Annotated in this window: 56 protein-coding genes, 1 tRNA gene and 3 pseudogenes (2 of these 60 cut by a window edge); 24 read left to right on the forward strand and 36 right to left on the reverse strand. The window is 69.4% G+C overall.

Translation table 11 applies throughout. The features are described from left to right. The 3 genes from ACIPEK_RS27930 to ACIPEK_RS27940 form a co-directional block, all read right to left on the reverse strand. On the reverse strand, positions 1 to 710 hold the 5' portion of the coding sequence (locus tag ACIPEK_RS27930) for a ketoacyl-ACP synthase III (RefSeq protein ID WP_383080548.1). 292 nt of this gene lie to the left of the window's left edge; only the first 710 of its 1,002 coding nucleotides appear in the window; the start codon lies at positions 708 to 710; its stop codon lies off the left edge, out of view. Between the two features lie 13 nt (positions 711 to 723). Beyond that, a complete protein-coding gene (locus ACIPEK_RS27935; RefSeq protein ID WP_402001350.1) occupies positions 724 to 1,638 on the reverse strand; it encodes an ACP S-malonyltransferase in 915 nt (304 codons plus the stop codon). Positions 1,639 to 1,727: 89 nt separating this feature from the next. Then, positions 1,728 to 2,927 (reverse strand): helix-turn-helix domain-containing protein, encoded by a 1,200-nt coding sequence (locus tag ACIPEK_RS27940; protein WP_327275393.1) that lies wholly within the window; start codon positions 2,925 to 2,927, stop codon positions 1,728 to 1,730. A 115-nt stretch (positions 2,928 to 3,042) separates the two neighbouring features. On the opposite strand from ACIPEK_RS27940, the gene ACIPEK_RS27945 reads away from it, so the two are divergent. Both ACIPEK_RS27945 and ACIPEK_RS27950 read left to right on the forward strand, forming a co-directional pair. Further along, positions 3,043 to 3,699 (forward strand): pirin family protein, encoded by a 657-nt coding sequence (locus ACIPEK_RS27945; protein WP_402001353.1) that lies wholly within the window; start codon positions 3,043 to 3,045, stop codon positions 3,697 to 3,699. 107 nt (positions 3,700 to 3,806) lie between these two features. Further along, a complete protein-coding gene (locus ACIPEK_RS27950) occupies positions 3,807 to 4,451 on the forward strand; it encodes a dihydrofolate reductase family protein (RefSeq protein WP_385136344.1) in 645 nt (214 codons plus the stop codon). Positions 4,452 to 4,588: 137 nt separating this feature from the next. Here the strand turns inward: ACIPEK_RS27950 and ACIPEK_RS27955 are convergent, their stop codons facing one another. After that, entirely contained in the window at positions 4,589 to 5,179 is a 591-nt protein-coding gene (locus ACIPEK_RS27955; RefSeq protein WP_402001356.1) for a GNAT family N-acetyltransferase, read from the reverse strand. A gap of 287 nt (positions 5,180 to 5,466) precedes the next feature. Here ACIPEK_RS27955 and ACIPEK_RS27960 point away from each other — a divergent pair, with 287 nt between their 5' ends. Next, positions 5,467 to 5,976, forward strand: a complete 510-nt coding sequence (locus ACIPEK_RS27960; RefSeq protein ID WP_376286283.1) for a signal peptidase II — start codon at positions 5,467 to 5,469, stop codon at positions 5,974 to 5,976. 151 nt (positions 5,977 to 6,127) lie between these two features. Here the strand turns inward: ACIPEK_RS27960 and lgt are convergent, their stop codons facing one another. From lgt to ACIPEK_RS27985, 5 genes are all read right to left on the reverse strand, one after another. After that, a complete protein-coding gene (gene lgt, locus ACIPEK_RS27965; RefSeq protein ID WP_402001359.1) occupies positions 6,128 to 7,033 on the reverse strand; it encodes a prolipoprotein diacylglyceryl transferase in 906 nt (301 codons plus the stop codon). Continuing rightward, complete coding sequence (locus ACIPEK_RS27970) at positions 7,030 to 7,713, reverse strand: hypothetical protein (RefSeq protein ID WP_402001362.1); 684 nt, start codon at positions 7,711 to 7,713, stop codon at positions 7,030 to 7,032. The genes lgt and ACIPEK_RS27970 overlap by 4 nt, the downstream gene beginning before the upstream one ends. Then, positions 7,710 to 8,234 carry a TetR/AcrR family transcriptional regulator gene (locus ACIPEK_RS27975; protein WP_402001505.1) on the reverse strand — a complete coding sequence of 175 codons (525 nt, stop codon included), beginning with the start codon at positions 8,232 to 8,234 and terminating at the stop codon, positions 7,710 to 7,712. Before ACIPEK_RS27975 ends, ACIPEK_RS27970 begins: the two co-directional genes overlap by 4 nt. Before the next feature lie 640 nt (positions 8,235 to 8,874). Continuing rightward, positions 8,875 to 9,141: a DUF397 domain-containing protein gene (locus ACIPEK_RS27980; protein ID WP_402001365.1), complete on the reverse strand. Its 267-nt coding sequence runs from the start codon at positions 9,139 to 9,141 to the stop codon at positions 8,875 to 8,877. Then, on the reverse strand, positions 9,125 to 9,949 hold the full coding sequence (locus ACIPEK_RS27985) for a helix-turn-helix transcriptional regulator (protein WP_402001367.1): 825 nt from the start codon (positions 9,947 to 9,949) through the stop codon (positions 9,125 to 9,127). The genes ACIPEK_RS27980 and ACIPEK_RS27985 overlap by 17 nt, the downstream gene beginning before the upstream one ends. A gap of 87 nt (positions 9,950 to 10,036) precedes the next feature. Between ACIPEK_RS27985 and ACIPEK_RS27990 the strand changes: the two genes are divergently transcribed. Continuing rightward, complete coding sequence (locus ACIPEK_RS27990; protein ID WP_402001370.1) at positions 10,037 to 10,474, forward strand: ATP-binding protein; 438 nt, start codon at positions 10,037 to 10,039, stop codon at positions 10,472 to 10,474. Between the two features lie 6 nt (positions 10,475 to 10,480). Here the strand turns inward: ACIPEK_RS27990 and ACIPEK_RS27995 are convergent, their stop codons facing one another. Next, the gene (locus ACIPEK_RS27995; protein ID WP_402001373.1) at positions 10,481 to 11,302 is read right to left on the reverse strand and encodes a serine hydrolase domain-containing protein; all 822 of its coding nucleotides are present in this window, start codon (positions 11,300 to 11,302) and stop codon (positions 10,481 to 10,483) included. Positions 11,303 to 11,419: 117 nt separating this feature from the next. Here ACIPEK_RS27995 and ACIPEK_RS28000 point away from each other — a divergent pair, with 117 nt between their 5' ends. After that, entirely contained in the window at positions 11,420 to 11,881 is a 462-nt protein-coding gene (locus tag ACIPEK_RS28000; protein WP_093895482.1) for a MerR family transcriptional regulator, read from the forward strand. Then, entirely contained in the window at positions 11,881 to 12,894 is a 1,014-nt protein-coding gene (locus tag ACIPEK_RS28005) for an aldo/keto reductase (protein WP_402001376.1), read from the forward strand. Before ACIPEK_RS28000 ends, ACIPEK_RS28005 begins: the two co-directional genes overlap by 1 nt. Before the next feature lie 177 nt (positions 12,895 to 13,071). Here the strand turns inward: ACIPEK_RS28005 and ACIPEK_RS28010 are convergent, their stop codons facing one another. From ACIPEK_RS28010 to ACIPEK_RS28040, 7 genes are all read right to left on the reverse strand, one after another. Beyond that, positions 13,072 to 14,280, reverse strand: a complete 1,209-nt coding sequence (locus ACIPEK_RS28010) for an acyltransferase (protein ID WP_402001379.1) — start codon at positions 14,278 to 14,280, stop codon at positions 13,072 to 13,074. Next, on the reverse strand, positions 14,277 to 15,323 hold the full coding sequence (locus ACIPEK_RS28015) for an alpha/beta hydrolase (protein ID WP_402001382.1): 1,047 nt from the start codon (positions 15,321 to 15,323) through the stop codon (positions 14,277 to 14,279). Before ACIPEK_RS28015 ends, ACIPEK_RS28010 begins: the two co-directional genes overlap by 4 nt. A 174-nt stretch (positions 15,324 to 15,497) precedes the next feature. Next, positions 15,498 to 16,181 carry a response regulator transcription factor gene (locus ACIPEK_RS28020; protein WP_327275408.1) on the reverse strand — a complete coding sequence of 228 codons (684 nt, stop codon included), beginning with the start codon at positions 16,179 to 16,181 and terminating at the stop codon, positions 15,498 to 15,500. Further along, a complete protein-coding gene (locus ACIPEK_RS28025) occupies positions 16,178 to 17,509 on the reverse strand; it encodes a sensor histidine kinase (RefSeq protein WP_402001385.1) in 1,332 nt (443 codons plus the stop codon). The genes ACIPEK_RS28020 and ACIPEK_RS28025 overlap by 4 nt, the downstream gene beginning before the upstream one ends. A gap of 130 nt (positions 17,510 to 17,639) precedes the next feature. Then, entirely contained in the window at positions 17,640 to 18,608 is a 969-nt protein-coding gene (locus tag ACIPEK_RS28030) for a DUF4429 domain-containing protein (protein ID WP_402001388.1), read from the reverse strand. 84 nt (positions 18,609 to 18,692) lie between these two features. Further along, entirely contained in the window at positions 18,693 to 19,904 is a 1,212-nt protein-coding gene (locus ACIPEK_RS28035; protein ID WP_402001391.1) for an alpha/beta hydrolase, read from the reverse strand. 232 nt (positions 19,905 to 20,136) lie between these two features. Then, complete coding sequence (locus ACIPEK_RS28040; protein ID WP_402001394.1) at positions 20,137 to 20,808, reverse strand: TetR family transcriptional regulator; 672 nt, start codon at positions 20,806 to 20,808, stop codon at positions 20,137 to 20,139. A 117-nt stretch (positions 20,809 to 20,925) separates the two neighbouring features. Here ACIPEK_RS28040 and ACIPEK_RS28045 point away from each other — a divergent pair, with 117 nt between their 5' ends. After that, positions 20,926 to 22,536, forward strand: a complete 1,611-nt coding sequence (locus ACIPEK_RS28045) for an MFS transporter (RefSeq protein WP_402001397.1) — start codon at positions 20,926 to 20,928, stop codon at positions 22,534 to 22,536. 175 nt (positions 22,537 to 22,711) lie between these two features. Then, positions 22,712 to 23,074 carry a peptidase inhibitor family I36 protein gene (locus tag ACIPEK_RS28050; protein WP_383079565.1) on the forward strand — a complete coding sequence of 121 codons (363 nt, stop codon included), beginning with the start codon at positions 22,712 to 22,714 and terminating at the stop codon, positions 23,072 to 23,074. Positions 23,075 to 23,138: 64 nt separating this feature from the next. Here the strand turns inward: ACIPEK_RS28050 and aceE are convergent, their stop codons facing one another. Further along, positions 23,139 to 25,880 (reverse strand): pyruvate dehydrogenase (acetyl-transferring), homodimeric type, encoded by a 2,742-nt coding sequence (aceE, locus tag ACIPEK_RS28055; RefSeq protein ID WP_402001400.1) that lies wholly within the window; start codon positions 25,878 to 25,880, stop codon positions 23,139 to 23,141. Positions 25,881 to 26,350: 470 nt separating this feature from the next. Here aceE and ACIPEK_RS28060 point away from each other — a divergent pair, with 470 nt between their 5' ends. The 6 genes from ACIPEK_RS28060 to ACIPEK_RS28085 all read left to right on the forward strand — a co-directional run bounded on the left by ACIPEK_RS28060 (position 26,351) and on the right by ACIPEK_RS28085 (position 31,031). Beyond that, on the forward strand, positions 26,351 to 26,788 hold the full coding sequence (locus tag ACIPEK_RS28060; RefSeq protein WP_383079567.1) for a DUF3052 domain-containing protein: 438 nt from the start codon (positions 26,351 to 26,353) through the stop codon (positions 26,786 to 26,788). 207 nt (positions 26,789 to 26,995) lie between these two features. Next, a complete protein-coding gene (locus ACIPEK_RS28065) occupies positions 26,996 to 27,454 on the forward strand; it encodes a peroxiredoxin (protein ID WP_093895495.1) in 459 nt (152 codons plus the stop codon). A 147-nt stretch (positions 27,455 to 27,601) separates the two neighbouring features. Next, positions 27,602 to 28,177 carry a TerD family protein gene (locus ACIPEK_RS28070; RefSeq protein WP_037696943.1) on the forward strand — a complete coding sequence of 192 codons (576 nt, stop codon included), beginning with the start codon at positions 27,602 to 27,604 and terminating at the stop codon, positions 28,175 to 28,177. 188 nt (positions 28,178 to 28,365) lie between these two features. Then, on the forward strand, positions 28,366 to 28,941 hold the full coding sequence (locus ACIPEK_RS28075) for a TerD family protein (protein WP_402001405.1): 576 nt from the start codon (positions 28,366 to 28,368) through the stop codon (positions 28,939 to 28,941). A gap of 71 nt (positions 28,942 to 29,012) precedes the next feature. Continuing rightward, positions 29,013 to 30,155 (forward strand): DUF475 domain-containing protein, encoded by a 1,143-nt coding sequence (locus tag ACIPEK_RS28080; RefSeq protein ID WP_402001408.1) that lies wholly within the window; start codon positions 29,013 to 29,015, stop codon positions 30,153 to 30,155. A 141-nt stretch (positions 30,156 to 30,296) separates the two neighbouring features. Then, positions 30,297 to 31,031, forward strand: coding sequence for a Tellurium resistance (locus tag ACIPEK_RS28085; RefSeq protein WP_402001414.1), 735 nt, complete (start codon positions 30,297 to 30,299; stop codon positions 31,029 to 31,031). 48 nt (positions 31,032 to 31,079) lie between these two features. Here the strand turns inward: ACIPEK_RS28085 and ACIPEK_RS28090 are convergent, their stop codons facing one another. Continuing rightward, entirely contained in the window at positions 31,080 to 31,976 is an 897-nt protein-coding gene (locus tag ACIPEK_RS28090) for a TerD family protein (protein WP_402001417.1), read from the reverse strand. Between the two features lie 219 nt (positions 31,977 to 32,195). On the opposite strand from ACIPEK_RS28090, the gene ACIPEK_RS28095 reads away from it, so the two are divergent. From ACIPEK_RS28095 to ACIPEK_RS28110, 4 genes are all read left to right on the forward strand, one after another. Further along, positions 32,196 to 33,359 carry an HpcH/HpaI aldolase/citrate lyase family protein gene (locus tag ACIPEK_RS28095; protein ID WP_402001420.1) on the forward strand — a complete coding sequence of 388 codons (1,164 nt, stop codon included), beginning with the start codon at positions 32,196 to 32,198 and terminating at the stop codon, positions 33,357 to 33,359. 28 nt (positions 33,360 to 33,387) lie between these two features. Further along, on the forward strand, positions 33,388 to 35,946 hold the full coding sequence (locus tag ACIPEK_RS28100) for a phosphoribosyltransferase (protein WP_402001423.1): 2,559 nt from the start codon (positions 33,388 to 33,390) through the stop codon (positions 35,944 to 35,946). Beyond that, positions 35,943 to 36,818 (forward strand): HAD family hydrolase, encoded by an 876-nt coding sequence (locus ACIPEK_RS28105; RefSeq protein WP_402001426.1) that lies wholly within the window; start codon positions 35,943 to 35,945, stop codon positions 36,816 to 36,818. Before ACIPEK_RS28100 ends, ACIPEK_RS28105 begins: the two co-directional genes overlap by 4 nt. Positions 36,819 to 36,895: 77 nt before the next feature. After that, positions 36,896 to 37,555: an O-methyltransferase gene (locus tag ACIPEK_RS28110; RefSeq protein WP_402001429.1), complete on the forward strand. Its 660-nt coding sequence runs from the start codon at positions 36,896 to 36,898 to the stop codon at positions 37,553 to 37,555. Between the two features lie 32 nt (positions 37,556 to 37,587). Here ACIPEK_RS28110 and ACIPEK_RS28115 read toward each other — a convergent pair whose 3' ends face one another. From ACIPEK_RS28115 to ACIPEK_RS28130, 4 genes are all read right to left on the reverse strand, one after another. Further along, complete coding sequence (locus ACIPEK_RS28115) at positions 37,588 to 37,815, reverse strand: zinc ribbon domain-containing protein (protein ID WP_402001432.1); 228 nt, start codon at positions 37,813 to 37,815, stop codon at positions 37,588 to 37,590. A 101-nt stretch (positions 37,816 to 37,916) separates the two neighbouring features. Beyond that, on the reverse strand, positions 37,917 to 38,507 hold the full coding sequence (locus ACIPEK_RS28120; RefSeq protein ID WP_402001436.1) for a DUF4383 domain-containing protein: 591 nt from the start codon (positions 38,505 to 38,507) through the stop codon (positions 37,917 to 37,919). Between the two features lie 145 nt (positions 38,508 to 38,652). Beyond that, the gene (locus tag ACIPEK_RS28125; protein WP_402001439.1) at positions 38,653 to 40,038 is read right to left on the reverse strand and encodes a hypothetical protein; all 1,386 of its coding nucleotides are present in this window, start codon (positions 40,036 to 40,038) and stop codon (positions 38,653 to 38,655) included. Positions 40,039 to 40,109: 71 nt separating this feature from the next. Beyond that, entirely contained in the window at positions 40,110 to 40,874 is a 765-nt protein-coding gene (locus tag ACIPEK_RS28130) for a DUF4097 family beta strand repeat-containing protein (RefSeq protein ID WP_402001442.1), read from the reverse strand. A 236-nt stretch (positions 40,875 to 41,110) separates the two neighbouring features. Between ACIPEK_RS28130 and ACIPEK_RS28135 the strand changes: the two genes are divergently transcribed. Then, positions 41,111 to 41,185: transfer RNA gene (locus ACIPEK_RS28135), tRNA-Val, on the forward strand. 523 nt (positions 41,186 to 41,708) lie between these two features. Here the strand turns inward: ACIPEK_RS28135 and ACIPEK_RS28140 are convergent. The 7 genes and pseudogenes from ACIPEK_RS28140 to ACIPEK_RS28170 all read right to left on the reverse strand — a co-directional run. Further along, positions 41,709 to 42,080 (reverse strand): hypothetical protein, encoded by a 372-nt coding sequence (locus ACIPEK_RS28140; RefSeq protein WP_402001445.1) that lies wholly within the window; start codon positions 42,078 to 42,080, stop codon positions 41,709 to 41,711. 491 nt (positions 42,081 to 42,571) lie between these two features. Next, positions 42,572 to 42,898, reverse strand: a complete 327-nt coding sequence (locus ACIPEK_RS28145; protein WP_402001448.1) for a hypothetical protein — start codon at positions 42,896 to 42,898, stop codon at positions 42,572 to 42,574. A 1,398-nt stretch (positions 42,899 to 44,296) separates the two neighbouring features. Continuing rightward, positions 44,297 to 44,650: a hypothetical protein gene (locus ACIPEK_RS28150; protein WP_402001451.1), complete on the reverse strand. Its 354-nt coding sequence runs from the start codon at positions 44,648 to 44,650 to the stop codon at positions 44,297 to 44,299. Continuing rightward, positions 44,647 to 45,387, reverse strand: coding sequence for a GntR family transcriptional regulator (locus ACIPEK_RS28155; RefSeq protein WP_402001454.1), 741 nt, complete (start codon positions 45,385 to 45,387; stop codon positions 44,647 to 44,649). The genes ACIPEK_RS28150 and ACIPEK_RS28155 overlap by 4 nt, the downstream gene beginning before the upstream one ends. After that, positions 45,387 to 45,611, reverse strand: a complete 225-nt coding sequence (locus ACIPEK_RS28160) for a hypothetical protein (protein WP_079179290.1) — start codon at positions 45,609 to 45,611, stop codon at positions 45,387 to 45,389. Before ACIPEK_RS28160 ends, ACIPEK_RS28155 begins: the two co-directional genes overlap by 1 nt. 199 nt (positions 45,612 to 45,810) lie before the next feature. Continuing rightward, positions 45,811 to 45,951 carry a hypothetical protein gene (locus ACIPEK_RS28165; RefSeq protein ID WP_256259558.1) on the reverse strand — a complete coding sequence of 47 codons (141 nt, stop codon included), beginning with the start codon at positions 45,949 to 45,951 and terminating at the stop codon, positions 45,811 to 45,813. A 171-nt stretch (positions 45,952 to 46,122) separates the two neighbouring features. After that, positions 46,123 to 46,399 (reverse strand): annotated as a pseudogene (locus tag ACIPEK_RS28170) (hypothetical protein); the annotation flags it as partial. 77 nt (positions 46,400 to 46,476) lie between these two features. On the opposite strand from ACIPEK_RS28170, the gene ACIPEK_RS28175 reads away from it, so the two are divergent. Then, on the forward strand, positions 46,477 to 47,232 hold the full coding sequence (locus ACIPEK_RS28175) for a GntR family transcriptional regulator (protein ID WP_402001457.1): 756 nt from the start codon (positions 46,477 to 46,479) through the stop codon (positions 47,230 to 47,232). Between the two features lie 6 nt (positions 47,233 to 47,238). Here ACIPEK_RS28175 and ACIPEK_RS28180 read toward each other — a convergent pair whose 3' ends face one another. Both ACIPEK_RS28180 and ACIPEK_RS28185 read right to left on the reverse strand, forming a co-directional pair. Continuing rightward, positions 47,239 to 47,706, reverse strand: coding sequence for a DUF4240 domain-containing protein (locus tag ACIPEK_RS28180; RefSeq protein WP_402001509.1), 468 nt, complete (start codon positions 47,704 to 47,706; stop codon positions 47,239 to 47,241). A gap of 365 nt (positions 47,707 to 48,071) precedes the next feature. Next, a pseudogene (locus tag ACIPEK_RS28185) lies at positions 48,072 to 48,423 on the reverse strand (IS200/IS605 family accessory protein TnpB-related protein); the annotation flags it as partial. A gap of 243 nt (positions 48,424 to 48,666) precedes the next feature. Between ACIPEK_RS28185 and ACIPEK_RS28190 the strand changes: the two are divergent. Beyond that, a pseudogene (locus ACIPEK_RS28190) lies at positions 48,667 to 49,311 on the forward strand (phosphatase PAP2 family protein); the annotation flags it as partial. 39 nt (positions 49,312 to 49,350) lie between these two features. On the opposite strand, the gene ACIPEK_RS28195 reads toward ACIPEK_RS28190, so the two are convergent. The 3 genes from ACIPEK_RS28195 to ACIPEK_RS28205 form a co-directional block, all read right to left on the reverse strand. Further along, positions 49,351 to 50,037 (reverse strand): response regulator, encoded by a 687-nt coding sequence (locus tag ACIPEK_RS28195; protein ID WP_402001460.1) that lies wholly within the window; start codon positions 50,035 to 50,037, stop codon positions 49,351 to 49,353. A 34-nt stretch (positions 50,038 to 50,071) separates the two neighbouring features. After that, positions 50,072 to 51,499, reverse strand: coding sequence for a sensor histidine kinase (locus ACIPEK_RS28200; RefSeq protein WP_402001463.1), 1,428 nt, complete (start codon positions 51,497 to 51,499; stop codon positions 50,072 to 50,074). Between the two features lie 326 nt (positions 51,500 to 51,825). After that, on the reverse strand, positions 51,826 to 51,900 hold the full coding sequence (locus ACIPEK_RS28205; protein WP_373302405.1) for a 50S ribosomal protein bL37: 75 nt from the start codon (positions 51,898 to 51,900) through the stop codon (positions 51,826 to 51,828). Between the two features lie 242 nt (positions 51,901 to 52,142). On the opposite strand from ACIPEK_RS28205, the gene ACIPEK_RS28210 reads away from it, so the two are divergent. The 3 genes from ACIPEK_RS28210 to ACIPEK_RS28220 all read left to right on the forward strand — a co-directional run bounded on the left by ACIPEK_RS28210 (position 52,143) and on the right by ACIPEK_RS28220 (position 54,378). Further along, positions 52,143 to 52,577, forward strand: coding sequence for a hypothetical protein (locus ACIPEK_RS28210; protein ID WP_402001466.1), 435 nt, complete (start codon positions 52,143 to 52,145; stop codon positions 52,575 to 52,577). Between the two features lie 96 nt (positions 52,578 to 52,673). After that, entirely contained in the window at positions 52,674 to 54,023 is a 1,350-nt protein-coding gene (locus tag ACIPEK_RS28215; protein WP_402001469.1) for a DUF1254 domain-containing protein, read from the forward strand. A 130-nt stretch (positions 54,024 to 54,153) separates the two neighbouring features. Then, positions 54,154 to 54,378, forward strand: coding sequence for a DUF2277 domain-containing protein (locus tag ACIPEK_RS28220; protein WP_383069652.1), 225 nt, complete (start codon positions 54,154 to 54,156; stop codon positions 54,376 to 54,378). On the opposite strand, the gene ACIPEK_RS28225 is transcribed toward ACIPEK_RS28220, so the two are convergent. Continuing rightward, positions 54,365 to 54,842, reverse strand: partial view of a DedA family protein gene (locus ACIPEK_RS28225; protein ID WP_402001472.1) — the 3' portion only. The gene runs 200 nt beyond the window's last position; only the last 478 of its 678 coding nucleotides appear in the window; the start codon falls outside the window, past its right edge; it ends in the stop codon at positions 54,365 to 54,367. The genes ACIPEK_RS28220 and ACIPEK_RS28225 overlap by 14 nt on opposite strands.

Consider the following 54,842-nt stretch of genomic DNA (forward strand, 5'->3'; position numbering starts at 1 on the left):
ACCTTCGCCATCTCGAAGACGGCCCAGCGGAAGACCGCCTGGCCCTCCTGCGTGATGGCCGGGAACTTCTCCGGGCGCTCGGCGTGGAACTCGTCCCACGCCACGGTCTGCTTGATCGTCTCGGACTTGTCGCCCTCGGAGCCCCAGACGGTCGGGCCTATGGCGGGAACCTTGGAGGGGCCGACGACGACCGCGCCGGCGCCGTCGCCGAAGAGGAAGGCCGTCGCGCGGTCCTCCTTGTCGGTGAGGTCGCTGAGCCGCTCCACGCCGATGACGAGAACGTACTCCGCCGAACCTTCGACGATCATGCCCTTGGCGAGGGTCAGCCCGTAGCCGAAGCCCGCGCAGCCGGCCGAGATGTCGAAGGCGGCGGGCTTGCCCGCGCCGACCTGGTGGGCGATCTCGGTCGCGATGGCCGGGGTCTGCTTGAAGTGCGAGACGGTGGAGACGATCACGGCGCCGATCTGCTCCGGCGTGATCCCGGCATCGGCGATGGCCTTCCCGGACGCCTCCACGGACATCGCGGCCACGGTCTCCTCCTCGGAGGCCCAGTGGCGGGTGGCGATGCCGGAGCGCGAGCGGATCCACTCGTCGGACGAGTCGATCGTCTCGAGGATCACCTCGTTGGGCACGACACGGGTCGGGCGGTAGCCGCCGACACCCATGATGCGTGCGTACGGGGCGCCCTGGCTGGGCTTGATCTTCGACATGCTCTCGGGCTCCTTAGGCGCCCGCGTGCTCGGAGATGAGCGCGCGGGCCGCGTCGAGGTCGTCGGGGGTCTTGAGCGCGAGGGTCTGCACACCGGGCATCGCGCGCTTGGCGAGACCCGCGAGGGTGCCGCCGGGGCACGCCTCGATGAGAGCCGTGACGCCCATCTCCTTGAAGGTCTCCATGCACAGGTCCCAGCGGACCGGGTTGGCCACCTGACCGACCAGCCGCGAGATGACCTCGTCGCCGATGGCCACGGGCTTCCCGTCGGCGTTCGAGACATATGTCACGGTCGGGTCGGCGATCTTCAGCGCCTGGGCGGCCTCGCGCAGCCGGTCGACGGCGGGCGCCATGTGGTGCGTGTGGAAGGCGCCGGCGACCTTGAGGGGCACCACGCGGCGTACGCCCTCGGGCTTGTCCTCGGTCAGCGCGGCGATCTGCGCGGCGGTGCCGGCGGCGACGATCTGGCCGCCGCCGTTGACGTTGGCCGGGGTCAGCCCGAGCTTCTCCAGGTGCGGGATCGTCACCTCGGGATCGCCGCCGAGCAGCGCCGCCATGCCGGTCTCGGTGACCGCTGCGGCGTCGGCCATGGCGAGCCCACGGGTACGTACGAGACGGAGGGCCGTCTCGTCGCCGATGACTCCGGCGAGGGCGGCTGCGGTGATCTCACCCACGCTGTGACCTGCGACGATGTCGGGCGACGCGTCGAGCGCGGCGGCGGACAGCAGACCGGCGGCGACCAGCAGCGGCTGCGCCACCGCGGTGTCACGGATCGCCTCGGCGTCGGCCTCGGTGCCGTAGTGGGCGAGGTCGAGCCCGATGGCGTCGGACCAGGCCGAGATGCGGTCGGCGGCACCGGGGAGTTCGAGCCAGGGAGTCAGGAAGCCGGGCGTCTGGGCGCCTTGGCCGGGAGCGACGAGTACGAGCACCCTCACACTCTCTCTTGTGAACGGTCCGGAACACCCGTGGGGACAGGGACGAAGAACCGTATGGGGAATTGTTGATGTCCGACAAAAGTCTAGGACTGTGGATCTCTGGCGGCCAAGCGCCCCAGGATCAGGGCGATTCGCAGAGTGAACGCCGAGCGGACATCGGAAGGCGACCATCCGGTGACGTCAGTCACACGTCGGAGCCGGTAGCGCACGGTGTTGGGGTGGACGAAGAGCATCCTGGCCGCGCCCTCCAGGCTGCTCGCCTGTTCCAGATACACACTCAGCGTCTCCAGGAGTGCAGAACCCGCTTCTTCCAGCGGTCTGTAGATCTCCTCCACCAATTGGTCCCGTGCGGCAGGGTCGCCCGCCATCGCGCGCTCCGGCAGCAGATCGTCGGCCAGCACCGGCCGCGGGGCGTCCTGCCAGGCGCTGCACGCCTTGAGCCCGGCGGCCGCCGCCTGCGCGGACCGGGTGGCCGCCAGCAGGTCGGGCACCACGGGCCCGGCAACGACCGGACCTGCGGCGTACGGGCCGATCAGCGCCTTCGCGACCTGCAGCGGGTTGTCGCTGCCACCCGCGATGACGACCAGCCGGTTGCCGAGCACCCCGGTCAGGACCTGGAGCTTCGCGTGCCGGGCGGCTCGCCGGATCGCCTCCACCGTCAGTTCGCTGTCGCCGTCCGGGGCCGTACCGAGCAGCACGCACACGTGCTCGGGGGAGTTCCAGCCGAGCGCCGCGGCGCGTGACACGGCGCCCTCGTCGGCCTCGCCGGACAACACCGCGTTCACCACGAGCGATTCCAGCCGGGCGTCCCAGGCGCCGCGGGCCTCGGCGGCCTGCGCGTACACCTGGGCGGTCGCGAACGCGATCTCCCGCGCGTAGACGAGCAGCGCCTCCCGCAGCACCGACTCGTCGCCGGGCGCGGCGACCTCCTCGATCGCGGCCTCCATGACCTCGATCGTCGTACGCACCATCTCGACGGTCTGCCGCAGGGTGATCGCCCGGGTCAGCTCGCGCGGAGCCGTGCCGAACACATCGGTGGAGATGGCCTGCGGGGTCTCCGGATGCCGGAACCACTCGGTGAACGCCGCGATCCCGGCCTGGGCCACCAGGCCGATCCAGGACCGGTTCTCCGGTGGCATCGCCCGGTACCACGGCAGCGACTCGTCCATGCGGGCGATCGCGTTGGCGGCCAGTCGGCCGGAGGACTGTTCCAGCCGTTTCAGGGTCGCGGCGTGCAGATGGGCGGCGTTCGCAGCGGGCTGCTCAGGATCGGGTCGGGGCACGGACACAAGACTGCCTTATCCGGCCACGTGCTCGGTGGGCCGGGGCGGTGGCGGGTCGTACTGCCGGGTAGCGACAAGGGGGTCGTGGGGCGCCGCGTCGGGCTACCGTGGGCGGGTGATTTCCGTACACCGCGCCGAAGCCCGCTTCCTGGGCGGGGACCGGGCCGCCGGCATCCTGTCCCGGCACGCCTTCTCCTTCGGCAGCTTCTACGACCCGGACAATCTGCGCTTCGGCGCGATCCTGGCCTGCAACGAGGAGCGGCTCGCCCCTGGCGCGGGCTTCGACGAACACCCCCACAGCCACACGGAGATCGTCACCTGGGTCGTCGAGGGCGAGCTGACCCACCGCGATTCGACCGGTCACGCCACGGTCGTACGGGCCGGGGACCTCCAGCACCTCGGAGCGGCGGCCGGGGTGCGTCACGTCGAGCGCAACGACGGCGACGGCCCGCTGACGTTCGTTCAGATGTGGCTGGCACCGCTCGAACCGGGCGGCGAACCCTCGTACACGATCGTTCCCGGCATCGCCGACGCCACCCCGTACGCCCTCCCGGCGGCCGGTGCGACGCTGCACGTACGCAGACTGGCCGCGGGGGAACGCACGGCGGTGCCGGACGCGGCGCGGGCGTACGTCCACGTGGTGGCCGGGCGTGTGGGGATCGGCGACGAGACGCTGGGACCGGGCGACGCGGCGCGGATCACGGGGGAACAGGGCCTGGAAATGGTGGCGGCCGACGCGGCCGAGGTGCTGATCTGGGAACTGCCGGCCTGAGCCGGCAGGACCACGGGCAGCCCGAATTCAGATCGGTCACGGCGCGGCGATGAGTTTTGCCGGCCCGAAGAGTCTGATCACTGTTACCGACGACGCAGGAGGAACGTGTGGCCCAGCTACTGAGAGTCCAGAACTTCAATGTTTCCAGTGACGGAATCGGGGCCGGTGAGGACCAGAGCTTCGAGAGCCCGTTCGGCCATGCCGATCCGGAGAGGCTGTTCTCCTGGGCCGGTGCCACGGCGAGCTGGCCCATGCGCACCGACCCCGGGGGGAGCCGGGGCCTCGACGACTACTTCACGCGGGACTACGCACGCAACATCGGCGCCGAGATCATGGGCCGCAACAAGTTCGGGCCCCAGCGCGGGCCCTGGAACGACCACGAGTGGCGCGGCTGGTGGGGGGACGAGCCCCCGTTCCGCACTCCGGTGTTCGTCATGACCCACCACACACGTCCTTCGTACACACTGTCCGACACCACGTTCCACTTCGTCGACGGCGACCCGGCCACGGTCCTCCAACAGGCGCGGGAGGCGGCCGGGGGCAAGGACGTCCGGCTCGGCGGCGGAGTCACCACCATCCGGCAGTTCCTCGACGCGGGCCTCGTCGACACCCTGCATGTGGCGGTCTCGCCGGTGAAGCTCGGATCCGGAGTACGGCTCTGGGAGTCACCCGATGAGCTGCTCGACCGCTACCACCTGGAGGTCGTGCCCAGCCCGAGCGGCGTGACGCACCACCTGTTCTGGCGGAAGTGACACGAGGCCGCGCCCGGCGACGCCGGGCGCGGCCGACGCCAGCATTCCGGTGACATGACCGCGTGGTTGCGGGCGGGACGCCGACACGGGCCGCGGTACTCGTCCGCGACCACCGCACAACCCTCGACAGCGAAGCGCTACCGGTCCGTGTCCCGGCGCCACATCGACCACATCGGCGGCCCGGACCGGAACGACATCTCCTGCTGCACCGCGAAGCCGTGCCGCCGGTAGAAGGTCAGGTTGCGGCGGTTGCTCGACTCCAGAAACACCGGCCGCCCGTCCGCGTCCGCCTGCTCCAGCAGCCCGCCCAGCACTTGCGATCCGCGCCCCGTGCCGCGCGCGTCCGCGTGGGTGCCGATGTACTCGACGTACCAGTGCGCGGGCTCGGCCGGGTGACGGTGCTCCAGCGCGAGCAACCGCATTCCGGTCCGGGGCAGTTGGGCCCGGCCCGCCCGCAGGAGCGTGCCCGCGTTGCGCAGCAGATAGCTCACCGGCAGCTTCCACTTCCCGGGCTCCGCCCACACCGCCGCCACCGTGCGCTCCGGATCCGTCCACACCCGGCCCGCCGGGACCTGCTGCGCCAGATGCGCGGTGAACAGCAGCCGCAGCCTCCGGTCCCGGTCGTGCGGCATCAGCCAGGACCAGACGGGATCCTCGGCGTAGGCGCTGGCGAGTACGGAGGCGAGCGCCGGAACGTCGGAGGCGGCGGCGCGGACTATGTCGGCCATGGCCGAGGAGGATAGCGGTTCCCTGGGTGCCGAACTCCATCCCACTCGAGTGATCGGCGCAATCGTCGGCTCAGGCGTGCGTACCTGTGCCCGTGACACCGGTGACGTCCCCATCGTTCACCCCCTGATTGCCGGACTCGAACAGCCGGAACAGCTACGGGAACGATCGTGGGCGGCACCACTGACAGTCCGACGGGGCTTCGTCCGGGAAAGCTGGAAGACGCCTCAAGAGGGGCCGATAGTCTCAGGGAATCCTGGTTCGGACATCGCTACGCACGGAGGCCCTGATGATGCGGTTGGAGCGGGGTTCAGGCCGGCTGTACGGCATGATGCTCATGCTGGCGGCGGTGGTCCTGCTCGTGGACCAGCTCACCAAGATGTGGGCGGTCTCCGCGCTGTCCGACAGCGAGCGCGTCGCCGTGATCCCCCCTCTGATCCACTTCCGACTGCTGTACAACCCTGGCGCCGCGTTCTCCATCGGCACCGGGGCGACATGGGTGTTCACCTTGGCGGCGGCAGCGGCAGTGGTCGGCATTCTCTACACCGCACGCCGACTGGCCTCTGCGGGCTGGGCGCTCGTGCTGGGCGCGCTGCTCGGCGGTGCGGTGTCCCACCTGGGCGACCGACTCTTCCGCGAGCCCGGGGTGGCCCGCGGGCATGTTGTGGACTTCATCGACTACGGCCCGTTCGTGGGTAACGTCGCCGACATCGCGCTCGCCTGCGGGTGCGTCGCGGTGGTGCTGCTCAGCCTGCGTGGTGTGGAGCTCGCCAAGGTGCCGGGCGAAGAATCCGCCTGACCCGGTACGGGCCCCACATGATCTCGGCATCTCCGACCACGTTCCGCGGCGCGGACTCGTCCATCAGGCAGAAGAGTTCGGCACCGGCCCGTACTCAGCACGGGGCCCCGGGCGAGCCGGGTGGCCCGGGGCCGTGGTGGCGCTGACGGTCTCACCTGTCATCGTGCGTCGCTCCTCCTGTCTTGACCGCGACGTCCAGGCGCGGCTCGCCGGCCCTCTCGTTGCGGCCCTCGTCCTTCGGTCGCGACACGTCCTCGATGCCAGGATGGCGGCGGGCCGATACGACGAGGCAGGCGATGGCGCCGAGGAAGACCACGACGGAGGTCCAGTTGTTCAGGCGCAGGCCGAGGAACGTGTGGGACTCGTCGATGCGCAGGTACTCGGTCCAGAACCGGCCGGCCGTGTAGGCGGCGACGTACAGGGCGAAGGTCCTGCCGTGACCGAGCGCGAACCGGTGGCCCGCCCAGAGGACCAGTGCGGCGACGCCGATGTCCCAGAGGGACTCGTAGAGGAAGGTGGGGTGGTACGTGGCGATGTCGAGCGTGCCGGACGGACGGTGCGCGCGGTCGATCTCCAGGCCCCAGGGGAGCGTGGTGGGGCGGCCGTAGAGTTCCTGGTTGAACCAGTTGCCCCAGCGGCCGATCGCCTGCGCCAGGGCTGTGCCGGGGGCGACCGCGTCCGCGAAGGCGGGGAAGGGGATGCGGTGGCGACGGCAGCCGATCCACGCGCCGACCCCGCCCAGGGCGATGGCACCCCAGATACCGAGCCCGCCCTCCCACACGTACAGGGCTCGGATCGGCTCGCCGTGTTCGCCGAAGTACGCGTCGGGGCTGGTGATCACGTGGTACAGCCGTCCGCCGGCGAGACCGAACGGCACTGCCCAGATGGTGACGTCCGCGATCACGCCCTGATCCCCGCCGCGTGCGACCCAGCGCCGGTTGCCGAGCCAGACGGCCACGAACACGCCCAGGATGATGCAGAAGGCGTACGCCCTCAACGGAACCGGGCCAAGGTGAAGAACCCCGGTCGAGGGACTGGGAAGGTAGGCGAGATTCATGGTCGCTCCGTTTCACTCACTGCCCGACGAGGCCGGCGTCCGAGGGCTGCGCCGAGTGCGGCGATCCAGATCAGCAGCAAGGGCAGGGAGATGAATGCCGTCGGGGTCAGGGCGGTGGACAGGAGCAGGTATCCGATGCCGGACGCGGTGATCGTGGCGGCGAGGACCCAGCCGACGACGACCTCCCAACGCCGCAACAGCGCGCCGTGCCGGGAGGCCGCGCAGGCAGCCGCGGCGAGCACGGCGAACGCGAACATCTTGACACCGTCCACACGCTGAACCACCTCGAACAGTGCGCCGGCCCTGCCCGGTGACGCTGGATCGGCTCCAGACACCGCGATCAGTTCCATGACGAGTTGCACGCATGCGAGCGCCCCCGCGACTCTCCCGGCCCATCCGGCCGAGCGAGCCGCAGCGTTGTTGGTTGGGCGGGCCCGGTCGAGCAGTCCGGATCCGACGACAAGCAAGGCGGCAGCTGCCACACCGTGGACGAGCAGCGCCTGGGCGACAACCTGGACCGGCCGGTCGGCGTACGCGGTCGTGATCCCGGCGCGTGTGTCACCGACTTCGGGTGTGGCTCCCCATGCGGCGGCGAGCCCGAGAATCCACGCCGCGGCGTGTACGTATCCGGCGGCGCGGGCGGTGATGCCGGTAGCGGGCTCTTCGGCGATTGTGGTCATGCGATGTCTTCCCGGGGCTTGTCTCGGATTGCCTGGGTGAACGCATCGCAGCCGGTGCGCCATGCGGCGTCCAGGTCTGCGCCGGGCGGGAAGCGACCGTCGAGTTCGAGCACGACCATGCCGTGCGCGAATGCCCAGAGCGAGCGCGCGATGTGAATGTCGCCGTGCGCTGCGTGGGCCAACGGTGCCGCCGCGCGATCTTCGAGTCCTTCGGGAAGCGCGGTGCGGGCGAGCGGCCGACCATGAGTGATGCGGTAGAGGTGCGGGCTGGCGAGAGCGTGACGTCGGTAGGCGCGGGCGAGCACGAGCAGGGGCGGTTCGACGCCGATCTCGGCTGCGGCGGCCTCCAGTTCCTCAGCCAGCCGGGTCATCCCCTGCACCTGGAGTCCGGCCTCGACAGCGGCCTTGTCAGGAAAGTGCTTGTACAAGGAAGGCGCCCGGATGCCGACACGCTCGGCGATGCGCCGCATCGACAACGCATCCGGACCTTCGGCGTCGAGCAGTTCCCGGGCGGCGGCCATGATCTGCTGCGCGCGGTCAGCCACGGCGCTCTTCCCCGGGAACCGTCATCGCCCCGGAGAGGAGCGCCGGCGCCTTCCATGCGTCCCGGAAGGGCCGGGTCGGGACACTGCTGCACGGGGTGCTGCTGGCTGTGGCGGTGTTCACTGCGGCCCTCTCACGTTGCGACTGACCGACATGGCTAACGATGTTAGCCATGTGGTGCCAAGCTACGGCTAACGGCGTTAGCCGTCAAGCCTGGAGGGTGCCGAATTCCGACCTGCCGAGCCTCAACGTCCATACGGGTTCGGCGAGTTCTGTCTGATCAGTCGTCAATCCCGGTCGCGGGGAAGGATTCTCGCCGAGGCGTGGCGCCGGCCCGGGGAGGAAGGCGCCGACCTGCTGAGCGCCGACCTCGGCGTTGCCCCGGGCTGCAAGGTCGGCGGCCACGCTCCGTGGAGCTTCTCCGACCTGTTCCCCATGGCCTGCCCCGAGTGCGGCTCGGACGTCCGCCCGCTGCTCACCATCGACGGCAGCGAGTGGGACGGCGGCAGCGGGAGCCGGCATGGTGCCCGTGGCGTCATGGGGGAGCGGAAGGGGGCTCGGGGCGACCACGGATGGTCGTCCCGAGCCCCCTTCCGTCGCACAGGGCTTCCGGTGACGTCAGCGGAGCCCGTCCACGAAGCTCTGCCAGGCGTCGGCCCCGACGGTCAGGACGGGACCGTCCGGGTTCTTGCTGTCGCGGACGGGGACGGCGCAGGGGAGGCCGTCGGCCACCTCGACGCATTCACCGCCGGTGTTCCCGCTGTAGCTGGACTTGCGCCAGGCCGCGCTGCCGGTGACGGTGCACTCGACGCATTCGCCGCCGTTGGTGCCGCTGTACGACGACTTCCGCCACTGTGCTCCGGTCAGGTCATGACTGGTCCCCATAGCGTTCCTCCATCACACGAGCGATCAGTGTCGCCGAGTCCTCGAGGGAGAGGGCTGTGGCTTGCAAGCGAGCGTAACCGACCGAACGTTCCTTGATCACCTGCGGATTGGCGGTCATGTGCCCCTGGTCGTAGCTCTCCACGTAGAACAGGTCGGGGTCGTTCTCGAACCTGAGCAGGGTGAACGAGCCCATCATTCCCGTGTGCTGGCCGACCGAGAACGGAAGCACCTGGATCTGCACCCAGGGGTTGTCGCGGAAGTCCAACAGACGTGCCAGTTGCTCGCGCATGACGTCATGTCCGCCGACCTTCTGGAGCAACGCGGCTTCGCTCAGGACGACCCACAAGGCGGGAGGGGTCTCGCCCGTCAGGATCCGCTGGCGTTCCAGCCGGGCCGCCACCATCTCGTCGACCCTGCTCGGGTGATCGACACCGAGGAGGGCCCGCGCATACCCCTCCGTCTGCAACAGCCCGTACACCAACTGCGCCTGGTACGTGGAGATGTACGTCGCGCGGGCCTCCATGTCCGCGTACGGCTGGAACCAGGTCGGCAGCTGGCTGCGCAGGACCAGGCCGACGAGGCGCGAGAACACGCCGCCCGTGCCGAGTGCCGCGTCCACCCGCTCGGAGAAGTCGCGGGTGGGGATCTTCTTTGTCGTCTCGATCTGTCCGATCAGGGAGCCGGTGCAGAAGATGATGTCGCCGAGCTGCCCCTGTTTGAGGTTGTGGGCCTCTCTCTGACGGCGCAGCTCCCAGCCGTAGTAGTCCAACGGGGAAGCGCTGGGATCGAGAGTGTGGATGTTGGCCACGGTGGGGGGCACCTCCGGCGTTCAACGCCTCACGACGTTCGTTTCGGTACGTAGCCGAGCGTAATCACAGCGCTGCACTCTGGTGACATGAATCACGTAATTGATCCGCGGGCCGACGATCTCCTGGAGGCGACCTACCACGCCGACTTCGCGATCGGTGAGCACTCGGCCCGGCATCTGCGCCGCATCCTGCGGCTCTACCTCACCGGCTGGGATCTCCTCGATGTGGCCGACGCAGCGGAGTTGGCGCTCACCGAACTGATCGCCAATGTCGTACGGCACGTTCCCGGCCGCCGGTGTCAGACGCTCATCTTCCTGCTCCCGGCCGGTGGCGTGCGCGTCGAGGTCGCGGATGCCTCCCCGGAACTTCCCCGCGCGGTCACGGGTGATGTGCTCGACGAGGGCGGGAGAGGACTGATGCTCGTCGACGCCGTCACCGACCGCTGGGGCGCGGAACCGCGCCGCGACGGCCGTGGCAAGACGGTGTGGTTCGAGTGTCTGGCCACGAAAGCGGCCGACGGGTGACGCCTTTCAGTGGCCGGAACGGAGCTCCGCGAGCACCGCGTCCGTGAACACCGGCCACACCTCCACCGCCCACGGTCCGAAGGCCCGGTCGGTGAGCGCGACGCAGGCCGCGCCCGCGACCGGGTCGATCCACAGGAAGGTTCCGGACTGCCCGAAGTGCCCGAAGGTCGCCGCGGACGAGGAACTGCCCGTCCAGTGCGGCGACTTGTGGTCCCGGATCTCGAAGCCGAGCCCCCAGTCGTTGGGGTTCTGGTGGCCGTAGCCCGGCAGCACACCCTTCAGGCCGGGGTGGACGACGGTCTGCGCGGCCAGCACCGTACGCGGGTCGAGAAGCCGCGGCGCCTGTATCTCCGCCGCGAACCGTATGAGATCGTCGACGGTCGAGACGCCGTCCTTGGCAGGCGAGCCGTCCACCGCCGTCGCCGTCATCCCCAGCGGTTCCAGCACCGCCTGGCGCACGTACTCCGGGAACGGGATGTCGGTGGCCTTGGCGATGTGGTCGCCGAGGACCTCGAAGCCCGCGTTGGAGTAGAGCCGCCGGGTGCCGGGTGAGGCGGTCGGCCGGTGCTCGTCGAAGGCTAGCCCGCTGGTGTGCGCGAGCAGATGCCGGACGGTGGAGCCCTCGGGTCCGGCCGGCTCGTCGAGCTCGACCGCGCCCTCCTCGTATGCCACGAGCGCCGCGTAGGCCGCGATCGGCTTGGTGACGGAGGCGAGCGGGAAACGGTGCGCGGTCGGGCCGTGCGTACCGACGACGGTGCCGTCCGCTCGTACGACAGCGGCTGCCGCGGTGGGGACGGGCCAGTTCTCGATCATCGCCAGGCTCTGCATACATATGAGCCTAAAGGGCCGTCCTGCACGGCTCGGAGGGGGTGGCCCGGCCGTCGCCGAAACCCGTCACCGTTCGCGCTTGCTTAGAGTGCACTCCAAGGTTCTAGCGTGGAGGGCATGACGGTGATGGAGAGTACTTCCGTGAAGGTGGACGTCTGCGCCTCGGCCCCGCGGGCGCATCCGCGTCCCGAGGGCCAGGACCGCTACACCATCAGTGAGGTCGTCGCCTTCACCGGGCTCACCGCGCACACCCTGCGCTGGTACGAGCGGATCGGGCTGATGCCGCACGTCGACCGTTCGCACACCGGCCAGCGCCGCTTCACCAACCGTGACCTGGACTGGCTGGCCTTCGTCGGCAAGCTGCGGCTGACCGGGATGCCGGTCGCCGACATGGTGCGGTACGCGGAGCTGCTGCGCGAGGGCGAGCACACCTTCGAGGAACGGCAGGAGCTGCTGGAGGCGACCCGCCGCGACGTGAAGACGCGGATCGCGGAGCTCCAGGACACCCTCGCCGTCCTCGACCACAAGATCGACTTCTATGCGAGTGCCCGCCGGGCGCCGGAAAGGCCTTGTGCCTGATGACTGACAACAAGATCACCACCGTGGAGCTCGGGAACGGCGGCCCGCAGGTCGGCGTGCAGGGACTCGGCTGCATGGGCATGAGCGAGTTCTACGGGGAGACCGATGAGTCCGCCGCGCGCGAGACGCTGGAGACGGCGCTGGCGGCGGGCGTCACCCTCTTCGACACCGCGGATGTGTACGGTCGCGGTGCCAACGAGACGTTCCTGGCGCCGTTCGTCGGGGCGCACCGGGGCGGGATCACCCTCGCCACGAAGTTCGCCATAGAGCGGACCGATGACCCGCAGTACCGGGGCGTGCGCAACGACCCCGCGTACATCCGGCAGGCCGTCGAGGACAGCCTGCGCCGGCTGAACACCGATGCCATCGACCTGTACTACATGCACCGCCGTGACCCGGCCGTCCCGCTGGCCGAGTCCGTCGGCGCGATGGCCGAGCTGGTCCAGCAGGGCAAGGTCAAGCAGCTCGGGCTGAGCGAGGTGACCGGCGCGGAGCTGCGCGAGGCGTACGCCGTGCACCCGATCGCCGCCCTGCAGTCCGAGTGGTCGCTCTTCAGCCGGGACGTCGAGCGCAGCGCCGTGCCTGCCGCGGTCGAGCTCGGGGTGGCCTTCGTGCCCTACTCGCCGCTCGGCCGCGGCTTCCTGACCGGGGCGTTCGCCGACGCCGCCAAGGACCTGTCCAAGGGCGACTTCCGCCAGTACCAGCCCCGCTTCACGGGCGACAACGCGAAGACCAACGCCGCGCTGCTGGAGCCCGTCCACAAGATCGCGGCGGCGCACGGGGCGTCGGCCGCGCAGGTGGCGCTCGCCTGGGTGCAGCAGCGGGCCCAGGTGCACGGCCTGACCGTGGTGCCGATCCCGGGCACCCGCAAGAGCAGCCGGCTGCTGGAGAACGTGGCCGCCACCCGGCTCACGCTGACCGCGGAGGAGCTGGCGCTGCTGGAGCCGATCGCGGGGCAGGTGGCGGGGGACCGGTACCCGGACATGAGCTCCACCTCCGCGGCGCGCGAGTAGTCGTTCCGGCCCGGGTGCCGGGCCGGGGCGCCCGGCGATCGTTGTGTCCTCAAGCGCCGGACGGGCTTAAAGATGCCCTCAATCGCCGGGCGGGCTGGGTTTTGCGGGGCTGGGCCGGAGGATGTCCTCGGACGCCGGGCGGGCTGGGTTTTGCCGGGAGGGCCGGCTTTTCCCGCCCTACGCCAGCCCCAGCGCGTACATCGCGAACGCCGTCGCCAGCAGGCCCGCCACCGCCCGGCGGGCGTTCGCCGCACGCGTACCGGCCTGCCACGGGGCCTCGAACCGCCGTGCGTACCGTGCGATCAGCACCAGCAGTCCCGCGAACACCGGCATCCACGCCACCCGGGCCAGGATCCAGCCGATCGTGTCGGGCCCGGTCGTCAGCCCCGGCACCGCACCGGCGAACGACGCCGGGACCGCCGCGACCAGCATCGCCGTCTGGTGCCAGCACAGGATCGTCATCGCGGACAGGTTGACGACGACGACCGGTGCCCACACCAGCGGCCTGCGCAGGAACCGGCCGATCCGGTCGCTCAGCAGGATCGCCGCACCGCTCTGCGCGGCGGCCAGTGCCAGGACCAGCAGCGACGGCGGATGCGAGTTCGTCCGCGCCTCGCCCGGTACGCCGACCATCGACGCCGGGTAGTGGAAGACGAGCAGCAGCGCGGCGAACAGGACGCTCCCGCCGACGAGCAGGACGCGGGCGCCGCGCCTGCCGATGCGGCCCTCGCCCCAGGAGACACCGAGCTGGTACGCGAAGAGCCAGCCCGGAAGGATGTTCAGCACGCTCAGCCAGGACGGCACGGCGTCGGCGAACGGCCCGTAACGCAGGAAGTCGACGACGGCGACCGACCCGAGCAACGGCACGGCGGCCCAGCCGCCCAGCTTCCGCGCGACCTTGACGCAGTACGGGGTGAGCGCCGTGACCACCGTGTACACCCCGACGAACCACAGCGGCTGGATCACCAGCGTCGACCCGGTCCGCAGGGTGTCGCCGGGCACGCCGAGCGCGCTCAGCACCGGGATCATCGCCGCCCAGACAGCGGTCACCCCGAGCACCGGCCTCCCCAGGCGGGCGACGCGTCCGCGCAGCCAGGCGCCGGTGGTGGATTTCCTGCGGTGGTAGGAGAGGACGGAGGCGTACCCGCCGACCAGGAAGAAGATGCCCAGCATCTGAAGCACCCAGCTCACCGGGGCGAGGCCGCCGAACGTGGACAGCGGGCTGGCGTTGTGCAGCGCGCCGCCGTTGTCGAGGCGGAAGCCGCCGAGCAGCCAGTGGCCGGTGGGGACGGCGAGCAGGGCGAGTGCGCGCAGGCCGTCGACGGCGCGGTCGCGATGGGCGGGCGTACGCGCGTCGATGCGTTCGGCGAAGGCGGTGAGGCTCATCGGGCTTCCCCCTCCGTGATCGAGGCGAAGGCACGGAGCGAGTCCGTGCCGGGGGAGAAGTACCCGGTGTGCCCGTGGGCGTCGTGGGCCGGCACACGACGTGCGCCGAACTCCGGGCCGGTCGGATCGGGGCCGTGGCCCAGGCCCGCCACCTCGACGTTCGGCACGTTGTCGATCCAGTCCGTGGCGTCCTTGGCGGCCCAGACCCGGGCGGTGGTGTGCAGGTCCGCGACGTCCTCGGCGCGCATCCCGGGCGAGCCGAGGACGACCAGGTCAGCGGCGCGCAGCCGGGGTGCGGCGAGTCCGCACACGACGGAGCCGTAGCTGTGGCAGAACACGGCGGGCGCGGGCACGCCGTCGGCGGCCAGCCCGTCCGCGAACCGGGTCAGCCGGCCGGCCCCCGCCTCGGCGAGCGAGCCGGTCGCGGCGTCGATGCCGACGCCCACGGGAGTGGTGTACCCGGCCCAGGCGACGACGGCGCTGCCGCGACCGGTCTCCGCGTACAGGGCCTTCGCCATGCCGGTTGGAGTGCCGTACACATCGCTCGTACGGTCGAAGGTTCCGGCGTCGATGTCCGAACCCGGTACCACGACCGCCACATGGCGTGCGGTGCTCAAGTCCCCGAAGACCTCGGCGACCTGTCCGCGTCCGCGCGGATCGAAGGCGAGGATCTGCCGGTGTCGCGCTCCGGCGAGATGGGTGTACCTGGGGTCATGACTGGCCTGCAGGGAGCGGGCGTTGGCCCGGTAGCGCAGTTCGACGGGTACGCCGTCCAGATTGCCGACGACCAGTGGATGCCTTACGACCAGGGCCTGTTGCTGCGTGGGGGTCAACCCCCGGAAGAACCGGCTCACTTCGGTGGGGGTGGTCCGCTCAGGGTCGGGCAGTTCCCGCCCCAGCACCTGATCCGCGCGCCAGGCCGCGGTGCCGGGGGGTGGCCCGGTCAGGGCCTGCTGCGTGTTCCCGGACGCCCAGCCGGCCGTCCCCGCCACCACGGTGGTCGCCAGGGCGACTGCGACCAGAGTCCTTGCGTAACGGCGCATCCCGTCCCTCCCTCTCCGGCTGATCCGGCTCCCGCACGCCGTTCGGCGCGACGGGGAGGAAGGTAGGAAGAAGGTGGGTGCGGGGGCGTCGCACCCAGGAGCCAAGTGCGGGTTGATACCCGGGTAGGGGGTGTACGGGGGGACTGCCGGAGAGGCGGGCGGGGGGAGACCCCTCTACTGCTCTCCCGGTACCACCACTCCCGCCTCGTACGCGAAGATCACCGCCTGCGCGCGATCCCGCAGGTCCAGCTTGGCCAGCACCCGTCCGATGTGCGTCTTCACCGTCTGTTCGGCCAGCACCAGCCGCCCCGCGATCTCCTGGTTGGACAGCCCCCGCGCGATCAGCTCCAGCACCTCCTTCTCGCGCGGAGTCAGCCCGTTCAGCCGCAGCGCCTGCCCGCTCCGGGCGGCTCCGGACGGCCCCTGCCGGGCGAAGTCCGCGATCAGGCGCCGGGTCACGGACGGTGCCAGCAGCGCCTCGCCCGCCGCGACCACCCGTACCGCCGAGATCAGGTCCGCCGGGGGCGCGTCCTTCAGCAGGAAGCCGGACGCCCCGGCGCGCAGCGCCTCGTACACGTAGTCGTCCACGTCGAACGTGGTGAGCATCAGCACCTTGGGCAGGTGCACCACCCCCACGGGCGGGTTCAGCAGCTCGCGGGCCGCCGCCAGGCCGTCCATCTCGGGCATCCGGACATCCATCAGGACCACGTCCGGGTGGACCCTCCGGCTGACGTCGACGCCCTGGCGCCCGTCCGGCGCCTCACCGACCACATCGATGTCGCTCTGTGCCGAGAGCAGTGCCGCGAACCCCGCGCGCACCATGGCCTGGTCGTCGACGATGATCACGCGGATGGTCAAGAGTCCTCCGAGGACGGGGGCGGAACGGGGGCGAGAGGCAGCCGCGCCGCCACCCGGAAGCCGCCGTCGGGCAGCGGTCCGGTGTCCAGCGTGCCGCCGGTCAACCGTACGCGTTCCCGCATGCCGACCAGGCCGTGCCCGGTCCCGGTCGTCTCCAGCGGCGAACCGGGCTGCTCCGCCCGGTCGTTGACCACCAGCACGGTCAGGTGCTCGCCGTCGGACGTGATCGACACCCGGGTCCGCACGCCGGGCGCGTGCCGGACCACGTTCGCCAGGGCCTCCTGCACGATCCGGTACGCCGACAGATCCACCGCCTGCGGTACGTCCGGCAGATCGGCGGACAGCGACAGCTCGGCCGGCAGCCCCGCCCGTACCGTCGCCTCCACCAGCTGCTGCACCTGGTCGAGCCCCGGCTGTGGCGCCCGCTCGCCCTCCGTACCCTCGCTGCGCAGCACCGTCAGCAGCCGCCGCATCTCCGCGAGGGACTCCCGCGCGCTCGCCGCGATCGCCCCGAACTCCTCGCGCGCCTCCTCGGGCAGCCCGCTGATCCGGTAGGGCGCGGAGTCGGCCTGGACCGTGATCACGGACATGTGGTGCGCGACCACGTCGTGCAGCTCACGGGCGATCCTGGTGCGCTCCTCCAGCAGTGTCCGCTGCGCCCGCTCGGCCTCGCTGATGGTCTCCTGCTCGGCGAGCCGACGCTGCGCGTCGCCCCGTTCCCGCAGCGCCGCGCCGATCACCAGGACCGCCGCGCCGAGGATCACGAGCAGCAGCGCGCTGCCGTTGCTGCGGTCCGGCGAGATCAGGTGCAGGACCAGGCTCGCCGCACCCGTCGCCACCCAGACCGAGATCAGGGTCCGCCGGGTCTCGCGCAGGGCCAGCGCGAGCAGCACGAAGAGATAGCCGACCAGGGTGGGCGGGGGCCACGGCCAGATGTGGAACGTGCCGACCGGATACCCGAGCAGCACGGCCGCGCCCAGGATGTCGGCGGGGAAGATGATCCACCAGGCCTGCAGCGGCCGGTGCGCCAGCATCAGCAGTGGCGCGGCCTGCGCGACGGCCAGGGCTCCCGCCAGCCCTCCGTTCACGCCGTACCCCTCGGTCAGGACATTGATCGTGACCGGGACGAAGGTGGCGACGAGGGCGAGGACGACGACGTACGGCAGCAGCCGCTGCCACAGCTTCGGCGCGTTCGCCAGGAGTGGTGTCGCGGGATGGGACGGGTGGGACAGCCCGTGGGCGAGCTCGCGCAGATTGCGTCGGGCGGCGCTCACCAGGCCGTCGGTGACGGGCGGTGGGGGCGGCCCGTGCGGCGGGGAAGTGGACATGGCCTGATCAGCGTAGGCATGGACCGGCCCGATGGCGTCATACCGGGGTTCCGGTCCACCGCCGCGCGTCTCGTACGGGAGTACTACCGGCGAGCCGGACGCCGGACGCCGGACATCCGGTACCGCACACCTACAGCTCGGCGAGCAGCTGGGCCTTCTTCGCACCGAACTCGTCGTCCGTCACCAGGCCCGCCCGGTGCAGTTCCCCGAGGTGCCTGATCCGCTCCGCGATGTCCGCGGGATCGCGCCGCCCCACGCCTGCCGGTACGGCGGCCGGCAGGGCGGGGGCCGACTGCTTCCTGCGTACGGACTCCAGTACGGCCGCGGCGAACGGCAGCGACTCGTGCACCGGGCCGTAGCCGAGGCCGAAGACCACGGAAGCCGGGTCCTGGTCGGCCCGGGTGGGGCGGGGGGTCAACGGCTGTGCGCTCTGCGCCGTGTCTGAACCGATCCTCGTGACCGGCTCCGCACCCATGCCGAAGCCGGTACCCGGGCCCGGTTCCGGAGCCGCACCTTCCTGGCCTCTCGGCACCAGCCGCAGATAGCCGTCGAAGGCCTCCGGTGAGCGCCACTCGACGCCGCTCAGCTCCGTCACCGGGAACGTCTGGTCGCCGGCCTTCCACTTCGCCGTGGAGGCGCCCGTCCAGAACCACCGGAAGGAGACCCGGTCCCCGTCGAAGCCGGCCCGGCCGTCGTACGCCTTGAACTGCATCGGCGCCTCGGGGGCCGCGACCAGGAACCGGTCGGCGGGCACCGCGGCGTCGGGACCGAGCAGGGCGCGCAGTTCGTCCGCGTAGTACTCGGCGAGCGTCTCGCGCTCGGCGGGGAGCACCAGCCGGTACGGATCGCATCCGTCCTTCAGCTGCCCGGCCGCAGCCTCCAGCAACGGGTCGGCACCGGGTCTCGGCACCGCGTGCAGGACCACCGTGCCCCGCTTGCCCGGGGTCAGCGTCACCGATGACAGCGCCGCGTGCGGGACGCGGCGCTCACGCAGGCTCTGGAAGAGCTTCGGTGTGCGTATTCCCCGTTCGAAGCGGATGAGCACGGAGTCGGTGTCGAACTCCCAGGTGGCATGAATTCCGGCCAGCACATCACCCATGTGCCTCATCGTATGCGGCACTTGCCCGCACGTCCCCCTCGGCGTAAGTCCCGATATGCGGCCGATCACGGCTCGCTCTGCCCGTCAGATTGCCTGGCTGCCGGTGACTCCGTCGTGGCAGGCGCTGTCGGAGTTCGCACAGCTGACCGAGCTGTAGGCCCCCACGCCGATTGAGGCGAAGTTGCTGAGGCTCTCGGTGCCCGGCTCGAAATAGCCGCTGTGCCCGACCGCGCCGCCCGCCGAGACGATGCGTGCGCCGAAGCCCGGGTCGACCGGATCGGCACCGTGCCCGAGACCGCCCAGCTCCAGGTTCGGTACGTCCTCGATCCAGTCGTCGTGGTCCCGCATCGCCCACACCCTGGCCCCGGTGTGCAGCTGCCTCGCGTTCGCCACCCGCATGCCGGGGCTGCCCGCGACCGCGATGTCGGCGACCCTGGAGGGCAGTTCATGTGCGGCGACACCGCACAGCACCGAGCCGTAGCTGTGGCAGAACAGCGAGACGGGGGCGTCCCCGGGCAGCGCGCCCACCAGCGCGTTCAGCCGCACCGCCCCGCGCTCGGCGAGGTTCCCCAAGGCCGCGTCCATACCGATTCCGGCGGGCGTGGTGTAGTCGGCCCAGGCGATGACGGCGGTACGGGTGCCGGGGCGAGCGGCGCGCTCCGCCGCGTACAGCGACTTCGCCATACCGACCGGCGCGGCATTCACCATGGGGGCGGACCGCTCCAGCGTCAGCAGGTTGGTGTCGACGCCGGGCACGATCACGGAGACCCGTTCGGCCCGGTCGAGATCACCGAACACCTCTGCGGCTCGGCCCTTTCCGGACGGGTCGAAGGCGAGGATGTGCCGTCCCTCGGCGAGCATCGACCGGAAGCGGTTCATCCGGCGGAGCGCCTCGGTGCGGCCGTCGGGGGAGAGCCTGGCGTCGTGCATGCGCTGCCGCTCGACCTTCCGCGCCTGCACCAGGGCCAGCCGGTTGGCGTGGTAGCGCAGGGTGACCGGGGCGCCGTTCAGATTGCCGACGACCAAGGGGTACTTGTCGGCAAGACCGGTGCGCTGAGCGGCGGTGAGCGTGGCGAAGAACTGCGCCAGGCGGTGCGGCGCCGCGTCGGCGTCCGGCAGCGCACGGCCCGCCACGTGGCCCCGTGCCCAGGAGGCGAGTGCGACGGTGCGTGGCTCGTCGGAGTGCGGGTGACGTACGGCGGTCCAGCCAGTGGTCGCCAGCATCACGAACACAACCGCGACGGCGAGCAGCGCGCGCCATGCGGTGAGCGTGGGGGAGGAGTCGAAGGAAGTCACTCCGGCCCACATTAGGAGACGAGCGACGGCAGCCGTGAAGAGGGTGACACACATCACCCGGCTGTCGGGAATTCAAGGCGGTTCATTTCACGCTGTGTTGGTGCGGCGCGCACACTCGGGCGCGCGGAATGCCCCCGGAGCGTCGCATATGGCCATCGGGGCACGGCGGTTGTGAAGTCGCTCATGCCGTGGCAGTGAGGCGTGCAGCACATCGGACGGAGTCTCCATGTCGTTACCCGGGCCCGGCGCCGGCCCCCGCCCGCCAGTTGCCGGCCAGTGCCGGTCCGAGCTGGTCCAGGTACACCTCGGTCAGCGCGCGCAACGAGTCCACACTGGTGTCCCGCCCCTGCCCCCAGAGCTGCCCGGTCACCCGCATCACCCCGCAGAACGCGGCCACGGCGACCCTCGGCCGGGGGTCCCTCCTCACGTCGAGCCCCTCGCGCTCGGCGATCAGCAGCGCGATCCGGTTCTCCAGATCCATGCTGCGTCGCAGGTGGGCGGCGAGCAGCGACGGCGTCGACTCGATCATCCGGTACGTGCGCATATGGAGTTCGACCGTGACGATCGCCTCGATCGCCTCACCGATACTGTTCCAGGCGCGCAGGACCGCGCTGCGCATTGCCTCGAACGGCGCTTCCGCGGCGGGACGCCGGCGCAGCTCCGAGAGGAAGTGCGACTCCACCATCTCCTGGATGGCGAAGGCGGCCTCCTCCTTGCTGGCGAAGTAGCGGAAGAAGGTGCGCTGGGAGACCTCGACGGCGTCGACGATCTCGTCGACGGTGGTCTCCTCGTACCCCTGGCCGGTGAAAAGATCGAGGGCGGCGTGCAGCAGGGCGTCCCGGGTGCGTCGCTTCTTCCGTTCGCGCAGCCCGGTCGGATGCGCGGCCCGCTGCCCATCGGTCACTGAAGTGGTCCTCTTTCCCCTGCTTTGCCCAGCTCGGCGTACCTGTGAGTTACGTGACAGTTACTGGCTTGTGAAATGGTTTGTCAACTGTCAGCGGCTGACACTAACCTCCCGGGCATGACTAGTCAGACCACCGTCGAAAAGGCGTCGCGGGAGCCGCAGGACACCGCCGCGCCCGCATCTGCCAAGGGGCTGCGCGGCCACCCCTGGCTGACGCTCTTCTCCGTGGCCATCGGCGTGATGATGGTCGCGCTCGACGGCACGATCGTCGCGATCGCCAACCCCGCCATCCAGCAGGACCTGGGCGCCTCGCTCGCCGACGTCCAGTGGATCACCAACGGCTACATGCTCGCCCTCGCGGTCTCCCTGATCACCGCGGGCAAGCTCGGTGACCGGTTCGGCCACCGCCAGACCTTCCTCATAGGTGTCGTCGGCTTCGCCGCGGCATCGGGGGCCATCGGCCTCTCCGACAGCGTCGCCCTGGTGATCGTGTTCCGGGTGCTCCAGGGCCTCTTCGGCGCCCTGCTGATGCCCGCCGCGCTCGGCCTGCTGCGCGCCACCTTCCCGGCCGAGAAGCTGAACATGGCGATCGGCATCTGGGGCATGGTGATCGGCGCCTCCACCGCGGGCGGCCCGATCCTCGGCGGTGTGCTCGTCGAGCACGTCAGCTGGCAGTCGGTCTTCTTCATCAATGTGCCGGTCGGTGTGATCGCGCTTCTGCTGGGCCTGGTGATCCTCAAGGACCACCGCGCCGAGAACGCGCCGCGCTCCTTCGACATCGGCGGCATCGTGCTGCTGTCGCAGGCGATGTTCTGCCTGATCTGGGCGCTCATCAAGGGCGCCGAGTGGGGCTGGGGCGACTACAAGACGCTCGGCTTCCTGGGCGCCGCCGTGGCCCTGTTCGTGGTCTTCGCCTTCTCCCAGAAGAACGTCAGGGAGCCGCTGATCCCGCTGGCGATGTTCCGGTCCGTGCCGCTGTCCGCGGGCGCGGTCCTGATGGTGCTGATGGCCTTCGCGTTCATGGGCGGGCTGTTCTTCGTCACCTTCTACCTCCAGAACGTGCACGGCCTGAGCCCCGTCGACAGCGGTCTGCACCTGCTGCCGCTGACCGGCATGATGATCGTCGCCTCGCCGCTCGCGGGCGCCATGATCACCAAGTTCGGCCCGCGGGTCCCGCTGGTCGGCGGCATGGTGTGCACGGCGGTCGCCATGTTCGGCATGTCCCAGCTGACCATCGGCACCGGCACCCTGACCATGTCGATCTGGTTCGGTCTGCTCGGCCTCGGCCTCGCCCCGGTGATGGTCGGCGCCACCGAGGTCATCGTCGGCAACGCCCCGATGGAGCTCTCCGGTGTCGCGGGCGGTCTGCAGCAGGCCGCCATGCAGGTCGGCGGCAGCCTCGGTACGGCGGTGCTGGGCGCGGTCATGGCCTCCCAGGTCGACTCGAAACTGGCCGACAACTGGACGGCCGCGAAGCTTCCGCCCCTTACGCCGGAGCAGCTGGATGCCGCGTCCTCGGCCGTCGAGGTCGGCGTACCGCCGGTGGACGGCAACACTCCGCCGGAGGTCGCGGCGCAGATCGCGGGTGTCGCCCATGACACGTTCGTGTCGGGCATGAGCACGGCGTTCATGGTGGCCGGCATCGTCGCGGTGGTCGCCGCGCTGGTCGCCACGCTCACCAAGCGCGGTGCGAACGCCGGGGCGGGCGCGGGCGCGGGTCACATCTGATCGCTCGTCGCGATGCCCCCGAGGCGTCAACACAGTGCGTACAACAGCCCCGTCGGACCGTCCCGGCGGGGCTGTCGCCTATCAGGGTGGTGTGACCCGCAGCCCCTTCCCCGGGCGTCGCCCCGCAGGTCAGGCTGCGTGCAACTGATTCGCATCACCACGGGGGTCGATTTCCATGCGTACGACCGTTCTTGCCGCCGCCCTGGCCGCCACCGCCCTGATTCCGCAGGCCGCGGCCCACTCCGCACCCGCCCGGCCCGGGGCCTGCGGAAGCGGTCAGCTCTGTCTCTGGGAGAAGCCGGACTTCACCGGCGCCCGGCAGGTCCACGAGCTGTCCACGATCGACATCGAGAGCTGTGTCCGGCTGCCGGCGGGCAGCAAGGTCCAGGCGCTCGTCAACCGCACGGGCCGGCCCGTCACCACGTACCAGTCGGCGGAGTGCGCCGAGACGGGTGAGTTCGAAACCTATCCGGGCGGCGGCACCTGGGTGCCCCAGTCCCCGTACCAGGTCAGGGCCTTCAAGGTCTGGGAGAACTGACCGGACACGCCGAAGGGCGGCGGGACCAGGAGGTCGCGCCGCCCTTCAACCATGGTTCTCGTGCTTACGCGTCGCCGCCGGCCGCGCCCGGTTCGGCCGCGGTCACATCGAGCAGCTCGTACCGGTCGATCGCCGTCTTCAGCAGCGAACGGTCGATCCGGCCCGCCTTGGCGAGCTCGGTGAGCACCGCGAGGACGATCGACTGCGCGTCGATGTGGAAGAACCGGCGGGCCGCACCACGGGTGTCGGCGAAGCCGAAGCCGTCCGCACCCAGCGACTGGTACGCACCGGGCACCCAGCGCGCGATCTGGTCCGGCACGGAACGCATCCAGTCCGAGACCGCCACGAACGGGCCCTCGGAGCCGGAGAGCTTCCGCGTGACGTACGGGACGCGCTGCTCCTCCTCCGGGTGCAGCAGGTTGTACCGCTCCACGTCCACGGCCTCGCGGCGCAGCTCGTTCCAGGAGGTCGCCGACCAGACGTCCGCCCGGACGTTCCACTCGTCGGCGAGGATCCGCTGCGCCTCCACCGCCCACGGGACCGCCACACCGGACGCCATGATCTGGGCCGGGATCTCGCCCCGCTCGGCGCTCTTGTAGCGGTACACGCCCTTGAGGATGCCTTCGACATCCACGTTCTCGGGCTCGGCCGGGTGCCGGATCGGCTCGTTGTAGACGGTGAGGTAGTAGAAGACGTCCTCGTTCTCTTCGGGGGTCCCGCCGTACATCCTGCGCAGACCGTCCTTGACGATGTGCGCGATCTCATAGCTGAACGCCGGGTCGTACGCGACGCAGCCCGGGTTGGTCGAGGCGAGCAGCTGCGAGTGGCCGTCCGCGTGCTGGAGACCCTCACCGGTCAGAGTCGTACGACCGGCGGTCGCACCCAGCACGAAGCCGCGCGCGAGCTGGTCGGCCATCTGCCAGAACTGGTCGCCGGTGCGCTGGAAACCGAACATCGAGTAGAAGACGTACACCGGGATCAGCGGCTCGCCGTGCGTGGCGTACGCCGAACCCGCGGCGATCAGAGAGGCCGTGCAGCCGGCCTCGGAGATGCCGTCGTGCAGCATCTGACCGGTCGGCGACTCCTTGTACGCGAGCAGCAGATCGCGGTCCACCGCCTCGTACTGCTGACCCAGCGGGTTGTAGATCTTCGCGCTCGGGAAGAACGCGTCCATGCCGAAGGTGCGGTACTCGTCGGGCGCGATCAGCACGAAGCGCCTGCCGATCTCCTTGTCCCGCATGAGGTCCTTCAGGATGCGGACGAACGCCATGGTCGTGGCGATCGACTGCTGACCCGAACCCTTCTTCGCGGTCGCGTACGTCTTGTCCTCGGGGAGGACCAGTGGCTTCGCGCGCACCACACGGGTCGGGACGTAACCGCCCAGACCTTTGCGGCGGTCGTGCATGTACTGGATCTCCTCCGAGTCGCGGCCCGGGTGGTAGTAGGGCGGGTAGCCCTCGTCCAGCTGCTTGTCCGTGATCGGGATGTGCAGCCGGTCGCGGAACCTCTTGAGGTCCTCGACGGTGAGCTTCTTCATCTGGTGGGTCGCGTTGCGGCCCTCGAAGTTCGGCCCCAGCGTCCAGCCCTTGACCGTCTGCGCCAGGATCACCGTCGGCTGGCCCTTGTGGGCCTTGGCCGCCGCATAGGCGGCGTAGACCTTCTTGTGGTCGTGACCGCCGCGGCCCAGGTGCAGGATCTGGTCGTCGGTCATGTCCTTGACCATGTCGCGCAGCCGCGGGTCGTCCCCGAAGAAGTGCTCACGGATGTACGCACCGGACTCGGTGGCGTACGTCTGGAACTGGCCGTCCGGCGTGGTGTTCAGCTTGTTGACCAGGATGCCCGTGCGGTCCTGCGCGAGCAGCGGGTCCCAGGAACGGTCCCAGACCAGCTTGATGACATTCCATCCGGCGCCGCGGAACTGCGACTCCAGCTCCTGGATGATCTTGCCGTTGCCGCGCACCGGACCGTCGAGGCGCTGCAGGTTGCAGTTGACCACGAAGGTCAGGTTGTCCAGGCCCTCACGGGCGGCGATGGAGAGCTGGCCGAGCGACTCGGGCTCGTCCATCTCGCCGTCGCCCAGATACGCCCACACATGCGACCGGGAGGTGTCGGCGATGCCGCGCGCCTCCATGTAGCGGTTCATCCGGGCCTGGTAGATCGCACCGAGCGGGCCCAGGCCCATCGAAACGGTCGGGAACTCCCAGAAGTCCGGCATCAGCCGCGGGTGCGGATAGCTGGACAGGCCGTTCGGCGCCTTCGACTTCTCCTGGCGGAAGGCGTCGAGCTGCGCTTCGCTCAGCCGGTCGAGCAGGAAGGCGCGGGCGTAGATACCCGGGGACGCGTGCCCCTGGAAGAAGATCTGGTCACCGCCCAGGCCGTCGTCCTTGCCCCGGAAGAAGTGGTTGAAGCCCACGTCGTACAGCGAGGCCGAGGAGGCGAAGGTGGCGATGTGGCCACCGACACCGATCCCCGGACGCTGGGCGCGCGACACCATCACGGCCGCGTTCCAGCGGGTCGCGTTGAGGACCTTGCGCTCGATCTCCTCGTCGCCGGGGAAGAACGGCTCGTCCTTCGTGGCGATCGTGTTCACGTAGTCCGTGCTGCGCATCTCCGGCACGGCGACTCGCTTCTCGCGCGCACGCTCGATGAGCCGGAGCATCAGATAACGGGCCCGCTCACGGCCTCGCTCGTCGACGGCGGCGTCGAGCGAGTCGAGCCATTCCTGGGTCTCTTCGGGATCGAAGTCCGGGACCTGGCTCGGCAGGCCGCCAATGATGATCGGGTTGCGATCGGATCCGGAAGCCACGCTGTTCCTTCGCTGTGTAGGTGCTGCTCTACGGGGCCTGGTTACGGGAGAACATGCCCCCGGGATGTATGCATGTACGCCATCACCATCGTGTACCGCAGGGGCGCAAACGTCATCTCTACCGAGGGGTAACCGCCGTGTTGCGAGACATCGCGTCCGTAGCGCGGGGATGGGCTGGTCCAAACCGCAACCATACGCCCAACCCGTCCAAGCGTTCCCAAAGGATGTTCGACTCCGAATGGCGGACCGAAACGGCATAAGCTGTGGAAGGACGTAAAGGGTGTGACGGTAGCGTCGGCCCCCGCAGGGGACCGGCCGGCAGTGCGGCGACGTGGCAGGGAACGTCACCGTTTAGGCGGTCTCGGACGCTGGGTACTTGCGCGATCCGCCGCTCCCGTGTGGACTACGGCCAACGCCCCGCGCACGCGCGTGGCTGAAGCATTTTCCGAAACATGATCAGGAGGCAACCCGTGAGCGCGACCGCGGACCACGCGGAGGAGCGGACCAACCCGGCAGCACGCCTGGGGTTCGAGCCCGGACAAGTGGTCCAGGAGATCGGCTACGACGACGACGTCGAGCAGGAGCTCCGTGAGGGCATTGAGGCCACTACCGGCCAGGATCTCGTCGATGAGGACTACGACGACGTCGCAGACGTCGTCCTGCTGTGGTTCCGCGACGAGGACGGCGACCTTACGGACGCGCTGGTGGATGCCATTGGTCTGATCGAGGACGGCGGTGCGGTCTGGCTGATGACGCCGAAGACCGGCCGTGATGGATACGTCGAACCGAGCGACATCAACGAGTCTGCACAGACGGCCGGTCTCTCCCAGACCAAGAGCATCAATGCGGGCAAGGACTGGACGGGAAGCCGTCTGGTCACACCGAAGGCGGCCAAAGCCAAGCGCTGAACCGCGTTCGCCACGCACTCGCCCCGAAGGCCCCCGACGGCATGAGCCGCCGGGGGCCTTCTTCGTGCGCTTGCCGGGCGCCTTGTCCGTACGGCTGGGGTGCGGGGTGCCCCCGCGCGGGCGCTGCGTGGCCTGCTGCGGGCTCTGCGTAGGGTGGGAGCCACCCGGACAGCCCAGCCCGGTGAACGTAGCGAAGGGACGCGTTTCATGGCGATCGAGGTCGGCACCCAGGCCCCGGATTTCGAGCTGAAGGACAACCACGGCCGGACCGTGAAGCTCTCCGACTTCCGCGGCGAGAAGAATGTCGTGCTGCTGTTCTACCCGTTCGCCTTCACCGGCGTCTGCACGGGTGAGCTCTGCGCGCTCCGCGACGAGCTGCCGAAGTTCGAGAACGACGACACGCAGCTGCTCGCCGTCTCCAACGACTCCATCCACACCCTGCGCGTCTTCGCCGAGCAGGAAGGCCTCGAGTACCCGCTGGTCTCGGACTTCTGGCCGCACGGCGAGACCTCGCGGGCATACGGCGTCTTCGACGAGGAGAAGGGCTGCGCGGTGCGCGGCACCTTCATCATCGACAAGGAGGGCGTGGTGCGCTGGACCGTCGTCAACGGTCTGCCCGACGCGCGCGACCTCAACGACTACATCAAGGCGCTCGACACGCTCTGATCCGGGACCGGTGGATCTGCGGGCGTCCCGGCCAAAAGCCTGCTTTGGCCGGGAACCGGTCACTAGGATCCACTCGTTGATCGGATGCCAACGCAACGTGGAGGCGCCGGCGCCCGCCGGCCCCCAAGGAAACCAATGGGAGGACTCGTGGGAGTCAGCCTCAGCAAGGGCGGCAACGTCTCGCTGACCAAGGCCGCGCCCAACCTGACCGCGGTCGTCGTGGGTCTGGGCTGGGATGCTCGTACCACCACCGGTGGTGACTTCGACCTCGACGCCAGCGCCCTGCTGACGAACGCCGAGGGCAAGGTCGGCAGCGACGGTAACTTCGTCTTCTTCAACAACCTCAAGAGCCCGGACGGATCCGTCGAGCACACCGGTGACAACCTCACCGGTGAGGGCGAGGGCGACGACGAGGTCATCAAGGTGAACCTGGCCGGCGTTCCGGCCGATGTCGACAAGATCGTCTTCCCGGTCTCGATCTACGAGGCCGAGACCCGTCAGCAGAGCTTCGGCCAGGTGCGCAACGCGTACATCCGGGTGGTCAACCAGGCCGACAACAGCGAGCTGGCGCGTTACGACCTGAGCGAGGACGCCTCGACGGAGACCGCCATGGTCTTCGGCGAGCTGTACCGCAATGGGGCGGAGTGGAAGTTCCGCGCCATCGGTCAGGGTTACGCCTCGGGGCTGCGCGGCATCGCGCAGGACTTCGGCGTCAACGTCTGACAAGACGCGACCGGGCCGAGCCGGCGAGGCGCAGCCCGGGCCACGCCAGCATGTACCCCGTCCGGCGCCGCACCCCGTGCGGCGCCGGACGCGCTGAACAGCCCGTTCAGCGGCTCACGCTCCGGCTGCTGAACGGTTCAAGGTTCAACGGCTCAACAGACGGTTCATCGACTCGGGGAGGACACACCATGGGCGTCACGCTCGCCAAGGGAGGCAATGTCTCCCTCTCCAAGGCCGCACCCAACCTCACCCAGGTGCTGGTCGGGCTCGGCTGGGACGCACGATCCACCACGGGCGCCGACTTCGACCTCGACGCCAGCGCGCTGCTGTGCCAGTCGGGCCGGGTGCTCGGCGACGAATGGTTCGTGTTCTACAACAACCTCACGAGCCCCGACGGCTCCGTGGAGCACACCGGCGACAACCTCACGGGTGAGGGCGAGGGCGACGACGAGTCGGTCATCGTGAATCTCACTCAGGTGCCGGCGCACTGCGACAAGATTATTTTTCCGGTCTCGATCCACGAGGCGGACAATCGAGGGCAGACCTTCGGCCAGGTCAGCAATGCGTTCATCCGCGTGGTGAACCAGGCGGACGGTCAGGAACTCGCGCGTTATGACCTCACCGAGGACGCCTCGACGGAAACCGCGATGATCTTCGGCGAGCTCTATCGGTACAACGGCGAGTGGAAGTTCCGTGCAGTGGGACAGGGGTACGCGTCCGGGCTGCGCGGCATCGCTCTAGACTTCGGGGTCAACGTTTCGTAAAGCCGCGCACGGCGCGGGCGAGCCCCGTACACACCCGGGGGAGACCCGTTACATACACGATGGGGTAGCCAGTGCTTCTGAAAACCTTCGGCTGGTCGTTCGCGATTACCGCGCTCGGCCTGGTCGCAGCAGTGATCTACGGGGGGTGGGAAGCCTTCGGGGTGGTTGCGATTCTTTCCGTCCTGGAGATCTCGCTGTCCTTCGACAATGCGGTGGTCAACGCCGGAATCCTGAAGAAGATGAATGCCTTCTGGCAGAAGATCTTCCTCACGGTCGGTGTGCTCATCGCGGTCTTCGGTATGCGGCTGGTGTTCCCCGTCGTGATCGTGGCCATCACCGCCAAGTTGGGCCCGATCGAAGCGGTCGATCTTTCGTTCAACCAGCCCGATCGCTACCAGGAACTGGTCACGGACGCCCACCCGGCGATTGCCGCCTTCGGTGGCATGTTCCTGCTGATGATCTTCCTCGACTTCATTTTCGAGGACCGTGACATCCAGTGGCTGCGCTGGATCGAGCGCCCGCTCGCCAAGCTCGGCAAGGTCGACATGCTGTCGGTCTGCATCGCCCTGATCGTGCTGCTGATCACGGCCATGACCTTCGCGACGCAGGCGCACCAGCACGGCGGCGGCCACGCGGACAAGGCGGAGACCGTCCTGCTCGCCGGAGTCGCGGGTCTGATCACCTACCTGATCGTCGGCGGTCTCTCCGGCTTCTTCGAGAACAAGCTGGAGGAAGAGGAGGAGCGGGAGCACGAGGTCGAGGAGGAGGCCAGGAAGAGCGGCAGCAAGGTCTCCGCGATCGTGCTCTCCGGCAAGGCCGCGTTCTTCATGTTCCTCTACCTGGAAGTGCTCGACGCGTCCTTCTCCTTCGACGGTGTCATCGGCGCCTTCGCCATCACCAACAACATCGTGCTGATGGCCCTCGGTCTCGGTATCGGCGCCATGTACGTCCGGTCGCTCACGGTCTACCTGGTCCGTCAGGGCACCCTCGACGACTACGTCTACCTGGAGCACGGCGCCCACTACGCCATCGGCGCGCTGGCCGTCATCCTCCTCGTCACCATCCAGCACCAGATCAACGAGCTCATCACCGGTCTCGTCGGCGTCGTGCTGATCGCCTGGTCCTTCTGGTCCTCCGTCCGGCGCAACAAGGCGCTGGAGGCCGAAGGCGGGGACGACGCAGATTCCAAGGCAGAAGTCCCGTCCGGGGTGTGACCCGGTAGGGATTGAGGAACGCTCTCAGCGGGGCGGTCCGTACGGCGACGGTTCTCCGGGAACACCCGGACCCGGCCCGGCGGCCGCCCCGCAGTGATGTGTGCGGGGCCGGTGCACTACCGATACGTGTGGGGGTTGGGGATGGCGTTCTGGGACAGCCTGTGGCCGAGGCGGGAGGCGCAGTTCGAGTCGGGCAACGCGTCGACCAACTCCATCGTGCTCTCCAGGCGGCACGCCACGGTCTCACTGACCAAACAGGGTGCGCTGACCGGCAATCTGCGGGTCAACCTCTCCTGGCGGATGCGTACGTCCGACATCGAGGGAAGATCGCGGCAGAGCGGCCGGCTGCTGCGGCCGATGAAGCTCTTCAAGCCGGATGTGGTCCAGGCGCACACCCAGGGCGTGGTCAATGTGGACCTGGACCTGGGCTGCATGTACGAACTGAAGGACGGCACCAAGGGCGTGGTCCAGCCCCTGGGCAACCTCATCGGTGACCTGAACGGGCCGCCGTACATCCGGCTCAGCGGGGACGACCGCTTCGGGGCGCCGTCGGGCGAGACCGTCTACGTCAATCTCGACCAGCGCGACCAGATCAAGCGGCTGCTGTTCTTCGTCTACATCTACGACCAGACGCCGGCCTTCGACCGTACGCACGCCAAGGTGACGCTCTACCCGGGCAACGGCCCGCGGATCGAGATCGAACTCGACGAGCACGCCCCACAGGCCCGCTCCTGCGCCGTGTTCACGGTGGAGAACATCAAGGACGAGCTGATCGTGCGGCGCGAGGTGAAGTTCGTGTACGGATTCCAGTCGGAGCTGGACCGGCTGTACGGCTGGGGCATGCAGTGGGGACGGGGCTACAAGTCCCGGACCTGAGCCGACGCCGGACGGGCCGAGGGCGGTTCGGGGCGCCCCAGGGCCGTCTCAGGACCGTACGAACTGCGGCCCCTGCGGTGGCAGCACGAAATTCGGGTCGGGGGCGGGCGCCGCAGCCGCGGCAGGCTGCGGGTAGCCGTAGGCGGGCGGGTCGGCGGCAGGCTGCGGATACCCGTACGCGGGCTGCGGAGCCGGCTGGGCCACCGCGGGCTGCGGGTAGCCGTAGGCGGGCTGCTGGTGGTGCTGGACGGTGGCCTGTGAATCGGGACCGGGGGCCGGCGCGGGCGGGAAAGCGGGCGCGGGCGGCGGGAAAGCGGGCGCGGGCGGCGGGAAAGCGGGCGCTGTTACGGGCGAGGGAACCGTTACCGGGGAGGGGGCCGGGTCGGGCTCCGCCGCGGCCTCCGCCTCGTCGACCGAGATACCGAAGGCGGTCGCCAGACCGACCAGACCGGTCGGATAGCCCTGTCCCACGGCCCGGAATTTCCAGCCATCGCCGCGCCGGTAGAGCTCGCCGCAGATGATCGCCGTCTCCTCGCCGGTCTCCGGCCGCACATCGAAGACGGCGAGCGGGTTCCCGCCCGCCGATGCCGCGTCGTACAGCAGGATGCGCAGATCGCGCACCTGAGCGAATGCGGCTCCGTCGGAGGATGCGGCGATCACCACCTGATCGACCGAGGGGTCGAGCGCGTTGAGGTCGGCCTCGATGCTGTCCGTGAGGCCCTCGGGGACACTGCGCTTCGGCAGCCGTCGCACCAGGCCGGAGGGGTGGCGGGGCTGGTTGTAGAAGACGAAGTCCTCGTCCGAGCGCACGCGGCCACCGGCTCCGAGCAGCAGCGCCGAGGCGTCCACATCCGGAACCCCGGCTCCCGGGGTCCAGCACAGAACGGCCCGTACGGCCATGACGTCCAGAGGGACGTTCGAGCCTTTCACCATCGCGTGCGTCATGCCCGTCATCCTGCCTGCTGGCTGCCTGTGCGGACAACGCGGGGGCGCACCGGATGTCTCGGCAGTGCCTCGGAACCACGTCGTCCGCAGCACGTGGACCCGTCGGGAAATGGACGAGTTACCCGGAATTCATGCACGTGGGGAACTGTTGACACCCGTCCATACGTACTATTACCGGCCACACGTTGTCCGGTCTGTCAGGCAGTTCGGGGGAATCACATGCGTCATTTCGGGCATATTGCACCCGCTGCGAGAGAGGGTCTGTTCTACCAGGAGCCGCGCGAATTCGGTGCGGACTCGCCAGCCGGCATGCTTTCGGCCGCACTGGGAGCGACCCTGTACAGCCCTGCCACCAGGCCGCGACTTGCTGACGATGTCATCAAGCAGGCCGGGCGCGGTGTCGTCTCGATGGTGCTGTGCCTGGAGGACTCGATCGATGACTCCGAGGTGGACGGCGCCGAGGAGAACCTGATCAGACAGTTCGCAGACCTCGATGCGTGCGGATCCGAGGTGCCCCTGCTCTTCATCCGGGTCCGGGAACCCGGCCAGATAGTGGACCTGGTGAGTCGGCTCGGCCGCAGTGTCCGTTTGTTGTCTGGTTTTGTACTTCCGAAGTTCACCGAAGAGCGTGGCGTGCCCTTCATGGAAGCGCTCGCCAAGGCCGAAAAGGCGTGTGGGCAGCGCCTGTTCGCCATGCCCGTTCTCGAATCGCCCGAGCTGCTGCATCTGGAAACCCGCAGAGAAACACTCCGGGGAATCACCCGCACCGTCAACAAGTACCGCGAGCAGGTACTCGCACTGCGGCTCGGCGTCACCGACTTCTGCTCGGCCTACGGGCTCCGCAGGGCGCCCGACATGACCGCGTACGACGTACAGATCGTCGGGGCCGTCATAGCCGACGTGGTCAATGTGCTGGGCCGGGCGGACGGCACGGGCTTCACGATCACCGGCCCGGTGTGGGAATACTTCCGGCTCCAGGAACGCATGTTCAAACCGCAGCTGCGCCGCAGCCCCTTCCTGGAGGGCCGGGCCGAGGAGCTGCGCACGGCACTGATCGAGCACGACCTGGACGGCCTGCTGCGCGAGATCGAGCTCGACCGGGCCAATGGCCTGCTCGGCAAGACCTGCATCCACCCGTCGCACGTCGCGCCCGTGCATGCGCTGTCCGTGGTCAGCCACGAGGAGTTCACCGACGCACAGGACATCCTGCGGCCGGAACGCGGCGGCGGTGGCGTCATGCGCTCCGCGTACACGAACAAGATGAACGAAGTGAAGCCGCACCGGGCCTGGGCCGAGCGGACCCTGCAGAGGGCCGAGGCCTTCGGCGTGGCGAGGGAGGACGTCGGCTTCGTGGAACTGCTGGCCGCAGGCCTCGCGGAATGAGCGGGCCTCGTGGAACGAGCGTGTCTCGATGAGCGAGCGCGCGGCAAGGAAAGAGACGGCGAACGTGGTGTGGTCGGGCAGCTGGGTGGCACAGCGACTGGGCGTCGAGCTCGTCGGCGACGGGAAGCCCGACGGCGACAGGGAGCTGAGGGACCTGCTGGGCCTCGCCCTGCGCCGCAACCCCAAGCGGGCCCATCTGCTCGTGTCGAACGTGCTCGGCAAGCACGTGCCGCAGAAGCCTTCCGTGGTGTACGGCGTCGGATTCGAGCTCGGCCGCCGGGTGCGCGAACTCCTCGGTGACACCGAGGCGCACCGGGCGGTCGTGCTCGGTTACGCGGAGACGGCCACCGGTCTCGGCCACGCGGTCGCCGACGGGCTCGGCGTGGCGCCGTACCTCCATTCGACGCGCCGCCCCGTCGAGGGCGTGGAGCGGGCGGGCGGCTTCGAGGAGTCGCACTCGCACGCCACCTCGCACCTGCTGCTTCCGGAGGACCCGAACCTCCTGGCAGGCGAATGCGGCCCGACAGACGCGGACACGAATGCATACGCAGACGCGCCGCTGGTGCTGGTGGACGACGAATTCTCCACGGGCAACACCGTGCTCAACACCATCCGCGCGCTGCACGAGCGATACCCGCGGAGCCGGTACGTCGTCGTCGCCCTGGTGGACATGCGGTCGCCGGCCGACCAGGGAAGGCTGACCGAGTTCGCCGCCGAGATCGGCGCGCGCGTCGACCTGGTGGCGAGGAGCTCGGGCACGGTCACCCTCCCGGAGGGCGTCCTGGAGAAGGGCCGGGCACTGGTCGCCGCGCATGAGGGGGCCGGTTCCGCCGGTCCCCGAGCGGCCGTCGAACAGGGGCGCCGACCGTGCACCCGGGTGGACCTCCAGTGGCCCGCCGGTGTGCCCGACGGCGGACGGCACGGCTTCACCCCCGCCCACCGGTCCGCCCTCGAACCGGTCCTCCCGGCCATGGCCGCCCGTATCGCCGCGTCACTGGGTGATGCCCGCCGCGTACTGATCCTCGGCTTCGAGGAGCTGATGTACGCCCCCCTCCGCCTGGGCACGGCCCTGGAGGACCACACCGACGCCGAGGTGCGCTACTCGACGACCACGCGTTCCCCCGTCCTCGCCGTGGACGATCCCGGCTATGCGATACGCAGCCGGCTGGTCTTCCCGGCCCACGACAATCCGGCCGACGGCCCCGGTGACCGGTACGCGTACAACGTCGCGGACGCCGGTTTCGACGCCGTGGTCGTGACCGTCGACTCCACCGCCGACACCCCCGAACTCCACGCCCCCGACGGCCTGTTGGCGCAGCTAGCCGCGCACACCGACCACGTCCTGCTCGCGGTCGTCCCCTCGTACGTCCCGTCGGGCCTCCCCTCGTACGTTTCCGAACGGCAGGAACCCTCCATGCTGCCCGAGCCCCTCCGCGGCCCCGCCTTCTCCTCCTATGCGCCGGACGAAGTCGGCTGGCTGCTCCAGGACCTCTCGGACACCGAACTGGAGGCGCCCACCGAGGAGCGCGAGGAGGCGATACAGAGCGGTGGCGCGCACTACGCCGAGTCGCTCCCCGTCGAGTACCAGCCGTCCGCCCAGTACCAGAGCCTGTTCAAGGCGGCGCTGGACCTGTCGGCCGCACGCGTCGCCCGCGCCGTCGGCACCGTCACCGAGACGGTCCTCGCCGAGCTCCCCCACAGCCGAAAGCGTGGGGGGACCCCCTCCGCTCGCCCCGTACTGGTCTCGCTCGCCAGGGCCGGCACCCCCGTCGGCGTGCTCATGCGCCGCTGGGCCAGGCACCGGCACGGACTCGATCTGCCGCACTACGCCGTCTCCATCGTGCGGGGCCGCGGCATCGATGCCAACGCCCTGCGCTGGCTGGCCGCCCATCACGATCCGGCGGATGTCGTCTTCGTCGACGGCTGGACCGGCAAGGGGGCGATCACGCGTGAACTGTCCGCGGCGCTCGACGGGTTCGACGGATTCAACCCCGAGATCGCGGTCCTGGCCGACCCGGGCGGCTGCGTCCGCACGTACGGCACCCGCGAGGACTTCCTCATTCCGTCCGCCTGCCTCAACTCCACCGTGTCCGGGCTGATCTCGCGGACCGTCCTCCGCTCCGACCTGGTCGGACCCGACGACTTCCACGGCGCGAAGTTCTACCGGGAGCTTGCGGACACCGATGTGTCCGGCCACTTCCTCGACACCGTCGCCGACCACTTCGACGAGGTCGTCGACGCCGTGGACGCCGAGGCCAAGGAACTGCTCGCGGCCGACCGCGCACCCACCTGGGAGGGCTGGGCCGCGGTGGAACGGATCAGCGAGGAGTACGGCATCCACGATGTGAACCTGGTCAAGCCGGGCGTCGGCGAGACGACCCGCGTACTGCTGCGCCGCGTCCCGTGGAAGATCCTCGCCAAGCGCGGCGCGGGCGCCGACCTCGAGCACATCCGCCTGCTGGCCGAGCAGCGGGGCGTACCGGTCGAGGAGGTCGACGAACTCCCGTACACCTGCGTCGGGTTGATCCACCCGAAGTACACCAGGGGTGCGACGGGCGCGGACGGCAAGGCGGTGGAGTCGAAGTGACCACCCCGGCCACCGCGGTCACCCCGGCCACCGGGACCGCCCCCGTGACACTGGTCGCCAGCGACCTCGACCGCACCCTGATCTACTCGACGGCGGCTCTCCAGCTGCCCATGCCGGACGCCGAGGCCCCCCGGCTGCTCTGCGTAGAGGTGTACGACCACAAGCCGCTCTCCTACCTGACCGAGACGGCCGCGACACTGCTCGACGAACTCGCCCGCACCACGGTCTTCGTCCCGACGACCACCCGTACCCGCGAGCAGTACGGGCGCATCCACCTCCCCGGTCCCGCACCGCGGTTCGCGATCTGCGCCAACGGGGGACACCTCCTCGTCGACGGCGAATCCGACCCCGACTGGCAGACGCAGGTCTCCCGCAGGCTCGCCGACGAATGCGCCTCGCTCGCCGAGGTCCGCGCCCATCTCCTGGCCGCGGCCGACCCCGCCTGGCTGCTCAAGGAACGGGTCGCCGAGGACCTCTTCGCCTATCTCGTCGTCGAACGCGCGCTGCTGCCCGAGGGCTGGGTCAAGGAACTGGGGGAGTGGGCGGAGACCCGCGGCTGGACGGTCTCCCTCCAGGGCCGCAAGATCTACGCCGTGCCGGGCCCGCTCACCAAGAGCGCCGCCATGAACGAAGTCGCCCGGCGCACCGGCGCCACGCTCACCCTCGCCGCCGGTGACAGCCTTCTCGACGCCGATCTGCTCCTCGCCGCCGACCGCGCCTGGCGCCCGGCCCACGGCGAACTCGCCGACACCGGCTGGAGCGCCCCGCACGTCGATGTGACGGCAGAGCACGGTGTGGCGGCGGGCGAGGAGATCCTGCGCCACTTGCTCCGGGTTTCGGGCCCGGCGCAGGGCGCCCCCGTCCAGCAGTAGCAGTATGTCCAGCAGTAGCAGTATGTGAGGACAGGGCGGCGCGGGCCCGGCCCGGTGGGACCGACGAGGAGCATGCGATGACCAAGGGTAACGAGACTAAGATCACGGACGAGCTGTACGCGTACATGCTGGCGCACAACCCACCGCTCGACGCGGTGCAGCGCGAGCTCGTCGAGACCACGTACGCACGCCTCCCCGACCAGGCCGGCATGCAGTCCGCGGAGGAACAGGGACCGCTGCTCGCCTTCCTCGTCCGGCTGACCGGGGCCCGGCACATCGTGGAGGTCGGGACGTTCACCGGCTTCTCCGCCCTGTCGATGGCACAGGCGCTGCCTGCCGACGGACGGCTGATCGCCTGTGATGTCTCGGAGGAGTGGACCGCCTACGGCCGGGAGGCGTGGGAGAAGGCGGGCGTCGCCGACCGGATCGAACTCCGTATCGCCCCCGCGCTCGACACACTGCGGGCGATGCCGGCCGAGCCGCACATCGACCTCGCCTACCTGGACGCGGACAAGGGCAACTACATCCCGTACTGGGAGGAACTGGTGCCCAGGATGCGGCAGGGCGGTCTCGTCGTCACGGACAACGTGCTCTTCCACGGCAGGGTGACCGACCCGCAGGCGACCGGCGGAGCGGCGGCGATCAAGGAATTCAACGACCATGTGGCCGCCGATCCGCGGATGGACAGCGTGCTGCTCACCGTGTCGGACGGGCTGACGCTCTCCCGTAAGCGTTAGGAGCCGCAGGCCGCGACTCCGGTTGCCCGCTCTCAGCCGCAGCAACCCCCGCCGCAGCAGCCGCCACCGCCCGCGCCGCCGGCCGACGGTGCGGCGGGGGCGGACCTGGCCGACGAGCCGCCCACGGCCACGGTGGAGAGAAGCTTCACGGTGTCGCCGTGCCCGGCAGGGCAGGAGGCCGGGTCCGAGGACTGAGCCATCGGGCGGCTGAGTTCGAACGTGTCTCCGCAGGAGCGGCAGCGGTACTCGTAACGAGGCATGGCCCCAGGCTATCCGGCGCCGGCCCGGGGCAGACAGGCACGACGGCCGACCGGTGGTACGGAGACGCAGTACGGGTTGTGGTACGGAGACGCAGTACGGGTTATGGACGGCGGAACACCGGCATCGTCGTCGGCGTTGCCTTCCGGCCCATCCGCATCTCCCGCGCGGCCTCCTCGGGATGGCGGGCCCGCCAGTACGGGTTGTCGTGCGGAAGACCGCCGCTGACCCGCCCGTACATCCCGAACATCATCAGCATCAGGCCGACCACAAAGCTGAACAGCACATTCTGCATGTGGAAGGCGAGGAAGTTGTAGTCGGTGTCGAGCAGCGCGAGATTGATGAATCCGCTGAGGATGAAGGCGATGCCCAGAATCATGTTGAGCGTCGAGGCGAAGTTGCCGCCGATCACCATCCCGATGAACAGCAGCAGGCCGACGCAGATGGACAGGACGCTGAGGGCACCGTTCGTGTTGAGACCGGCTACGGTGGCACCGCCGGTGCTGAAGAAGCCGATCTCGTCGATCAGCCCCAGGATTCCGAAGGCGAGAAGCACCAGCCCCATCAGTCCCGCCCCGACCCGGTAGACGCGGTTCAGCCGGTGATCGACCGGAAGGTGCTTGTCGAGCTGGGTGACCCTGCGGGGGCGCCGCGGGGTCTGTCGTCCGGTGGTGTGCAGTACATGGGTGGCCATTTCGGCCTCCTTCGCGCGTACTACCAGGATCCGTCCACGGGGATGCTGCCGCACATCAGAAGGGCCGAAGGGCCCGAACCCGGCGTATCGCAACCCGGCGTATCGCAACCCGACGTATCAGGAGGGCTGTCGCCGCCCCCGCACATCACCCGCCGGCCCCGCGCTCCTCACGGATCTCGGAGACCACCCGCGCCGCCGTCTGCCGTACCGCTTCGGTCTCGGTCAGAAAGTGCCAGTAGTCGGGGTGGCGCCCCTCCAGGCCGGCGACGGCGCGCTCCAGCCGGGCCACGGCATCGTCCAGCGGACGGGCATGACGCGGATCAGGCGTGTTGCGCCCGGCCATGGCCAGGCGCTGGGCGTCCCGGATCGCGAACCGGGTCCGCTGGATCTCCTGCTGCGGGTCCTCGGCCACATCGTTCAGCCGGTGCAGCCGGTCGCCGGCCGCGGACACCGCCTCGTCCGTGGCGTTCAGCAGGGCGCGCACCGTGCTCAGCCGGGAGGTCGCATCGGCCCACCGCTGCTCGTCCCGCGCCTTGGCGGCCTCCTTCAGCTTCTCCTCGGCCTGCCGCACATTGGTCGCCGCCTGCTCCGGCACCGGCTGGAGGTCCTGCCAGCACGCCGCGGAGAACCGCCGCCGCAGCTCGCTCAGCACCGGCTCCACGGAGCCCGCTCGGGTCGTCAACGCCTGGGCGCGGGTACGCAGCGACACCAGCCGGTGGTCGATCTCGGCGGCCCGTTCGGGCAACTGGGCCGCCTCTGCCCGTACCGCCTCGGCATCGCGCAGCACCCGATCGGCACGCTGCAGGGTCTCCGGAACGCCGTGCCGGCCGGCGCCCTGATTGAGCTTGGTCAGCTCGGGAGCGAGGGCCGCCAGCCGCGCGGCGAGGTCGTCCGCCCGCAGTCCGGACGCCCGCACCGCATCGAGAGCATTGCTCGCACCGAGGAGCGCCTGCCGGGCCCGCTCCACGGCGGGCGCGAGCCGGGCGAGCTGCGTCTCCGCGTTGCCCAGCAGCGGCCCGAGCCCCTGCGCGAACCTGTCCAGCTCGCCCTTGACCCGCACCAGCTCGTCCTTGGCCGTGGTCAGCTCGGTCCTGGCACGAGCCGCGACGGCCGGCTCCAGATCGTCCCGGTCAAGGTCGTGTGCGTCGACCGCGGTGATGTACGTATGACTGGCCTCGTCGATCCGCCGCCCGAGAGCAGCGAAGTCATCCACGGCCTTGCGCGCACCGGGCGAGCTGTCCACCGCGGTGATCGTCTCGATCGAGATCCGCAGATCGCGCTGGGCTGTGTCCAGCTCGTAGAAGGCGGCGGCGGCTGCGTCCTTCGCGGCCTGCGCATCGGCGCGCTGGCTCTCCCCGCGCCCGCCGAACCAGCGCCTCGTACCGCCACCGGCGAACGCGGCCGGCAGCGCGGCGGCGAGCAGCGGCACCGGCAGCAACATCAGCGCGAGGACGTCCCCGACACCCCTGACACCCTTGACGGCGGAATTCTCACCCGCTCTCGCCTGCGGCCGCGTGTGTGTCGCCGTCACATCCCTCTCCCGTGCCGTTTCGCCCTGCCCGGTACATTCTCCCACCAGGTAAGGACGAACACACGGGCCGGTTAGTTCACGCTTCGGACCGTGACTTGGCCGTTGTCGCTCCGGGCCTTCACCGTATGGCTGCTGTCGTTGCTGCGCGGCGCGTCCACCGAGACGCGTCCGTTGCGGGCGACGGCGTCCACCGCATACCTCACGGAGCCGCCCGGCAGATCGATGGTGATCCCTCCGTTGTCGCTCTCGGTGTCCACGAGATCGGGCACGGAGGTGAACCCCAGCCGGATCATGCCGTTGTCGGACCGAGCCGATACGGACTTGGCCGAGATCCCTTCGGTGAGGATGCCACCGTTGTCGCTCCCCAGTTCGAGCGGCCCGCTGGAGTCCCGGACGGTCACCTTCCCGTTGTCGGCGTGGAGGGTAAGGGGAGTGTCGAAGCCGGACGCGACGACCTTCCCGTTGTCCCCCTTGACGACCACGGCCACCCCGCGCGGCACCTTGACCTGGTGCTGCGCGGCACAGTCGCTGATCACGGCCCTGCACTTCACCTGGAGCGTGAGCGTGTCGTCCTGCATCTTCCACTTGGGATCGGGCCCGTTTCCGAGAACCACCCATCCGTCGACATGACGGGTCACCTCGACCTTCCGTACATCGGCCGGTACGAGCTCCAGAGACGTGTGACCGGAGTAGATGGTCAGCGTCTTCCCACTGAGCGCGAAGGACTTGTGCTCGGCGGGCGTGTCGCCCGGATCCGTACTGCCGCAGCCGGTGAGGGCCAGACCGAGCAGCAGGGCCCCACCGGATGCGATGAGAGTGCGGGTACGGAGTGCCACGATGATCTTTCCCCGAGGTCGTACGACGGGCGGTCCCGACGGTGTGTGCCTCACCGTACGTACGCCGGCCCACCCGGCAGAATCCGGACGGCTACCGTATGAGGGGTGGGGATATCCCCCGGACGCAGCCGCGGCTGCCGCGGCTGCGCCTTGGCCGCTGCCGCCTCGTTCGCTGCCGTCCGGGCAACCGTTTGTGACCGCGGGCCGTAGTCCATGTACGCTGTTGCCTCATCCACGGGTGCGTAGCTCAGGGGTAGAGCGCTGCTCTTACAAAGCAGATGTCGGCGGTTCGAAACCGTCCGCGCCCACCAGTCAGAACGCCCCCGCAGCGAGCCGCTGCGGGGGCGTTGACGGTAGTACTTGACGGCAGTCGCCACTCAGTCGGCGCCGCCGCAGCAGCCGGTCCAGGCACGTAGCGCGGTAAGAGTTTCCCTACTTCATCAAGTGCCCGCGCAAGGCGCGGGCTGGCCCCTTGTGCCCGGCCCTCCGCGCCTTCGGCGCCCAGGCCAGACCCCTGGGGCCGCAGCGAACTACGGCCCCTGAGTCGAGAACCAAGCCCGCGGCTTCAAGACATGCCTCCGGCGGGGGCGCTCAGACTCCGGGATGGATAGGGCACCGTTCGCGAGTGCCGGCCGGAGCGTGGCGAGCGTCGTGGGGCTCCCATCCCGACCACCTTCGACCCAGGCAGAGCCGAGCAGTCGCGGCCCAGGGCGTCAAGGTCGTTCGTACAGTGGCGCGCTCCACCTTGACGCCCTGAACCACGCCCGCTCCACGGTGTGTGGGTCGAAGGCGGACGGGATGGGAGCTGGGGTGAGTGGTGGGTTGAGGACCGCTTCAGAACCCGGGTGGTGTCACACTCAAGTCCTCGCCGCCGTAAAGGGATTCGTAACGGATCTCGATCACCAGGCGTCGGGTGATGAGATCCCAGAACCAGCCATGCTCGTCATCGCTGAACTCGTCCAGAGACAACAAGAAGATGGTCTGCCCGGCTAACACCACGGCGCCTGGGCGTAAGGAATGTGCCTTGGGTCGCGTCGGGAACGAGCTCAGTATGCGTTGCTGCGTGTGGTAGTCCCACTGCCCAACGGCCTCTCCGTCCAACCGCACCACCGAGCTCGTCACGATGGCCGGCCCAAGACCAGCATTGACGACGTTGAGCCCCGCTTCAGTGCCTTCGTACTCCTTGACGCGGCGTATCTGGAGCACAGGCCTCACCGACTGGCGGCTATGTCGCCTACTGTCCCTGGCCTGTGTGTAGCTGACCCAAAGAGAGCCGAGTGCTATGACTGTCGCTGCAACAGCGGTGACCGTGTCTGAGTTCATATGGCTGCCCCCGTGCGACACCGTGGATGTGATCGGTTCTTCCCCACCTGACCACTGTTCCAGTCCGCAACCGGCGAGTCTGCTGGGCCAGAAGGCGCCCGTTCCCCTGTCGTGCCCGATCGGCCGGGAACTGGCGGGGAACCACGGACACTGACGGACAGGACGCACGAGAATGGCCCCCGACCGAATCGCCTGGTCAGGGGCCGTTCACATGCGGTGGGTGTGGGATTTGAACCCACGGTGACATCGCTGCCACGACGGTTTTCAAGACCGTTCAGAGGGTGACACGGTCATGGGCCTCTATCGACTGTTGGCGGCTCGGCGCAGTCACAGCGTTAGGTCAGTTACGCAGTTCGGAGATCCGGGCGCGCGAGTCACCTCTTGCGAACGAGCGTGACGATTATCAGTGCCATGGTCATGAACATCACTGACACCACGAGCGAGGCGAAAAACAGAGCCTCGATCCACCCAGCGTTCGCGCCGGTGAGCGTTCCGTCCATAGAAGCGCACGCCACCTCCGGCGGGAAGCTGTGCCTACGCAGATCGTGGCAGGCGTTGGGCAGGTCATCGTTGATCACGTATGCATTCACCCAGAGCAGAGCCCAGGTGATCAGGGAAACGCCCAGCGAGGTGAAGGAAACGCCCCACAGGAGAGTCGGGCGATCCGGTAGAGCCTGGGCGTCTGTCCTGGGTGATGTCATGGGTCGGCAGCGTACCGGCGCAGCGTCGAGAACCGTCCACGTCCAGAGGATCAGAAGTTCCCCGTGCCACAACCGCGCCAGATGGAGCGGGGACTCACGGGGAACTGCGGCTGCCTGCAGGGACCAAAGCAAGCAAACCCTGAAGTCGCCATCCCGCAGGTCAGGGCCCAAGTCGCCCCACCTCGCTCCTAAAGCGGTGGTAGGCGGCAGTCCGTCGTGCCTCAACAGTGGACAGCCCCCGGCAGTTAACTCGGCCATTAAGCTTCGCCGCCCCATCCATCCATCCATCCATCCATCCATCCATCCATCCATCCGCCTGCCTGCCTGCACGACCATGTATCTGTGGATACGAGACAACGCGATGCATTGATCCTTGAGTTGGGTTCGATCAAGCGGCGCCGCCGGGAACTGCGAGCAGCGGAGTACGAACTATCGAAGGTAGCCCGTCACACCGCTGTAAGAGCACTGCAGTCAGGCCTGACAGTTGAGGATGTCGCATCCATGTCGGGTTACAGCGTCACGGTCATCGAGAAGTGGCAAAAGTCCCTCGACGCAGTGCAAGCGCATCGCCTGGCGCAGGAGGAACGCGCCCGCCGCGTCTCCCTCAGGCTGCTGCCCTCGGCGAAGCAGCGAGCGCGGGCACGAAGAGCCAGGGCTACACGCACCACACCGGACTGGAAGTCGGAGGCCACGCCGTGGGTGAGAAAAGGGCGGCGACGTCGCATATGATCTGCCACACGGTGATCTCTGTGGTATCGCGCGCACGCCCGCGCGGGCGCGTGTCAGGCATTAAGAATCCGGAGCCTGAAGCTCCGAAATGCTTGTCTTCTGTTGGCCCGTCAGCTGCCTAGACTCTGGACGCACTGAGGGCCCCAATCCCACCGGCGCCTCCTACAGCAGACGGTTGGACGGGGCCCTCCCAACGAGTCAGCCATCGAGAAGAGGAGACCCGCATGTCACGCAAGAGTAAGCGACAGGCCCGGCATCAGTGCTCGCTCAGAAGTTCCGAAGCAGCCGGCGTCCGGCCTCCAGATTCAGCGGCGAGTATCCGGCAAGTCGCCCTTAGCTTCCTGTCCGGCATCACCAGCGCCCTAGGTGCGTTGCTGATTCGGAGCCTGGCCGATTGACCGCAAGGCCTAGAGTGAGTATCTAACTGCGTGACAACGCCGACGGACACCCGCGAACAAGCGCGGACGCCTGCGGACCATCGTGAGAGGCACACCACCCCAAGGGAGAGCCCTCGCCCAAGTTGCTTCGGGATGAAGCGGTCGAGGGGTCTCGGTCGGCAACCACGAGTGAGTTAGCCGCCGGTCCAAGCACGGTCAAGCGTTCTCACAGCTGGATGCAAGTAGAGAAGCCCCAGACTCGGTCTGGGGCTTCTCTACCGTTGGATGTGCGCTACTGCTGGCCGAAGGCCGCCGCTGGTAGCCGAGGTCCCTGGTTTCCTCCTTCAGAAGCGGCGAGATCCGGTATCGCCAGGCGGTGACCGCGGCTTGTCGCTACACGGAGCACGTCCCGTAGAGCTCCAGTCAGGTCCGTCGACAAGAGCCGCAGTTCATCCGGCTCCGCCTTCTCGTCACCCAGGACTTCCAACGCGTGCTCCAGAAGTTCGGCAGCCATACCCAGCTGTACCGCTTCGGTGTTGTCAGCCAGGCGGGACAGGTGGCCGCTGCTGTCGTCGCTGCTCAGAAAGCAGGGCTTGCCCTCGGGGCCTGACCACGGGAGGAGTCGCAGCTCGTTGTGGGCTGTCACCCTTCCGTCCCCCTCTCTTCGTTCATCGTGTGGTTGGTGAAGGCTGCGTCGGCGCGGTCGCCGGGGAGCACCAGGAGCGCCGCCTCGACCACGCGTCCAGTGGTGTCGGCCGCCACGCGTGTGATTGCGAGTACGGGCAGGGCCGAGCTGATCCGAAGGGTCGCCGTTTCCTCTGGTGTTGGGAAGCGTGCGCTGACTTTCTCCCGGACCTCGGCCAGTGGCGGGCGGAGCTCTGCCAGCCGCGCCTCCACCCCCTCGTACCAAAGCGACTTGCCGGGCACGTCGGCCGGCGCCAGGTCGCGAGGGACGTAGATTCGGGCCAGGCTGTGCGGCGACTTCCCCTCGTGGCTGAGGCAGAGGAATTCGGTCAGTGGGCTGCTTGCTGACACCCTCAGCAGAGCGGCCAGATGCCCTCGCGCCGGGAGATTGGTGGTGCGGATGCTGACGTGTAGAGGCGAGTCGGCCGCGGTCTGCGCGGCGGGCTTGAGACTACCGCCGACGTACGTGATTCTGCGGAGAGGGTGGCGGACGAAGTTCCCCCTGCCGTGAATCTTCTCGACGAGCCCTTCGCCCTGGAGAACTGCGAGGGCGCTCCGCAGTGTCGGCGTGCTGACCGCGTAGCGGGAGGCGAGCTGCGCCTCGGAAGGGAGACGTTCGCCGGCCTTGATTCGACCGGTCGAGATCTGCTTCCGAAGGTCGTCTGCGATGACGTGACGGCGGGAAGCCACGGATTGCATCACCGCCTTCTCAGCATCCGCAGGGCGACGAGCCGGGTCCGAGAGTGCATGGTCAGCAGTTCGCCCGACTCGAAAAGAAGCCGCTTTGCCTCACCGGGCAGTTGGAAGAGGTCGGCCACACGGCACGGCTGACCGCCGATCTGGATGACGTCGCCACGCTGCACGCTGGCCGAGGTGATCTCGACGTTGGCGGCCAGCGCGCCGCTGGGTGCCCATCTCCTCACTGGGTCACCTCCTTCGGTGTGATGGGAGCGACCGCCGGGTGGCAGGGGCAGTTGCATGCCTCGTAGACCACGGGGACGCCGATCGGTGCCACGGCGGGGGAGGAAAGCGCGCACTCGCGGTGCGTGCCGATCAGGCACGAGCTCGACCTGTAGGGGACGGCCTTCGCGTGCGTCACGCGTGGTTGCTGACGAGGAGGCATCAGAGAGCCTCCGCCGGTGCGAACCAGGTGTGCGCGAAGGGATCGTGAGGTACGGCCGTCGAGCGCCGTTTCGTACGTTCCTCGCTGGCCAGCACGTACGGGCGGACGAGCGCGGTCTCCTCGCCTGCGAGAACGTCCATGCGGCCTCGGTGCTGCCCCATGAACAGCGTGGGCCAGTCGGAGTGTCCGAGGTGAACGACCGTGGATCGGACAGGCGTTGAGGGGCGGCGGTGCCGGCCCTTCGGGAGGTACCGCTCACTGGTGCGTGAGACGGCACGGCGGATACGGTTGAACACGCTGATCAGCTCATATCGCTGATGGCCAGGTCCCCGGACGTCGCCCGTCGCGGGGGCCGCTTTGCGTACGGCGGCCCATAAGGTGCGGCCGTTCACGTCGCTGGTGAGAAGCCCCGAATCGATCTGCCTCTGCCACGACTTCCAAGACCTCCCGCCATGACTCGGCGGGGAAGGTGTCCGGCACCTCCGCTTCGATCGATGTGTGTTGGGCGTGCTGTTCCACGCGTGTGGTGAGTCCGGCGGCGGACAACCGGGCGGCGATGTCCTCGGTGCTTAGTTCGGAAGCGGGCACAGGTGTCTCCGTCGCCAGTTGATCACTTTACGTGAAGCTAGTTAACTAGATTAGGGCTAGTGGACTAGATTTTCCATATGCCTGAGCAGCCGCCTTATCTCCGCGTCGCGGACATCCTTCGGCAACGGATTGCGGAGCATGAGTGGACGCCGGGGGACCGGCTGCCGTCGCGCGCCCAGATCGCCCAGGAGTGCGGCGTCGGTGAGAACGTGGTCCGCCGGGCGCAGGAGCTGCTGATCTCCCAGGGTGTTCTGGAAGGCCGCGCGGGTTCCGGCACGTATGTCGCCGAACCTCGTCGGCGCGTCCGGGTGGTCCGCTCCTCGGCACGCGAGCAGCGTGACGATTCCCCGTTCCGTGCGGACACGAAGGCCGTAGGTAAGTACGGGGACTGGGAGAGTCGGACCGAGGCCAAGGTTCCGGCTCCGATTGAGATCGCGACGCGCCTCGGTATCGCTGAAGGCGACCTGTGCGTCCGGACCGCGTACGAGTTTCTGGCCGATGGCAGGCCGGTGCAACTGTCGACGAGCTGGGAGCCGTACGACCTCACCGGCGGGACCCTCGTTGTCCTTCCCGAGGGCGGACCTCATGCCGGGGCTGGCGTCGTGAACCGGATGGCCGAGATCGGCGTCACGGTCAGCCATGCCGTCGAGCAGCCCGAGCCCCGGCAGGCAACCGCAGAGGAGGCGTCACTGCTCGGGACCCAGAAGGCCGCACTCGTCACGCACATCCGGCGGACCTACTACAGCGACCAAGGGCGGCCTGTGGAGACGGCGGACATCGTCGTGCCCGTCGCCCTCTGCGAGATCGTCTACGAGATCCCCATCAAGCGGTAGTCCGGCTCAGTCCCGCAGGTGCGGCCAGCCATCCCTGTTGGAGTAGCTCTCGAAGCAGTACCGGGTCGAGCGGTCCCACTCCTCGCCGGTGGCTAGCTCGTACGCCTCTTCCGGCACGTACAGGAGCCATTCGCCGTCGTACTCGGTGGAGGTGTACGGGGCGAACTTGTCGACGTCGGAGAAGACGCTCTCCCAGACGGCTTGGCCGGCGGCGACCACAGCGCACCGGGCGTACAGGAACCCGTCGGCCGACTGCGGGAAGGGGCTGCCGTCCCGGGCCGTCATGTCGGCGACGGGGAGGGTGCCGAACTTCTCCTGGTCCAGGCGGTGGAGAGCTTCGGCATGGCGTTCCGCGAAGCCGATGATGTCGGGGACGGATCGGCGGCTCAGTTCTTCCGCGAGGCGTCGGCAGTTCGCGTGGGTCGCCTCGCCGTTCAGTGTGGCCATCAGTGCCCAGAAGTCGGCCCATGTCATTCTCACGAGCGCAGGATGTCAGGGCGGTCTGACATCCACGGCTGACATCAACGACGGTGGATGACAGCGGTCCTCCACGGTTCCTCGCGACGTCCGTGAGCTGCGACCCACCGGCAGCCAAGGGGGGCCTGCCGAACTTACAAAGCAGATGTCGGCGGTTCGAAACCGTCCGCGCCCACCAGTCAGAACGCCCCCGCAGCGAGCCGCTGCGGGGGCGTTGACGGTAGTACTTGACGGCAGTCGCCACTCAGGTCGGCGCCGCCGCAGCAGCCGGTCCAGGCACGTAGCGCGGTAAGAGTTTCTCTACTTCATCAAGGCACCCGGCTCTGGCTGCGCCCGCGCTCCTGCCTCCGGCCCGCTCGGCGCTGCCGCCGCAGCGTCCTGATCCCGGCTTTCAGCGTCTGGATGTGCGCTGGCCTGGCAACGCCGGGCCAGCGCCCACTGATCGTGCGTGGCCTTGGTGATCGCACCGGCGATCCGCGACGACGACTGGGCGGTCAGGTCCCGCTTGCGTGCCGCCCAGGTCTCCTTGCTGTGCTCCAGACCATCCGCACAACGGGCCCTGAGGTCACGGGAAGCGAGCGCGTCCTGATGCTCACCGACCACACGCAGAACCTTCTCGTCCTGGGGGGTGAGGTGCTTGAGACGGTCCCGGACCGCCACCCCGCACGGCCCGGGCGCCACGAAGGGCGCCGTCAACTCCCGCACACCACCCATCACAACACCCCTCCCCAAGACCGGAAACCTGCCCAACGAGCAGCAGACGTCACGGTCACCCATTCGATCCCAGAACTTCCGTTCCCGCTCGGTGAACCCGCCGACAGGACTCACTCCTGCTCACTACAACGCACTTCAGCTCAGCAAACCGACAGCAGCTCACAACCCCTGACGATCGTCAGGGGGAGGCCCTTGCCCTTCGGGCCGGGTCTGCCGCTCCCTGGGCTTCTAGGTTCACTTCCCATGAAGCGAGAAACCGGAAGAAACAGGACCCGGAACGGACGGCCGTTGGCCGCCTGTGTCGTTCTGGGGGCGGGCGCGGCCGTCGTCGCGGGGCTTGCCCCGGGCGGATTGGGCAGGGCCGGAGCCGTGGAGGTGACGGGCGGCGCGTCCGCGTCCGCGTACCGGTCGCTGACCGGGGCGGTGGCTGACGGCCCCTCATGGACGGGGCCGCTGCTGGAAGTGGCCACCGAGGGCACCTTGGTGGCGCTCGGGCTGCTGTTGGTGTGGGCCTGGTGGGGTGCCGTACGGCGTGGGGACACCCGACTGTCCGCCGGTACCGTGCTCACCGGCATCGGCACCGTACTGGCCTACGCGGTCAGCGAGGCCGTGAAGCAGGTGGTGGACGAGGCACGCCCCTGCCGGGTCCTGCACAGCGGCGCGGAGGCCGTCGCCGAGTGCCCGCCCCCTGGCGACTGGTCCTTCCCGAGCAACCACGCCACCCTGGCCGCAGGCCTCGCGGTGGGCCTGGCCATGCTGCGGCCGCGCCTCGCCGCCGTCACCCTGCCGCTGGCCGGCGCGGCGGCGCTGCTGCGGGTCCTGGTGGGGGTGCACTACCCGCACGACGTGCTGGCCGGTGCGGTCCTCGGGGGTACGGTGACGGCGGCCGTGCTGCTCGCCTTCCTGCCGCTCGCCCGGACCGCGGCGTCAGCGCTCGGCAGGCGGCTCGGCAGGCGCGACGATCCCGGCCTCGTGGGCGACGACCGCCGCGGCGGCACGGTTGTCCACACTCAGCCGGGCCAGGATGGAGCTCACATGGGCCTTGACCGTCCCTTCCACCACATGGAGCCGCCGGGCGATCTGTCCGTTGGACAGCCCGCTGCCGAGGAAGGCCAGTACGTCGCGTTCCCGGCCGGTCAGCGCACGGACCCGTTCCCGGGCGGCGGTGCGGCGGCCGGCCAGAGCGCCCGCGCCCGTCGCCGAGAGATGGGCGACGACCCGCGCCGCGACCTTCGGTGACAGATAGGCGGCGCCGTCGGCCACCGCACGGACCCCCGCGATGAGTTCCTCGGGCTCGCCCGACTTGATCAGGAAGCCCGCGGCGCCGCCTCCGAGCGCCTGGAGGATGTAGTCGTCCTCACCGAAGGTCGTGAGCATCACGACCCCCGTCTCCGGCACGGTGCGCCGGATCTCGGCCGCCGCCTCGATGCCGTTCATCCCGGGCATCCGGATGTCGAGCACGGCGACGGCCGGGCGATGGCGGCGGACCAGCTCCACGGCGTCGTGCCCGTCGGCGGCCTCCGCGACGACGTCGATTTCCGGATCGGTGGACAGAACGGAGCCCACACCCTTGCGGATCATCGGCTCGTCGTCGGCGATGAGCACCCGGATCACCGTCCGCTCACCGTCCCTTCCCTGCGTGGTGCACTCATGGGGTCAGGGTCTCCTTGGACATCAGCCTGCGGTTCCGGAAACAGAGCCGGTAGGTGTCCCCGGACCGGTCGTCGAAGCGGTCCGCCGTCATCGCGTAGTACTCGCACGTGGTGCCTTCTCCCGTCGGTTCCCCGGCCACCACCGGCCGCTGGGTGGTCTGGCGCTCGGGCAGCAGCCGTTTCACCGTGTCCCGATCCTGTCCCACCCGCAGCCGGGCGTAGTCGCCCGGGTCCAGCACGGACTGCCGGGCCGAGCGGATGTCCCAGCCCATGAGGGCGGCACTCAGCAGCGCCCATGCCACCAGGGGCAGCACGACCGCGGTGGCCAGAGCGCGGCGGGCACGACTGCGGGCGTGCCGGTGTTCCGGGGGCAGTGCCGGGGCCGACGCCCGGGGCGCTGCGGCCGGTCGGCGGGCGGGCGGGGTGTGCGGCATCCGCGCGGTGACCGCGTAGCCGCCCGCGTACGGACCGTGCTCGAACGTGCCGCCCGCCAGCCGCACCCGTTCGTCGAGCCCGATCAGTCCTCGCCCCGTGCCCGGTACGGCCTCCGGGCCGCCCCGCGCGGGCGAGGGTCCGTTCTGTACCCGGACCGTCGTCTCCTCGGCGGTGTGCGTCACCTCCACGTTCACCCGTGCGCGCGGCGCGTGCTTGGCCGCATTGGTCAGGGACTCCTGGACGACCCGGTGGGCGGCCCGTGCGACCGGTGGTGATACCCCGTCGGCGTCGCCGTCGATCCGCAGGGCGACCGCGAGGCCGGCGGCTGCGGCCTCCTCGACCAGCCGGGGAATGCCGGTGCCGGGCGGCCGCGGCGGCTCGTCGTCCGCCTCCTCGCGCAGGATGCCGATCACCTCGCCGAGCCGCTCCACCGACGCGGCCGCCCGGGCCCGGATCTCCCCGGCCGCGGTCCGCTGGGCCTCGTCGAGACCCGGGGCGAGCTTGAGGGCGCCCGCCGACAGGGCGATGAGACTGAGGTCGTGCCCGAGGACGTCGTGCATGTCCTGGGCGATCCGGGCCCGCTCCCGGGAACGCGCCTGTTCGGCGACGAGTTGCTGTTCGCGCTCCAGCCGGCCGGCCCGCTCCCAGCCTGCCCGGACGAGTTCCTGGTACTGGCGCCAGAAACGCCCGGCGAACCAGGGCAGCATCGCGGCCACCACCACCACAGCGACGAACCGCCCCGCCATCAGCAGCCACGAGGGCACCAGGGCCACTGCCGCGACTCCGCCCGCAACGACCGCGACGAGCGCGAGGATCGTGGGTCCGGTCCCTCCCGGCTCCCGGCCGGCGAAGAAGGCCGCCGCGGCCGCGGGCAGGGCCCACCACAAACTGACGGCGCTCAGCCCGACACAGACCGCCGCTACAACGGTCAGAAGGCTCCCCGGTTCGACGGCCCGCCGGGCCGCACCGCTGATCATTGCTCTGTACACCCGTACGACGGTACGCAGCCGAGGGGCGTCCCGGCACTGCCGAAAGTCACCCCTGCGCGTGCGGTGTCCCTGTCGCCCCTTGTCATGCCGTGCGCTGTGCCCCGGCGTCGACAGCGCGGGCCGGACCGGCTCGCCGGAGATCCTGCCGGGCCAGACCCGGCGGGAGCGGCGGTTCTGATGGGGCATGAGCTCGTGGACCGTACCGACCGTCGCCGTCGCGCCGACCGGTGTGCTCGTGCGCTCCGACGGCCGGCTCGGCTTGCAGCCACGGGCGGGACGCCCCGATCGTGGAGGCGGCGTCCCCCCGGGCTGTCCGCTCGGTCGGCTCAGGCGTTGGGACGCTTGCCGTGATTGGCGTTCTTCTTCTTGCGGCCGCGTCGCTTGTTTCCTCGCTTGGCCATGCTGCACATCTCCCTTATTCAGGACGTTTCGGGCCTTCGTCAGTCTAGGTTCGACCCGGTGCAGCCGCATCAGAGGTGCCCCGCAGCCGGGCACGCGGGTTCTTGTGTGACACACGGATGCCCGGCTTCACCGCCGCGCTTCCAGGGGCGTCACCCGTATGGGCGCGTCCGGGTGGTCGCCCGGGAAGGCGCCGCGCAGGGTCGGTTCTGTCTTGCAGTCCCGCCCCGGCCAAGGAGTTTCCATGGCACACACAGCGCCCACGCCCGGCCCGGCCCGTTCCGCCGAGCCTGGGCGCATCAACCCCTGGGCGGCCGGGGGGATCACGTTCGCCGGCGTGCTGCTTCTCGTCGACGGCGTCCTCGGAGTGATCAAGGGCATCACCGGTATCGCCTCCGACGAGGTCTACAGACGTGTCAGGAACTACACGTTCAAGTTCGATGTGAGCGCATGGGGATGGATCCACCTCGTCCTCGGCATCGTGCTCGTGTGTGTCGGCTGGGGCATCCTCAAGGGCGCCACCTGGGCCCGTGCCACGGGTGTGGTGCTTGCCGCCATCAACCTGATCGTCAACTTCATCTGGCTGCCGTACCAGCCGGTCTGGGCGATCATCTCCGTCGCCATCGACGCATTCGTCATCTGGGCCCTGTGCACGGAGGGCTCGAAGGCGGTCATCTGAGCCGTCAGGATGTACGGGCCCGACTCGGCCTTCCTGGGCGGAGGCCGGTCCACGCCGGCTCTGCCGTGAGCGGGTGCAGTGAGTGAAAGGACTGCGGTGTCGAAGGAGAACACGGAAGAGCTTGTCGCTCTTGCCGCCGAGGCGTATGTCTACGGCTGTCCGCTGGTCCATGGCCTGTCGGCAGTCGAGGACTTCATGCAAACGGGCATCGGTCCGCTGCCGCCCACCCCCTTCAACCACTTCGCGCACTCCGCTCAACTGGATTTCCCTTACACGCACTTCGTTTCCGTCGACAACGACACCGTCCACTCGGTCGCGCACCTCGACCTCTCCGGCGGTCCGGTCGTGCTCCATGTCCCCGACACGGCCGGCGCGTACTACGTGCTGCAGTTCGTGGACGCCTGGACCAACAACTTCGCGTACGTCGGCCGCCGTGCCACCGGTACGGGGGCCGGGGACTGGCTCGTCGTACCGCCGGGCTGGTCGGGCAGCGTGCCCGACGGGGTGCGCGGGGTGATCGACGCACCGACCTCCGTTGTCTCCGTCATCGGCCGCAACGCCTGCGACGGTCCGGACGACCTGGGGCGGGTGCGCGCCCTTCAGGCGCAGTTCGCCCTCACACATCTCGAACCGGGTACTCATCGCACGGGACTGCCCGCGCCCGACCCCGACGTACCGGAGCCGCTGAGGTTCTTCGAGCAGCTCAGGGTCTGGATGGCGGACTTCCCGCCGTCTGCGGCCGACCAGGCGTACCAGGACCGGTTCCAGCCGCTGGAACTGCTGGAGGAGGGGCCCTCGCCGTACGTGTCCGCCGACCCCGCCCTCGTACACGCACTGACCGAGGGCCTCGCGCGGGGCAGGGCGCTGGTGGAGGAGGCGAGCCGGTCCGCGGTGGCACGCCAGGGCTGGGAGATGGATCCGCACCTCTTCGACTACAACCTCGACTGGCACGGTGTCGGGGTCATCGACTCCCCGGAGTGGCGCATCACGGACCGCGAGGCCTCCTATCCGGCCAGAGCGCTGGCGGCACGGACCGCGCTGTGGGGGAGCCACGGGTACGAGGCGGTGTACGCCCACACCTTCCGCGACGCCGACGGTGAGCAGCTCAACGGCGCTCACTCCTATGTGCTGCGCTTCGAGCGGCAGCCGCCGGTCGAAGCGTTCTGGTCCGTGACCATGTACGGCCTGCCGGACCACCGCCTCGTCGAGAACCCGGCCGCGCGGTACTCGATCGGTGACCGTACGCCTGGTCTCGTATACGGCGAGGACGGTTCGCTCACGATCCACATCCAGAGGGAGCGTCCGGCCGACCCGGATGCGGCGGCGAACTGGCTGCCCGCGCCTGACGGGGACTTCCGGCCCGTGCTCGGGCTCTACGCGCCGGGGCCGGAGATCCTCGACGGTACGTACGAGATCCCCGTAGTCGAACGGAGCGGTGAGCGGTGAGGTGAGCGGAGCCGGGAGCGGCGAAGTGAGGCGTGGCTGATGCCATCGGCAGATGCTCGCCTCGCCCGCCCGTTGTCGCAGACGCACGCCCCCGCCCGCCGTTGTCAGTGGCTCGGGTCACACTGGACACATGTGCCGCAGTATCAAGACCCTTCGCCCGCCCGCCCTCCCCGAAGAGGCCACCGAGGAGGAGATCCGGGCCGCCGCCCTGCAGTTCGTACGCAAGGTGTCCGGCTTCCGGGCTCCGGCCGCGCGCAATCAGGAGGTGTTCGACCGGGCCGTCGACGAGATCGCCGAGGCGACCGCCAGGCTGCTGGACGGTCTGGAGATACGGGGCGCCGTCAGGACGCCGTAGTGGCTGTCGCGGTCGATGCCTGGACGGCCGCTACCGCTGCCGGGCGCCGCATGACGTACGCGGCCAGGGCGCCCGCCACGAACAGGGCGAGGACCGAAACGGCTGTGCCCACCCAGGTAGCGCCGAGCCACTGGGCGCCCAAGTAGCCGAGGCCGACGCTGTAACCGGCCCAGGCCACACCCGCCAGGGCCGACCAGGGCAGGAATTCCTTCACCTCGCGATGCGCGGCGCCCGCGCCCAGGGAGACGACCGAGCGGCCGGCCGGGGCGAAGCGGGCAATGACGACGAGGATGCCGCCGCCCCGGGCCAGGGCGGTGCCGAGGCGTTCCTGCGCGGAGGTGAGGCGGCGGGAGCGGGCGATGGCCCGGTCCAGGCGCTCGCCGCCGCGCCAGGCCAGCCGGTACGCGACGAGGTCGCCCAGCACCGAGGCGGTGGCCGCGCACAGGATCAGGGCGAGGAGGGAG

Origin of the sequence: Streptomyces sp. NPDC088246, from assembly GCF_044741025.1 — a bacterium.
Taxonomy (GTDB): Bacteria; Actinomycetota; Actinomycetes; order Streptomycetales; family Streptomycetaceae; genus Streptomyces.

What these genes read in the sequence shown, in the direction of transcription:
- ACIPEK_RS27955 (WP_402001356.1), bottom strand. Translation starts at nt 5,179, where the DNA reads ATGGCCGACATAGTCCGCGCCGCCGCCTCCGACGTTCCGGCGCTCGCC.
- ACIPEK_RS27960 (WP_376286283.1), top strand. Translation starts at nt 5,467, where the DNA reads ATGATGCGGTTGGAGCGGGGTTCAGGCCGGCTGTACGGCATGATGCTC.
- lgt (WP_402001359.1), bottom strand. Translation starts at nt 7,033, where the DNA reads ATGAATCTCGCCTACCTTCCCAGTCCCTCGACCGGGGTTCTTCACCTT.
- ACIPEK_RS27970 (WP_402001362.1), bottom strand. Translation starts at nt 7,713, where the DNA reads ATGACCACAATCGCCGAAGAGCCCGCTACCGGCATCACCGCCCGCGCC.
- ACIPEK_RS27975 (WP_402001505.1), bottom strand. Translation starts at nt 8,234, where the DNA reads ATGGCCGCCGCCCGGGAACTGCTCGACGCCGAAGGTCCGGATGCGTTG.
- ACIPEK_RS27980 (WP_402001365.1), bottom strand. Translation starts at nt 9,141, where the DNA reads ATGGGGACCAGTCATGACCTGACCGGAGCACAGTGGCGGAAGTCGTCG.
- ACIPEK_RS27990 (WP_402001370.1), top strand. Translation starts at nt 10,037, where the DNA reads ATGAATCACGTAATTGATCCGCGGGCCGACGATCTCCTGGAGGCGACC.
- ACIPEK_RS27995 (WP_402001373.1), bottom strand. Translation starts at nt 11,302, where the DNA reads ATGCAGAGCCTGGCGATGATCGAGAACTGGCCCGTCCCCACCGCGGCA.
- ACIPEK_RS28000 (WP_093895482.1), top strand. Translation starts at nt 11,420, where the DNA reads ATGACGGTGATGGAGAGTACTTCCGTGAAGGTGGACGTCTGCGCCTCG.
- ACIPEK_RS28005 (WP_402001376.1), top strand. Translation starts at nt 11,881, where the DNA reads ATGACTGACAACAAGATCACCACCGTGGAGCTCGGGAACGGCGGCCCG.
- ACIPEK_RS28010 (WP_402001379.1), bottom strand. Translation starts at nt 14,280, where the DNA reads ATGAGCCTCACCGCCTTCGCCGAACGCATCGACGCGCGTACGCCCGCC.
- ACIPEK_RS28015 (WP_402001382.1), bottom strand. Translation starts at nt 15,323, where the DNA reads ATGCGCCGTTACGCAAGGACTCTGGTCGCAGTCGCCCTGGCGACCACC.
- ACIPEK_RS28025 (WP_402001385.1), bottom strand. Translation starts at nt 17,509, where the DNA reads ATGTCCACTTCCCCGCCGCACGGGCCGCCCCCACCGCCCGTCACCGAC.
- ACIPEK_RS28030 (WP_402001388.1), bottom strand. Translation starts at nt 18,608, where the DNA reads ATGGGTGATGTGCTGGCCGGAATTCATGCCACCTGGGAGTTCGACACC.
- ACIPEK_RS28045 (WP_402001397.1), top strand. Translation starts at nt 20,926, where the DNA reads ATGACTAGTCAGACCACCGTCGAAAAGGCGTCGCGGGAGCCGCAGGAC.
- ACIPEK_RS28050 (WP_383079565.1), top strand. Translation starts at nt 22,712, where the DNA reads ATGCGTACGACCGTTCTTGCCGCCGCCCTGGCCGCCACCGCCCTGATT.
- ACIPEK_RS28065 (WP_093895495.1), top strand. Translation starts at nt 26,996, where the DNA reads ATGGCGATCGAGGTCGGCACCCAGGCCCCGGATTTCGAGCTGAAGGAC.
- ACIPEK_RS28075 (WP_402001405.1), top strand. Translation starts at nt 28,366, where the DNA reads ATGGGCGTCACGCTCGCCAAGGGAGGCAATGTCTCCCTCTCCAAGGCC.
- ACIPEK_RS28085 (WP_402001414.1), top strand. Translation starts at nt 30,297, where the DNA reads ATGGCGTTCTGGGACAGCCTGTGGCCGAGGCGGGAGGCGCAGTTCGAG.
- ACIPEK_RS28090 (WP_402001417.1), bottom strand. Translation starts at nt 31,976, where the DNA reads ATGACGCACGCGATGGTGAAAGGCTCGAACGTCCCTCTGGACGTCATG.
- ACIPEK_RS28095 (WP_402001420.1), top strand. Translation starts at nt 32,196, where the DNA reads ATGCGTCATTTCGGGCATATTGCACCCGCTGCGAGAGAGGGTCTGTTC.
- ACIPEK_RS28100 (WP_402001423.1), top strand. Translation starts at nt 33,388, where the DNA reads ATGAGCGAGCGCGCGGCAAGGAAAGAGACGGCGAACGTGGTGTGGTCG.
- ACIPEK_RS28110 (WP_402001429.1), top strand. Translation starts at nt 36,896, where the DNA reads ATGACCAAGGGTAACGAGACTAAGATCACGGACGAGCTGTACGCGTAC.
- ACIPEK_RS28115 (WP_402001432.1), bottom strand. Translation starts at nt 37,815, where the DNA reads ATGCCTCGTTACGAGTACCGCTGCCGCTCCTGCGGAGACACGTTCGAA.
- ACIPEK_RS28120 (WP_402001436.1), bottom strand. Translation starts at nt 38,507, where the DNA reads ATGGCCACCCATGTACTGCACACCACCGGACGACAGACCCCGCGGCGC.
- ACIPEK_RS28145 (WP_402001448.1), bottom strand. Translation starts at nt 42,898, where the DNA reads ATGACATCACCCAGGACAGACGCCCAGGCTCTACCGGATCGCCCGACT.
- ACIPEK_RS28155 (WP_402001454.1), bottom strand. Translation starts at nt 45,387, where the DNA reads ATGCAATCCGTGGCTTCCCGCCGTCACGTCATCGCAGACGACCTTCGG.
- ACIPEK_RS28165 (WP_256259558.1), bottom strand. Translation starts at nt 45,951, where the DNA reads ATGGACGTTCTCGCAGGCGAGGAGACCGCGCTCGTCCGCCCGTACGTG.
- ACIPEK_RS28175 (WP_402001457.1), top strand. Translation starts at nt 46,477, where the DNA reads ATGCCTGAGCAGCCGCCTTATCTCCGCGTCGCGGACATCCTTCGGCAA.
- ACIPEK_RS28180 (WP_402001509.1), bottom strand. Translation starts at nt 47,706, where the DNA reads ATGACATGGGCCGACTTCTGGGCACTGATGGCCACACTGAACGGCGAG.
- ACIPEK_RS28210 (WP_402001466.1), top strand. Translation starts at nt 52,143, where the DNA reads ATGGCACACACAGCGCCCACGCCCGGCCCGGCCCGTTCCGCCGAGCCT.
- ACIPEK_RS28220 (WP_383069652.1), top strand. Translation starts at nt 54,154, where the DNA reads ATGTGCCGCAGTATCAAGACCCTTCGCCCGCCCGCCCTCCCCGAAGAG.